Genomic DNA, 57,671 nt, shown 5'->3' with positions numbered 1-57,671 from the left:
GATTCTATGGAAGAAACAACAGTTGAAGAAGATGAAGAAGTAAGTCCAATGCAGAAAGCTTTGGAAGAAATCGTTAAAAAGTATCAAGAAGATTATCCAGAAGTTGGAATTAATCGTATTATCATCCAACCTTTAGAAGAAGATGAAGAAGATGATCTATCTGTCAAAGTCGAGTCAGAAATGGGAATGGCTGATGACGAATCTGAAGAAGAAATGACCCAAGATGAAATGTCAGATGAAGAAATGACTGAAGACGAAATGGATGAGGTAGATCCATTTGAAATTACGATTGAAGGTACAGATGAAGAAGCAATGGAAGATGTAACTGTTTCTTATGATGCTCGTACGAAAGAAGAAATCCCTGAAGACGAAAACGAAGTTGAAGATAGGATGTCTGAAGCTGAAGATACTATGGATGACATGATGTCAGATGCAGAAGATGCAATGGATGATATGATGTCAGATGCAGAAGATGCAATGGATGATATGATGTCAGACAATGAAGAAAGCGAATCTGATACTGAAGAGGAAATGTCTGATGAGCCTTTAGCTACTATTGATTTTGAAGATCTTGCTGGTTTTGACGAAATTAAAGAAGCCGCTGAAGAAGAAGCTGGCATGGGTGAAGCATTAGAATTTGTTTATTCAGTTAATGAAGAAACAGATGTCACTGAAGTGGCCGTATTTGTTTATGAAAACACTGAAGAACCAACCGAAGGAAAAATGATGACCATTACTTTAGATGCTACAACTTTAGAAGTTCTAAAAGTTGAAGGCAGTGAAGTTGAAGAAGCGGTAGATAGTGAAGGGAATGCAGTAACTAGTCCCCAAGAGTCAAACAATGGTGGTCAAGATGCTCCTTCTAACGAAGAAACAACTACAGAGGAATCTGAAGGACATGAAGAAACAACTACAGAGGAATCTGAAGGACATGAAGAAACAACTACAGAAGAATCTGATGAAAATGAAGATTCAGATACAACAGAAGAAAATGAAGAAACAACTTCTGAACAATAATTTTATATGAATAGACGTAAAAAAAGTCCGAGCAATTTGCTCGGATTTTTTTTAAAGATTGGATAGTAAATTACAAAGGTCCTTTTCAAATTGGATTGCTTTAAGATAGGGATGATCATTCCTACCAGGTTTGTTATGGACATTAAAGTAAATAGCTTGCCAACCACTATTTAAAGATCCTTCGATGTCATTGGTCTAATCAACTCTACTATAAATAATTTCATCTTTTGCGCAAGCAAGTGAGTTAGTAATTTTATTGAAAATTTCAACATCAGCTTTCGAATAAGCCAAGTTTTCCGATATGAAATTTTGATCCTCATCAAAGTATTGCCTTAAGCCGAGCACTTCAATTTTACTCCTTTGACCAGCATTGGCTCCTTTAGTCAGTATAAAGAGTTCTACAGAACTTTCTTTAAGGTGGAGCAAGCATTCATGAAAATTTGGACGAAGCGTTAGATATTTTTTGCAATCCTTGTATAGATCAAGAAAACTATGAGCTGGATCTAAGTGAATTTCATGCTCGAAAGTGCTAAAAGCATCAATAGTCCGCTGCAATTGATAATGAAGTTTACTACAGTTATTGGCAATAAAGGATTGGTAAAGATTTTTCGAATAATGCTGGTAGACAGGATTAAAAGAATCAAAGGGGATGTTATAAGGGTTGTCTGATTGAAAGGCTTCATATACCTACTGATAAATGGCACTTCGATCATAGAGTGTATCATCTAAGTCAAAACCTATTGCTTTAATCAATTTTAAACTCCTATATAAACTTATCTATCTCATCACAGCATAGTTATTAGCAAAATTATTCTATAATTTTCAAAAACAAGTATAATATGTAGTAAGAGGAGTGATGGTATGAGTAAATACTATAAAGCAAAGCAAATTATATTAGATAGTTCAGTAGTTGAGGAAGCCTTTCTTGAAGTAACAGATGAGGGTAAGTTTGGCGAAATTGTGAGTGATTTGCCAGCAAATGTTGAGCGAATAAAAGATTATGAGAATCTGATAATTGCTCCTGGTTTAGTGGATACACATATCCACGGCTATCAAGGTTACGATATTATGGATAATGATCCTGAAGGTCTGCGCCATATTTCTGACCAATTATTGACTTGCGGAGTGACCTCCTTTTTGCCAACAACTTTAACCGATTCGATTGAGCGTTTAAATGCAGTATGTTCGATGATCAAAACAAATTATCAAACCTGTCAGGGAGCTAAAGTCCGAGGAATCTTTTTAGAAGGACCTTTCTTTACAGAAAAATATAAAGGGGCACAAAATCCCAAATACATGAGTGATCCCTCGATTGATGCATTAAGTGAATGGATAAAATTGTCAGGGGGTTTAGTCAATAAAATTGCAATTGCACCAGAACGTCAAGGAGTCATTCCATTTATTGAATATGCCAAAGCCCAAGGAGTCCATACTGCACTTGCCCATTCAGATGCTAGTTATGATCAAGCAAAAGCTGCAGTAGAGGCAGGTGCTGGTATATTTATTCATTTATACAATGGTATGTCAGGTTTGCACCATCGCAATCCTGGTATGGTTGGCGCGGCACTTAGCTTGAAAGATGTTTTTGCTGAAATCATAGCCGACGGCCACCATGTTCACCCAGCTGCTATTGAAATTGCACTTAAAGCTAGAGGACTAGAAGAGACAGTTTTAATTACAGATTGTATGCGAGCCGGTGGCATGGGAGAAGGCATCTCCCGTTTAGGTGAGTTTGATGTAATGGTAAGCGAAGGAACAGCGCGATTAGTTGAAGGAGGAAGCCTCGCGGGCTCTATTCTAGAACTGATACAAGGCGTTCAAAACATGGTTAAATGGGAACTAGCAACAGTCGACCAAGCAATTCGGATGGCGAGTCTAAATCCAGCGCGTTCTGTCGGAATTCAAGCTGAATGTGGCTCAATAAGAAAAGATATAGCAGCTGATTTTATTGTTCTTAATCAAAAAGCTGACTTACAAGCAACCTACTTAGATGGCCAATTAAGATATCGAGTATAGAATAATCCCCAAGAAACCCCTCTTGGGGATTTTATTTTACTTTATTTTTTATCATTTTCTGGCATGAAGGTTAATTGATAGCGATCATTGAAAAAAGTACGAATAGCTAAATGAGCGGAAGTTGCTGAGACCAGTGAAGTGGTACCTAATAAAGTAAAGGAGATCATCATTTGATACATAATTGCCTTGGTTGGATCGACACCGGCAAAAATTAAACCCGACATCATACCCGGCAAGGTGACAACTCCTGTAGTTTTCACGCTATCGATGGTTGGCTGAATACCAGATTTAACGGCCAGTTTTTTAATATGCGTGCTAGCTTGCTGTGGACTTGCTCCTAAGGCTAGCATTTCTAGAAATGCCTGTCTATGATCTTCAAAAAGCTGTTTCAAATTTCTATAGGTTAAACCGAGAGCCGTCATGGCCGTCCCAGAAATCATCCCTGTGATTGGAACCACTTGGGAAGGGGTAAATTTTAGAGAACCAGATAAGACTAATATTGCTAAACTAGTGAGTGATCCAATTCCGATTGCTGATAAAGAAATGGCGAAGGCTTTATTTATTCCTTTACCGTGCTTAGAAGCATTCCAAGCGGCATTGAAAATAATAACCGCAACCATGGCTACAGTAAGCAAAGCGTTATCGATAGAGAAGACTTGTTCTAAGACATAGCCTACAATTAATAATTGTAAAATAACTCTTACTATGGCAATCAATAAATCTTTCCAAAGGTCCAGTTGTTCTTTATATGAAATATAAAAGGTTATTAAAACAAGGGAAAAAGAAAGGGCTAAAGTAAGCGGACTAACTTGAAGATTCTGAGTCATTATTCTTCCTCGCTTTCATCGATATTTTTCGATATATAAACTTCGCGATTAGCAAGCTGGTGGTCCTTGTCTAAATGACTAATTAAAAGAGTAGTAATTCCTTCTTTATCAATATAGTTGAGTAGCCAACGCCATAGTATTTCTCTGGTTCTTTGATCAAGAGCAGAGGTAATTTCATCTAATAATAAAATTTCCGGCGGAAAAATTAAATTTCGAATAAGAGCAACCCGTTGTTTTTCTCCTCCAGATAAACTATTAATTTCTTTGCTTAAATAATCGCTTGAAAGTTCTACTTCTTGCAATAATTGAACAATACGATCTTTATCAGCGGGTAAATCGCGAATTTCATAAGGGAAGGACAAATTATCCCATACATCTCGACCAAACAATTGAGCTGTTTGGAAGCAGTAGGAAATTTTTTGTCTCAGTTCAATGGGTGGATACTGGTCAATTTCTTTCTCTTCAAAAAAAATAGACCCTGATCGGCTTAGGTTAGGGGCATTTAAGTAAACAATTTCTTTTAAGAGGGTTGATTTTCCTGATCCAGAAGGGCCATTGATAGAAACAAAATCCCCTTTTTCAATCTTAAAAGACAAGTCAGAAATAATTGTTTTCTTTGAACTTTGAATAGTAAGATCTTTGACTGTAAGAATATTTGACATAATATACTCCTTTTTAGAATCATTATCATTTATTTTAACATGAGGGTGACTTTTATTAAAGCTAACTAGAAAAAAGTTGAAGCCTTTGGCTTTAATTGCCTTAGGCTTCAACTTTAGGAGTCTGTTGATTAGAAAGAGCTAAATCAATTAACTCATCAGTCAACCAATCGTTTTTAACTAATAAGGGGCCGTGAAAATAACTGCCAAAAGTATTGCGGTAATGGGTCCCTTCAGTTTGGTCTTTACCATTATTCCCATATCCTTGAATGACTTTTCCGAAAGCTTTTTGATTTTTTCCTAAATGAGTCACACCATTGTGGTTCTCGAACCCGATGAGTTCGCGCTTAAAATAGTCAGAATAGATTTTGGTATCACCGGTAAAGCGGTGGTTAATTTGTCTTTCAGTAAAATGGTCAAGAATACCAAGTCCCGGTAATTTTTCTCCTTTAGCATTAACATAATAATGACCTAAGAGTTGATAACCACCACAAATTGCTAGAACGACACCATCTTTTTCAATGAATTCTTGCAAACCAGGTCGGATGGATTGGATCTGTTTAGCAATTACCTTTTGCTCGTAATCTTGTCCACCACCAAAAAAGACTAAATCATAGGCAGTAGGATCAAAAGGGTCATCAATTGTTACCACTTCAGTTAATACATCCATCCCTCTTTTTTGGGCATGGTATTGAAGCATCAGTAAATTTCCATTATCACCATATGTATTAAGTAAATTACCATATAAGTGACAAATTCTAAAAGTTTTCATTCACTTCTTCCTCTCAATGATTTAGATAGCCCTGCTTTTTTAGTTCTTCTCTTAATTGAAGCATGGCAGTATAAGTTGCTAAAACATGAATGTTTTCTGTATTAGCTTGCTCAATCAGCTGGAAAATTTCTTCTATTGAGTGAGCTTTTTTAATTTGATTTTCATCAATTCCCGCAACAATAATTCGCTTGGTCAAATCATCTACTTTATCACCAGCGGTGATGACTTCAGCGACTGGCATGGTCTTTAATCGTTCATAATTACCGTCCCAAATCCATGAAACATCTGTCCCATCAGCATATTGATTATTTAGAATATTGACTAAAGTGAAGGGTTGATGATCAAAAGTAATCAGTTCTAGTACTTGATCTAAACCAACCGGATTTTTCACCAAATTAAGTAGAACCTTTTTGTCTTTTATTTGAATACTTTCTTGTCGACCAAATACTTTCTTAGCTTTTTCAAAAGCTTGTCGAATCTCACTATCATCTAACCCTAGCTCTCTAGTCAATGAATAAGCGGCTAAAGCATTATAAATATTATACTTACCAGCAACTGGTAAAGTGAAGGACTGGCCATTAATTGAAAATTGGGAGTGGGTAAGCGCCAGCTCATTAATTTGATCGACGGTATAAGTTAATTTGGGACGTTTAAAACCACAATGTTCGCAATAATATTTACCTAAATTAGCATAAGTAATCATTTTATAGGTTAGGATATGATCGCATATTGGGCAAAGTAAACCATCGGTATTATGATGCGGAACAATCCGTTCATCCTTTTGATGATCAAAACCAAAGAAAATTTTCTCATTTTCTATTTCTAATGAATTAAACATTGGTAGATCGCCGTTGGCAATAATTTTGGCTGTAGGCACACTTTTAGCAGCATTTTTTAATAAATCAAAAATAGTATGAAGCTCACCAAAACGATCCAACTGGTCGCGGAAAATATTTGTAAAAACAAAATACTCCGGTTGGATGGCTTTAACCACATGGCTTAAAGAGCCTTCATCGACTTCTAAAATGGCTATTCCTTTTTGGCCATCTTTTAAGCGAGGGGCTTGTAAAAACGTAGTTACTATTCCTTGATGCATATTTGATCCGGAGGGATTGGTAATGACTAAGGGCTCTACTTCTTTTAAAATTTCAACAATTAAAGAGGTTGTTAGCGTTTTTCCGTTTGTGCCAGTAACAACCACAACTTGATAATTGTTGGCTAATTCTTTTAAGAGATCGGGTTCTATAGTAAGGGCAATTTTTCCAGGTAAGGAGGACCCTCCTTGAGTGAATTTAGTTAATAAATAACGGCTTGTCTTTCCAATAATACGAGCGATTTGGCTACGTAATGGCATGCTACCACCTCAACTTTTCATAATATACAAGTAATATTATTCTATCAGTCCTCAAGTAAATTTGGAAGAAAGAATCTCTTTTGACAAGTGATAGGATGTGATAGAATAGAATAGTGTGTGAAGGATTGACTTTCTAAATAAAAATAACCTATTATGAATAGGTTGAATTAAACTACAGACAAGAGGAGCATGGTAATGGCTAAGTTTTATTTTAAATATGGAGCAATGAATTCAGGTAAATCAATAGAAATTATTAAAGTTGCTCATAACTATGAAGAACAAAACAAAGCTGTGCAAATCTATACTTCAGCAATAGATAACCGTGACGGGGTAGGGATTGTTTCTTCACGAACAGGTTTCAATCGACAAGCTATTCCGATTTCTGATGAGGATAACTTTTATGAAAAGATTAAGGCTTCTCACCAAAAAGACCGCCTTTTTTGTGTCTTGGTTGATGAGGCACAATTCTTAAAGAAACACCATATCATTGAATTAGCTAAGGTTGTCGATGAGTTAAATATTCCGGTCATGGCCTTTGGTTTGAAAAATGATTTTACCAATGAACTATTTGAAGGGTCAAAATATTTGCTCCTTTATGCTGATAAAATCGAAGAAATTAAAACAATTTGTTGGTTCTGTCATAAAAAAGCCACTATGAATTTAAGGTTTCTTGATGGTCAACCAGTTTATGAAGGAGACCAAATTCAAATAGGGGGCAATGAAGCTTATTTACCTGTTTGTCGTAAATGTTATAAAAACCCTGGAAAAATTTAAAAAAAGACTTTAATAAGTAGATTGAGGAGAATGTCATGTTTGAACAATTAGATCAATTAATCTTCCGTTTTGAGGAAGTAATCGAAATGATGAGTGATCCAGAAATTATATCTGATTCAGATAGATTAAGAAAGTTATCGATTGAGGAATCCGATTTAAGACCCAAGGTAGCTAAAATTCGTCGTTATAAACAAGTCAATGAAGAACTATCAGATACAGAAGAAATGTTAGCGGGCGATTTAGACCCTGATATGGCAGAATTAGCCAAGTTAGAACTTTCTGATTTGAAGGAAGAAAAAGATCAATTAGAAGAAGAAATTAAATTGATGATGTTGCCAGAAGATCCTAATGATGGCAAAAACATTATCATGGAAATTCGAGGAGCAGCCGGTGGGGATGAAGCACAACTATTTGCAGGGGATCTTTTAACCATGTACTCAAAGTTTGCTGAAGCCCAGGGCTGGAAAGTCGAACTAATGTCAGCCAATATTACAGGCATTGGAGGATATAAAGAAGTAACCTTAATGATTACAGGCGAAAAAGTCTACTCCAAACTAAAATTCGAAAACGGTGCACATAGAGTGCAACGTGTACCAGAAACCGAATCGCAAGGTCGGGTTCATACATCCACTGCTACAGTAGTGGTAATGCCTGAACAAGAGGAAATCGATTTTGATTTAGATGAAAATGATATCCGTGTGGATATTTATCATGCTTCTGGTGCTGGTGGACAGCACGTTAACAAGACAGCTTCAGCTGTTCGAATGACCCATATTCCAACAGGAGTTGTGGTAGCTATGCAAGATGAGCGATCACAATTAAAAAATAGAGAAAAAGCCATGAAAGTATTAAGAACACGTGTTTACGATATTCTGCAGTCTGAAAAGCAAGAAGCTTTTGATTCTGAAAGAAAGTTGGCAGTAGGTACTGGAGACCGATCTGAACGAATTCGCACATATAATTATCCACAAAACCGTGTGACCGACCATCGGATTGGCTTAACCATTCAGCAACTCGATTCTATTATGCAAGGCAATATCGATGAAATCATTGATGCCCTTGTTGTATATGACCAAACGCAAAAGTTGGAGGAGCTCAATGGTCAAGGAGCATAAAGAACTAACTTTAAATGAAGCCCTCCAAAAGGCTTCATTTTTTTTGAATCAACACGGCCACGATGCAAATTTGGCGCGCTATTATTGGATGCAGTTGTTTGATTGGGATTTAAGTCAGACCGTCAAGTTTTTAAATCAACCGATTTCACAAGGTCTAGCCAGCCAATTTGATTCTGCTCTCCACCGGATAGTAAATGATGAACCGATACAGTATATTAGCGGCTACACTTATTTTATGGACCACAAATATCAGGTAAGTCCGGCTTGCTTGATCCCACGAGAAGAAACGGCTGGTTTAGTTGAAAAAGCGCTGGCTTATATGCGTCAGCTGCCTCCAGGCAAAGTAATCGATTTAGGAACCGGTTCAGGCATAATTGCTATTGAATTAAAGAAAGCTTTACCAACTTGGGAAGTATATGCTAGTGATTTCTCACAAGCAACCCTTCAACTAGCTAAGAAAAATGCTAATGACCATCAAGTGAATATTCAATTTGTCCATTCAGACTTGATGCAAGCCTTTAAGCCAGATTTTCAATTTGATGTATTCGTTTCTAATCCACCATATATTGCTCAAAGTGAGTTGGATTTAATGGATGCTTCTGTAAAAAAATATGAACCACAATCCGCCTTGTTTGCGGAAGATGAAGGTTTAGCCATTTATAAAGCTTTAGCTAAGCAATTACCTTCACACTTAAAACCAAGAGCCGGTGTTTTTTTTGAAATAGGTTTTGCCCAAGGACTGGCTGTTAAGACGATATTGCAAGACGCTTTTCCAGCGGCTTTTATTCAAATTGGACGTGATTTTGCGGGTAAAGATCGATATGTATCTTTGATGCGAGAGGAGGATTTAAATGAAGACTCTAATTTTTGATAAGCAAAGCTTGCCTCAAGCAGCAGAACTACTAAAAAAGGGGGAATTAATCGCTTTTCCAACCGAAACGGTTTATGGATTAGGGGCTATTGCCACAAATCCAGTAGCTGTGGCAAAAGTCTTTAAAGCAAAGGGCCGTCCTAATGACAACCCCTTAATCGTGCATGTTGCCAATCAAGATCAAGTTGAAGAACTAGTGAATGAAATCTCCCCCATCGCTCAATCATTGATGGATAGTTTCTGGCCGGGACCTTTAACGATTATTTTTCCACTTAAAAAAGGGAAAGTAGCTGATAACGTGACTGGCGGTAAGCAAAGCGTAGCTATTCGGATGCCTAATCAGTCTCTCACCTTAGAATTAATTGACTTAGTGGGAACCCCACTAGTAGGTCCGTCAGCAAATCTATCTGGCAAACCAAGTCCGACGAGCTTGGCGCATGTACTACATGATTTTAGAGGTGTAATTGCTGGAATTCTAAATAATGGCCAAGCTTTAACGGAGGTGGGTATTGAGTCGACAGTTGTCTATCCCCATGAGGATAGAGTGGATGTCTTACGACCAGGCCATATCACGCCTAGTCAGATTCAAGCTAAAACAGCCTGTCCTGTTCAGATTGTTTCTGAAAAAATGCAATTGGCTAACTTAAATGTAGCTTCCCCAGGAGTCAAATATCGTCATTATAGTCCCAAACAACCGGTTTACCTGATAGCATTTCCGAGAAAAATAGAAGAATGGGTTGAATTAGTCAATAAAGAATCGATGAAGATAGGCATTTTGGCTGATAATGCTATTATTGATGGTTTGAAAGAACGGCCCCAGGTTGTCGATAGTTATTCATTGGGTCAACCGAATGACTGGCAGAGCGCTTCACAACATTTATTTTCTGGACTTAGGGCTCTAGAAAAAGGTCCGGCAGAGAAAATTTATGTTCAAGGATTAGAAAATGATGAGAAAACACTTGCTTTCATGAATAGGGTTACGAAAGCGTCGTCATTTATGTTATAATTAAACTACAACTAAATGTTGTAACTATTTTTTTGGAGGGTGTATATATGTCAAATATTAATGCAGAAGTTTTTGAGGTAATTGAAAAAGAACGCCAACGTCAAACGCATGGTATCGAATTAATTGCTTCAGAAAACTTTGTATCTGAAGATGTTATGAAGGTTCAAGGGTCAATCCTAACCAATAAATATGCTGAAGGATATCCAGGACGTCGTTATTATGGTGGGTGTGAATACGTAGACATCCTAGAACAATTAGCAATTGATCGTGCCAAAGAATTATTTGGCGCAACTTATGTTAACGTTCAACCTCACTCAGGTTCTTCAGCTAACTTAGCTGTTTACCGTGCCTTCTTAGAACCAGGAGATAAAGTATTAGGTATGGACTTATCTCAAGGTGGGCACTTGACTCACGGTTCACCAGTTAACTTCTCTGGTCAATCATATCATATGTTAGCTTATGGTCTTGATGAAAATGAACAGCTAGACTATGACACTTTAGAAAAAATTGCGCGTGAAGAGAAACCAAAAATGATTATTGCGGGTGCTTCTGCCTACTCACGTACAATCGACTTTGAAAGATTTGCAAAGATTGCTAAAGAAGTTGGCGCTATTTTAATGGTTGATATGGCGCATATCGCTGGTTTAGTAGCGGCTGGTTTACATCCAAATCCACTTCCTTACGCGGATGTAGTTACAACTACTACTCACAAGACTTTAAGAGGTCCTCGTGGTGGCATGATCTTAACTGCTAAAGAAGAATATGGTAAGAAATTAAACTCTGCTATCTTCCCAGGAATCCAAGGAGGACCTTTAGAGCACGTTATTGCAGCTAAAGCAGTTGCTTTTGGTGAAGCTTTACAACCTGAATTTAAAGAGTATGCACAACAAGTTATTAAGAATGCCGCTGCTATGGCAGAAGTATTTAACGAGAGTGGCTTACGCGTTATCTCAGGTGGTACAGATAACCACTTAATGTTATTAGACTTAACAAGCTTTGATGTTTCTGGTAAGTGGGCACAAAACCGCTTAGAAGAAGTTGCAATCACTGTTAATAAGAACTCTATTCCAAATGACCAACGTTCATTTGTTGAAACATCAGGTATCCGTGTGGGAACACCAGCAATTACTTCAAGAGGTATTAAAGAAGATCAAGCACGTGAAATTGCTGAAATTATTGTTAAGGCTCTTAAAGCCGAAGAGTCTGAACTTGCTGAACTACGTAAGCAAGCAGAAGCAATTGTAGCTGACAAGCCTCTTAACGCTTATCACTAAGATACTTTAGATTAGGAGGAAAAAGAATGGCAAAATTTACGGTAGTTGATCATCCCTTAATTCAACATAAACTAACCATTATTCGCGATAAGAATGCTTCAACTAAAGTGTTTCGTGAAGTAACCAATGAGATTGCTATGTTGATGGCTTATGAAATCACACGCGACCTACCGCTTGAAGAAGTTGAAATTGAAACACCACTAGCTGTTACTAAGCAAAAACAAATTGCTGGTAAGAAAATGGCTATTGTTCCAATTCTTCGTGCAGGATTAGGTATGGTAGACGGAATTTTATCTTTGGTCCCCGCTGCTCGTGTGGGTCACATTGGTTTGTATCGTGAGCATGACACATTAGAGATTGTTGAATATTTTGCTAAGCTTCCTCTTGATATTAAAGATCGCCAAGTATTTGTAGTCGATCCAATGTTAGCTACAGGAGGATCTGCCATTTCAGCTCTTAAACAATTAACTGAGAAATATGGCGTTGATAAGCAGCACATTACATTTGTATGTTTAGTGGCTGCTCCTGAAGGAGTGAAGGCTTTGCAAGAAGCTTTTCCAACTGTTGATATCTTTACAGCTGCCTTGGATGAGCGCTTAAATGAGAATTCCTATATTCTACCAGGACTTGGTGATGCTGGTGACCGTATCTTCGGGACTAAATAATTTTTAAATTACTTGCACAGGTAGATTTTTCTACCTGTGTTTTTTTATGAGGAGCATTTAATGACACTTAAGAAATTTTACCGTCAATCATTACAGGAAAGACGTTTAAACATTTCCCCTTATTTAGAAAATAAGAAGGATTTTCCTATATTAGATGAAAAAAGAGCCAATCAGATGATTGAAAACTATCTCTACACTTATGGCCTTCCAATGGGGATATTACCGACTATTCAAGTGAACGAAAAGGACTACATAGTTCCGATGGTAACAGAAGAACCATCGGTAATAGCTGCGGCATCCAATGGCGCCAAACATTTGGGTAATATTAAAGCGCATTTAGACCGTAAAACGATTAAAGGACAAATTGTTTTAACTGATTGGACAGAAGCTGAAGCGAAACAAGCTCTTAACAAGCATAAAGAGGGGTGGTTGAGCTTTGCTAAAAAAGTAGCTTATCGGATGGTAGAAAGAGGAGGGGGACCTTTAGATATTGAGTATTCGGCTTATCGTAGCAATCAGACGCTCTACCATTCCTATTATCTACTATTTGACCCTTGTGAAGCTATGGGAGCCAACTCTTTAAATACCGTTTTGGAAGCATTAGCCTTTGAGATAAAAAAAGATATTGGTGGCAAGGTTTTAATGGCAATTCTTTCAAATTACAATCCACAAAATTTTGTTAAGGTGGAAGCGACTCTTTCTATTGAGCGTATAGATATAAATTTAGATAGAGCCCATCCTATTGCCCAAAAAATTGCTATGGCTAGTGACTATGCCCAATTGGATCCTTACCGTGCCACAACTCATAATAAAGGGATTATGAATGGAGTGGATGCGGTTTTGATTGCTACAGGAAATGATTGGCGTGCGGTAGAAGCGAGTGTTCATGCCTTTGCATGTAAAGAAGGAAAATATCGAGGTTTAAGTCAGTGGTTTTATGATTCTAAGAAGGCTGAATTGAGCGGACATATGGACATTCCTCTTCCAGTCGCTACGGTGGGGGGGACCTTATCCATTCATCCAATGGCAAAGTGGTCTTTAAATTTAATGGGAAATCCTAATGCTTTAGAGTTAGCTCAAGTTGTTGCTTCTGTCGGTTTAGCCCAAAACTTTGCAGCCTTAAAAGCCATCGTATCCGAAGGTATACAAAAGGGTCATATGGGATTGCAGGCTCGTAGCTTAGCGATACAAGTGGGAGCCAAAGCCGATGAAATCGACCTATTAGTTAAATTGTTAAAAGTAAGAGAAAGCTTTAACTCTCAGATTGCAAGGGATTTACTAGACAAAATGAGAAATTCGTAAGATAATGTCTATTATGATTGAAAAAACTGAGGAGGGAATTAATGAAAACAAAAGTTGGAATCGACCGTATTCATTTTTATATACCACCCCAATATGTAGACATGGAGGAATTAGCTCAAGCAAGAGATATTGATCCAGCAAAATTTACAATTGGAATCGGCCAAAGTCAAATGGCTGTCACGGATTACAAACAAGATATTGTTACATTGGCCATTAATGCAGCGTTACCAATTATTTCAAAAGAAGATCGGGACTTAATTGACCAAGTGATTGTAGCTACTGAATCGTCTTTTGATTATTCTAAAGCAGCTTCAATATATTTGCACCAAGCATTAAAGATTAACCGTTTTGCACGCTCCTATGAAATCAAAGAGGCATGTTATGCAGGAACGGCAGCTTTACAAGCGGCTGTTGACTATGTGCGCTTAAGACCCGAAAGAAAGGTGCTAGTCGTTACAACCGATATTGCTCGATATGGTCTAGCGTCTTCTGGAGAAGCGACTCAAGGAGCAGGAGCAGTGGCTATGTTAATAACTGCTGATCCAGCGATTTTAGCTATTGAAGAAGAAAGCATTGCTTATACTGACAATCAATTTGATTTTTGGCGACCACAATACGACGTATATCCACGTGTAGACGGTAAGTTTTCTACCAATCTATATAATCAGACCTTTTTGAATATTATGGAAGAAGTAGGTAAGCGTAAACCGGATTTTTGGGATGCTTATCAAGTACAATTGTTCCATTTACCATTTACCAAAATGGGTCGTAAGGCGATTAAAAACTATCGTCAGTATTTAAATGATTCAACAAATACACTCAAAGATGTAGATCAGAAGTTGAAGGCTTTAGACCGTTTTGATAATCATTACGATCACGCTGTTCAATATTCAAGACATATTGGCAACATTTATACTGGCTCACTTTACCTAGGCTTAATTTCACTTTTAGTTCATGATCAAAGTCTTAAAAAAGGCGATAAGATTTCCCTATTTTCTTATGGTTCAGGTGCGGTTGCTGAATGTTTTTTTGGAGCATTACAGCCAGGTTTTAGAGAGGCTATACTCTTGAATGAAATTGAAGCAATGTTCCAGAAACGTCGAAAGTTAAGCATTGAGGAATATGAAAAGCTATACTTAGAAGCCATTGAGCCTAGTGACGAAATAATTGAATTTGATCCAAGCGTTCATGAAGGAGAGTTTTATTTGGCTAAGATTGATAACCATCGACGTTATTATCTACAAAATGCTAGTCATCAAAATGACTTTAAAAAGTAATAAATAGATTTCATACTGTCAAAGATTAGCAGGATAGCTTTTTTATTGTGAAAAGTTAAGCCCTATTTCTTTTTGATAGTATTTTTGCTTTATAGTCATTTTACTTACTTCTTATTTATGCTATGATGATTACGAACATGAAAGGGTGATTTAAATGTATGCAATTATAAATGGTATGGCAGTACTGTTTTTTCGCATTTTCTTTGTCATCCTAGCCTATATGGCTCTGTCAAAAGTTAATTGGAGGAGTGTTTTACAGCCTCAACACCAAGCAATGGACCGATACCTATGTATTTTATGTAGTATTGGCTTGGGCTATTTGACAAGTTCGTTTTTTATAACAATCATTGAAACCTTACGTCTACTATTGATGTCAGCGTTTCTCTAATCATGTGTATAAGTCTCTCGCCTACTCCAAAGCGATAGTCTTCAAAAGGGGATTCATTTAAAATGGAAGAAATTATTGTACAAGGTGGCAACCGTTTGGAGGGTACAGTCAAGGTTGAAGGTGCTAAGAATGCAGTTTTACCAATTCTGGCAGCTTCTATTTTGGCGTCGAAAGGAATTACACGACTAAGTAATGTGCCTGTTTTATCAGACGTTTTAACAATGAACGAATTGCTAAAGAATATTGACCTAGAGACTAAATTCAATCAAGCGAATAATCAGATGACGCTCGATGCGACAGGTCGGGTTAAAACTATGGCGGACTATGACTTTGTTAGTAAAATGCGCGCTTCGATCGTTGTAATGGGACCAATGTTAGCACGTTTTGGTCATGCGCGTGTGGCCATGCCAGGCGGTTGTGCAATCGGTACACGTCCCATTGATTTGCACCTAAAAGGATTTGAAGCATTAGGAGCTACTATTGAAAATGCAGCAGGATATGTTGAAGCAAAAGCAGACCAGTTAATCGGAGCCAATATTTACCTGGATTTCCCTTCGGTGGGAGCCACTGAAAATATTATGATGGCTGCTGTTTTAGCTAAAGGCGAAACAGTGATTGAAAATGTTGCTAGAGAACCAGAGATTGTTGACTTAGCTAACTTTTTAAATAAAATGGGTGCTAAAGTTTCAGGTGCTGGAACGGAGACAATACGTATCGAAGGTGTTTCAGAACTTTTGGCTACGGACTATGAAGTTATGCCAGATCGTATCGAAGCCGGTACTTTTATGGTAGCGGCTGCTGTGACTAATGGAGATGTCATGATTGAAGGAGCGATTGCTCATCACAACAAACCGCTAATTAGTAAGTTGCAAGAAATGGGCGTTGTTTTTGAAGTGTTTGATTCTTCGCTAAGGGTAATTGGTCCCAAGGTTTTGAAACCCACAGACATTAAAACCATGCCTTATCCAGGCTTTCCAACGGATATGCAGGCACAAATGTCGATTGCTCAATTATTAGCTAAGGGAGACTCAGCACTTTCTGAAACCGTTTTTGAAAATCGATTCATGCACTTTGAAGAATTGCGTCGAATGAGCGCTGATTTCAAAATTGAACGCCAAACAGTTGTAATGTACGGACCTGCAGAATTATCAGGTGCCCAGGTTAAAGCGACAGACCTTCGTGCGGCAGCTGCTCTTATTATTGCAGGACTTACTGCTAAAGGATTGACAAGGGTTTCTGAGTTGAAATATCTTGATCGTGGTTATTACCTCTTCCATGAAAAGCTAGCTCGCTTAGGAGCAAACATCGAACGTGTTAATATCCAGCCAATTCCATCCATTCAAAATAAACCAGCTGTAAAAGCTGTGTTTGCTTAACTATCATCCAGAAAGGATGAGTATAATGGCTAGAGATATAGGTATTGATTTAGGAACAACCAATGTATTAATCCATCTTAAAGGCCGAGGAATCATTTTAAATGAGCCCGCAGTGATTGCTGTAGATCAATCGACTCAAGAAGTAATGGCAGTGGGACGAGAAGCTTATGAAATGCGGGGTAGAGTGCCAAAGTCTCTTGAAGTTATACAACCTTTAAAAGGTGGAGTGGTATCAGACTATGACTTAACCGAAGCCATGCTTCTTCACTTTTTCAAGCGCGCACACATTCGACGTGGCTTGAGAAAGGCAAATGTTTTAATTTCAACGCCAACCAATGTAAGTGAAATAGAACAACTTTCACTATTCGAGGCAGTTCAAAAAGTTACTTCGGGTAGGGTTCGAGTAGAAGTTGAACCGATGGTAGCGGCTATCGGTTCGGGCCTAGATGTTTTATCAGCCAAAGGAAGTATGATTGTAGATATTGGTGGAGGAACGACGGATATAGCAATTATTGCTTCAGGTGAAATTCTTCACGCAGAATCGATTAAGATAGCTGGTGATGACTTTGATGAAGCAATTATCCAGTATTTTAAGGACCATTACCAACTACTCATTGGGATCCAATCAGCTGAGAGGATAAAAATGCAACTTGCCTGTGCTAAAAAGGTGGATGGAAGAGATGTTCATAACCAAGAGTTAAAGGGGCGCGATCTTGTTACAGGATTACCAAAAGCAATTAATGTTGACTCTAACGATTTACATCGGGCATTAAAAGATTTATTAGATCAAATAGTGAGAACAATACGCAGAGTGATTGAACAAGCTTCTCCAGAAATAATCGCAGATATCCATGATCAAGGACTGGTTATTACAGGCGGGGGCGCTATGATCCAAGATCTAGATTTGTTAATCACTGAGCAGATAAAAGTCTCAGCTATTCCTTCTGACCAACCCATGAATGCAGTAGCATTAGGAACTGGTATAATGATGGATTGGGTCGAATCCGGTTTAATTGATCCAAACAAAAATAATAAAAAACCAAGTAAGCCAAATTTCTTTATGAGATTGTGGCAATCCATTTGGAAATAAACTAGGGGTGAATAAATGGCAGAGAAGTTAAAATATTTAGAATATCCACTATTTAAACAAGTTATGAAAGGGATCTTCAAAGTTTTTTTCTTTATCATCCTTTTAATTATTGTCTTTGGAATGGGTTTAGTTATCGGTTACGCTGTTTTAGGAGACGGAAATTATTGGGAAGTATTTAATCAAGATACCTGGTTGCATTTATTGACATTTATTGAATAATATTAAAAGGAAATATTCATTAGAGGAAAGAAGGGATACTTTGCAGACAAGTGATTTTTCTGTATTTGAGTTATTGCTTTATATCATTCCTCTAACTATGATTTTTTTAATTAAAAAATATGGGAGACCTTATTTAACCTATTTTAAAAATTGGCCTATAACATTAGCCATTTGTTTATTACCCACTTTATTGGTTTTAATATACGGTTTTGGCTGGTTAATTTTTGGTTTTAATGTGCTACCATTTATTATTTTATTTTCTTCTTTTGCAATCGGTGTTCAATTACATAAATATATACAAGAAATCGACCATTTCTATTTTAAGCAATTTTATTTGCCTGCAAGTGAATTACTTTTTTATTTCTTGGTTTTTTATTTAGTGGGAATGATTATTTTAAGATGGTGGACGATTTTTTTCTAATTACCCCACCACTTTTTTAATAGCTTTAAATGATCATAATATCAAGCTTTAACAGGTTTTGCTTTCTAGCAAAACCTGTTTTTTTATTCAATTTTGTCTATAAGGTGGTGAAAAGTGGGAGTATGTGGTAAAATTAATCTAACTTAGGAGAGGAGTGTGAACAAGTCGTGTTAATGGGAGAATATCAACATAATATCGATTCCAAAGGCCGCTTGATCATGCCTGCTAAGTTTCGTCCAGAACTAGGTTCGACTTTTATAGTAACTAGAGGTCTGGATGGCTGTTTATTTGGCTACCCCATGAATGCATGGGAAACAATTGAAGAAAAATTAAAACAATTACCTCTAGCTAAAAAAGACGCACGTAAGTTTACTCGTTTTTTCTATTCGGCTGCCACCGAAGTAGAAATCGATAAGCAAGGACGGATAAATTTACCAAAAAATCTTATAGAGTTCGCTAAGATTGATAAGGAATGTCGTGTGATTGGCGTATCAGACCGTATCGAGATTTGGAGCAGTGAGCTTTGGGAAGATTTTGCAGAGGATGCTGAGGAAAATTTTGAAAATATTGCAGAAGAAATGATTGATTTTGGATTTTAAAATAACGAGGTGACAATATGTCCTTTGAGCACGAAACAGTTTTACTAAAGGAAACAATTGATGGTTTAGAAGTGAATCCCAATGGAATTTATGTTGATTGTACATTGGGTGGCGCTGGACATGCTCAATACTTATTAAGCCTTCTTTCAGACCGTGGAAAATTATTGGCATTTGACCAAGATCTTATGGCAATTAATAATGCTAAAGTAACTTTAAAAGAGCAATTATCCCAAGGAAAAATAACTTTTTTTGAAAGAAATTTTCGTGATTTAGAAGTCGCCTTATCGGAGCAATCAATTCACCTAATTGATGGGATTTACTATGATTTGGGAGTATCTTCACCACAATTAGATATTGCGGAAAGAGGGTTCTCCTATCATCAAGAAGCAAGGCTAGATATGCGAATGGACCAAAGGCAAGAGCTCGATGCTTATGAAGTAGTAAATACTTGGGATTATAATGATTTGGTGCGTATTATCTTCCGGTATGGTGAAGAAAAATTTGCTAAAAGAATTGCAAGAAATATTGAACAAAGTCGTAAAAAACAAGCAATTGAAACAACTACTCAATTAGCAGAGATTATTAAAGAAGCGATTCCTGCCGCGACACGTCGGACCGGTGGACATCCAGCTAAGCGAGCTTTTCAAGCCATTCGAATAGCTGTTAACGATGAGCTTGGCGCAGTCGAAAGTTCAATTGAACAGGGGTTAAAACTGTTAAAAGTAGGTGGCAGGATGGCAGTTATTACCTTCCATTCCTTAGAAGATCGATTGGTTAAACAAATGTTTAAGCAAGTATCCACCTTACCAGAAACACCTAGAAATTTACCTGTTTTAAGTAATCAACAAGCAGATTATCGAATAGTTAATCGAAAACCGATACTACCTTCAAAAGAAGAGTTAAAGAATAACAATCGTTCAAGATCAGCAAAATTAAGAATTATTGAAAGAATTAGTATGTAGTATTGAGGAGGATAGCGATTGTGACTGAAAGTTATCAAAGAAGAAATTATTATAATAAAGACCAAGCCCAATCGCTAGTCGGTCAATCTACTAATACGTTTGATGGCTCAGCAGTCCGAAAGATTGAAGAGTGGGAACTTTCCCATCAATCTGATTGGTTTGATAATGAAGATAGGAGATCAAAAAGGCAAACGATTATAACGAATCGAAACTTAGCATTGCTAGGTATTTTTATAATGGTTAGCTGTTGCTTTGCGAGTCTTTATATTCATTGGCAAGTCAACCAGGTTAACCAAAGGATTCAAGAGATCCAGTTGGAAGAGGCTGAGCTTGTCAAAGAAACAGAAATGTTAATGGTCGAAAAGGCTGAAAACTTAAAGTATAAAAATATTGAGCTTGTAGCAGAAGCCAACGGTATGAAGGCAGAAATGGATCGCGTAAAGGATATCAATCAAAATGACTAATAATAATGCGAATAATAATCAAGGGATGAATTTGTTTTTTTTAGCTATCATTGTAATTTTAATCGGTTTAGTAATGATTGGTCGAATGGCACAAATAGCTTTATTCAAACAAGTAAATGGTGTTAATTTAACTAAACTAGAAATGCAAGTAGACAATAGAAGTAGTATTGCTAAAGCAAAAAGAGGCACAATTTATGATCAGTTTGGTCAGCCTATTGCAATGGATACTACTTCTTATTCTATGTACGCTGTTCTAGATGCTGATTGGGCAGAAGGTGAAACGGTTAAAGACATTGATTATACGGCGACCATTCTTGCTAAATATATCGATATGCCGAAAGAAAAAATATGGACGCAATTAAATAGTGATAATGTTAATCAAGTTGAGTTTGGCTCAGCTTCTAAAAACATATCAGCACAGACAAAATTAGCAATTGAAGCTGAAAACTTACCGGGAATCTTTTTCACTAGTCAGGTGAGCCGTTATTATTTCAATGACTACTTTGCCTCTCACTTAATAGGTTATGCAGAAGTTAATGAAAGTAACCAAGAAGGTTCTCAATCAAGTTTAGTTGGAGCCATGGGTATTGAAGCGGCATTTGATGATATATTATCGAGTGGGAAATCAAGCAAAAATTCAACTGACCTTCAATTGGCTAATGATATCTATTTAACTTTAGATAGTCGTATCCAAAATCAGACCGAGACTATTCTAGATAAGATTTTTAAGAAATATCAACCTGAGTCAATGGGGGCTTACTTGGTTGAATTAGAAACTGGTAAATTATTAACCTCAGCTCAAAGACCTTCATTTAATTTAAATACCAGAGAAGGAATCGACTCTCTTTGGCAGAATTTGTTAGTTGAAACAGCTAACGAACCAGGATCAACTGTTAAGATTTTGACCATGGCTAAAGCAAAAGAAATGGGTGTTTATCAACCGGGAGAAACGTTCTTATCGGGTATGGTAAAAGTGTTTGATCGTGAAGTAAGAGACCATAACCAATTCGGTTGGGGACAAATTTCATTTGAAGATGGCTTCATTCGCTCTTCAAATGTGGCAATGGTCGAATTAGTGAATCGTATGGGAGATCAAGTTTGGACTGAAGAATTAAAAAAATTTGGTTTTGGCGTTAGCACAAATAGTAAACTAGCGAATGAAAATCCGGGTTCACTCGATTTCACTAACCCTACATCACGAATAATGTCTGGCTTTGGCCAAGCATTTTCAGCTACACCGATGCAACTTTTACAAGCTTATAGTGCGGTTGCTAACAAAGGGCAAATGATGAAAATTCAATATATTGATCATATTGATAAAAGCGGACAAAGCTATCAAAAACAAAACTTAGGGCAAGTTATTGAACCTGAAGTAACTTTCTATATTATTGACTTGATGACTAAAGCGGTTGAGGATCAAAATGGGACTTCAAGACCTTTTAAATCTGACATAGTCAGAGTGGCGGCAAAAACCGGAACGGCTCAAATTGCTAATGAAGAGGGAACAGGCTATCTAACGGGACAAAACGACTATTTTTATTCAGTCATCAGTTTCTTTCCTGCTGAAGAACCTAAATACATGTTATATTTATTTATTAAAAGGCCACAAAATGACTATGGTATTTATGGAACTCAGATGCTGTCCGAAGTTTTTCATCCAATGTTAGAGTCTATATTAATCAAGCAGTAGAGAGAAGGAAATGAAATGCGATTAAATAAACTAATATCAGTTTTAATTAACTACGAACTTTTAGGTGATTTAGATCTTAATAAAGAAATACACGATCTGACCAATGACAGTCGAAAGCTAACTGAAAATGCTGCCTTTATCGCTATAAAAGGTGAAAGGTTTGATGGCCATTCAGTAATTGATCAGCTGATGAAAGAAAACATTTCACTGATAGTAGCCGAAGAATTCTCTTCTAAACAAATAGAAAAGGCTTTGAATAAAAAAATAACGCTAGTCAAAGTCCCTTCAACTTATCGAGCGCAAGCAATACTATCTCATCAATTTTTCGGTCAACCATCTAGCCAGCTTCCTCTAGTAGCGGTTACTGGGACTAACGGAAAAACGACCACCACACATTTGATTTCTCAATTTTTAGAATTATTGAATCATAAGACAGGTGTGATAGGCACCCTGCATTACAAAATTGGCGAGCGTCTGCTTCCGGCTATTAATACAACGCCAGAAGCAGTTAGTTTACAAAAGTATTATAAGTCGATGGTCGAGGAGGGCTGCAGTGATATCATAATTGAGGCCTCTTCTCACGCTTTGTCCTTAGGCCGTCTTTGGTATACCGATGTGGACTGTGCAATTTTTACTAACCTAACTCGAGAACACTTGGATTTTCATAAAACTATGGACAATTATGCTTATGCTAAGAGTTTGCTCTTTGCACAATTGGGACAGAGTTTTCACCATCAAAAACCAAGACTAGCGATTATTAATCAAGATGATCCTTATGCAGATGTAATGAGTCGAGCTACTGGGGCGGTTGTAATTACTTATAGTATGAAAGATCCTCAGGCCACAGTTTATGTGGATGAGCTGACGACAGAAGCTTCAATACAAAAATTCAAGCTTCACTATCAAGCTAGAACTTATCCAGTTGCTTTATCGATGATTGGTGCTTATAATGTTATGAATTATTTAGCAGCCTTTTTGTGTCTGGTAGTTTATTATGGCTATTCAGCTGAACAAATAGTTGATTTGACACCTAGATTAAAAGGTATCACTGGAAGAATGCAAGTTATTGATAAGGGTCAAGATTATCGAGTGGTGATTGATTTTGCACATACACCAGATGCTTTAGAAAATGTCTTAAGTGAATTAAAAGAAACCTCAAACGGAAAATTAAGAGTAATGTTTGGGCATTCCGGAGGTAATAGAGATTCGGCTGCTCGACCTGATTTGGGCGATATTTTATTTAAGTGGGCGGATCATATTGTATTTACGGCAGATAATCCTCGAAATGAACCCATTAAAAAGATTGTTTCTGAAATGGTGAGAGATCATCAAGAAGTTCCTTATGATTTAATTGAAGATCGAAAAAAAGCCATTCATCATTTAGTAAATCATGCCGAAGCTAATGATACACTTCTTTTTGCTGGTAAGGGAGGAGAGGCTTATCAAGTAATTGGTGATGATTATATACCTTATGATGAGGTTGCGATTGTAGAAGAGGAGTTAGAAAACAAATGGAAAAGATGATGCAGTTATTAATGGCTTTTATTAGTTCAGGCCTCTTAACCCTGGCTTTAGTGCCCCTTTTTATCCGTTTATTCTTAAATAAGAAAATGGGACAAGCTATTCGGCAAGAAGGCCCTTCATGGCACCAAGTAAAAACAGGTACTCCCACTATGGGAGGAACGGTGTTTATTGCAGTATCTATAATGATTACTTTGATGTTTGGCTGGCTATTTAATCTACTAGATGCCAATCTCTTGATGATTGTGCTAACTTGGTTATTTTTTGGTGGCATTGGGTTTGCCGATGATTTTATATCTATTTTTACCGGTAAAAATGAAGGGCTAACTGCTAAACAAAAATTTCTATTACAGCTTTTATTTTCTGGTATCGTCGTTCTAGCGGGTTATGTTTTAGGTAAAAGATTTGTATTGCCTATTTTCTCTTTGGAAATTAACTATTTAATAGTTGTAATAGCTTTTGCCTTCTTTTGGATTACTGGTTTTTCCAATGCTGTTAACTTAACCGATGGATTAGACGGTTTAGCCACAGGGTTAAATATCATTGCCTATGGAGCCTACTTTATGTTGGCTATTCGCCTAGAGCAAGCATCCGTTGCTATGGCTTGCTTAATTGTTACAGCAAGCCTTTTATCTTTTTTAATATTTAATCGCAAACCTGCTCAAATTTTCATGGGGGATGTGGGTTCGCTAGCTTTAGGGGCAGGATTAGCAATTATTTCAATACTTTTAAACAACCCATGGTCCCTATTAATCATCGGCATGGTTTTTGTAATAGAAACTTTATCTGTTATCTTACAAGTTGCTTCTTTCAAGACCAGAGGAAAGCGGATCTTTAAGATGTCACCCATTCACCATCACTTTGAAATGATTGGCTGGTCTGAAGAGCTAGTCGTGCTTGTTTTTTGGACAGTAGGATTACTTGCTAGCTTACTCTATTTCATTTTATAATAGGCATAATAAGCGAGAAAGTGTGAAAACAAATGACAAATAAATACGCTGGCCAACATATTCTAGTTATGGGTTATGCCCTAACTGGCAAGAGTGTTGTGAATTACTTACAAAAAGAAAACGCAAAAATTACGCTCAATGACCGAGGGGACCTTTCTCAGGACCCGTCGGTTAATTTGCTATTAAAGTCAGGAGTTAGAGTAGTGGATAAGGGACACCCGCTCGAAATATTAGAAGGAATTGACTTTATCGTTAAGACACCTGGGATACCTTATTCATTAGAGCTTATTCAAGAAGCTGAGCATCGTGGGATACCTATTTATACGGATGTTGAGCTAGCATATCGTGAAAGTCTAGCACCTATTATTGGCATTACAGGCTCTAATGGAAAAACAACCACGACTTGCTTAGCCCACCATCTTCTAGAAGGTTCATGGAAAGGTAAAGTTGAATTAGCAGGAAACGTGGGCGTACCGTCAATTGAAGTGGCTCAAGAAGTAAATGAAACGGACTTAATCGTAATGGAACTATCTTCTTTCCAATTAATGGGTATCCATTCATTTCATCCACATATTGCGGTTTTTACCAATATTCATTCAGCACATTTAGATTACCACGGAACCAGGCAAGACTATATTGCAGCAAAATTAAAACTGATTCAGCAAATGACCGAGAGAGATTATTTAATTTATAATGCCGATCAAGCTGAACTTGAAGAATGGTTGAAGCATTCTCCAGCGATAAAGGTTCCGTTTTCTCGTCACAAACAAGTAAAAGCGGGTGCCTATATTAAAAATCATTCTTTTTATTTTCGAGGTCAAGAAGTCGCTTTAATCGAGCAGTTTAATCTGCCTGGCCAGCATAATTTAGAAAACGCGCTAGCCGCAATTGCTATTGCAAAAATTCAAGGGGTAGATAATACAGCTATTCAAGAAAAATTAGCAAACTTTACTGGTATTCGTCATCGTATCCAAGCTCTGGGTACAATCAAGGGGATTGAATTTTATAATGACTCCAAAGCAACCAATACGGCTGCAACCATTACAGCCCTTAAAAGTTTTGACCAAGACATCATTTATATTGGTGGGGGTCTAGATCGTGGAAATGATTTTCAGGACTTAATACCTTATTTAAACAAAGTGAAAGCAGCCTTTTTATACGGTGAATCGAGAGAAAAAATGGCAAAAGATTTTAGACAAGCTAAAATCGAAACAATCAATTTATTTGAAAATTTAGACCAAGCGAGTCAAGCAGCGTTTGCTTATGCTAAAGAAGGACAAATTGTTTTGTTTTCACCAGCATGTGCTTCTTGGGATCAATTTAAGAATTATGAAATTAGAGGTGATCGGTTTATCGAGCAGGTCGAGTCTTTTAAAAGTGCATCAAAATAAAGGAGAAAGAAATGAATAAAGTAAAACGAATTGTTCTTTCGGGTGGTGGAACCGGAGGGCACATTTATCCAGCATTAGCTTTGTATCGAGTTTTGAAAGAACGATCCGATGTGGAAGTGCTTTATATTGGAACACAAAGAGGATTGGAGTCGAAAATTGTTCCTCGAGCGGGAATACCTTTTAAAGCAGTCGAAATTACAGGTTTAAAAAGGTCAATTAGTTTAGATAATTTAAAATTAATCTTTAAAATGTTTCATTCTACTCATAAGGCAAAGCAAATGATCCGTGATTTCCAACCGGACATTGTACTTGGAACAGGTGGGTATGTGTGTGGACCTGTTTTATTAGCTGCCAGTATGCTTAAAGTTCCGACTATTATTCATGAGCAAAATTCAGTAGCAGGAATTACGAATAAATTTTTAGCTCGTTTTGTTAATAAAATTGCTGTTTGTTTTGAAGAAGCGAGCCATCAATTTGGCAAAAACCAAAATAAAGTAGTTTTAACAGGAAACCCTAGAGGGCAAGAAGTGATATCGACACCGGCAATGCCTCACTGTTTGTCTGAACAATTTGAGTTAAAAGATAATCAACCGACAGTCTTAATTTTTGGAGGCTCTCGTGGAGCACCAGCTATTAATCAAGCAGGAATTGAGTCGCTGGATAAATGGTTAAGCGCTAATTATCAAGTGATTATTGCAACGGGACAAAATCACTTCCAAGAACTGAATGAAGAGATGGTTGAAGAAATTAATCAGAGTAATAATGTTCGAATCGTTCCATATATCGATAATATGCCAAGTGTTTTTCAAGCTATTAATTTGGTTGTTTGTCGAGCTGGAGCAACAACTTTAACTGAGTTAACAGCTCTTGGCTTGCCAAGTATTTTAATACCTAGTCCCTATGTAACAGATAATCACCAAGAACATAATGCCTTATCTTTAGTAAATAACAAGGCGGCTGTTATGATAAAGGAGTCAAAGCTTAGTGGACAGTCTTTATATCAAGAAGTTAGCCAATTAATGGTGGCCCCTGAAGATTTAAAAGTAATGGGTCAGGCGGCTAAAAGCATGGGAATTACGGATGCAAGTGATCGAATCATTCAAATGATGAACGAGATGGTATAACTATTTTAAAAGAGAGGAGGAATAGGGATGGTTAATTACCGGTTACCAGATAAGAACCAGAATCGGCAGAATAAAAGGACAATTTCAGAAAGAAATAATCAGCCAGTAACAGCCCCTATGGGGAATTATCGTTTGGATTCTCAAGGTAAACCTATTCTTCCGACTTCTTTTGAACATTCGCTTAATCAAGAGCGTTTAAATCGATCCAATATATATTCCTTAAATGATTATCGAGATAGTCAACAGCTTGATTATTACAATAGCTCGATGAATGAGCCTTATTATCGAGTAAGGTCTTCACAAAATTATCGTATAGACGCTAATTCTCAAGAGTCATTTGTTTTTAAAAATAGACAAGATGGTCAAAGAATAACCCCTCATAATCCCACTCCTAGTTATTGGTTAGATAGATTACCAAGTAAAGAAGTATTGTTAAAAGGGTTTCCTAAAGGAAAGAGAAAAATTTTTATTCTCTATTTAATTATTTACAGTTTAATGGTTTGGTCTGGATGGCAAATATTACCTTATGATAATGTTAATACACTAAGTGTTTCGGGCAATCAAATCCTTCAGAGTGAGTCAATTCTCAATGGAGTTAAGATTCATTCGATGGATAAGGCAAAAGATATTTTAAAATGGCGCAAAGAAATTGAAGACCATATACTCACTAACAATCCTTTATTGGAGGATGTTCGTATTCAGCGCGACGATTGGAAGGCAATAAACATTATTGTTAAAGAACAAAAAATTGTTGGTATTTACTCTAGCAATGGTAAAAATTATGCGCTGATGAGTAAAGGTTATACTTCAGATGAAGCTGTTATTCAAAATCAATTAATTGCTGAACAAATGGCTCAACTTCCTCTAATTGAAGGGGAGTTTTCAGAAACAGCACTTAAACAACTTGCTATTGCTTTAGATCAGTTCGACACAAGCATTTTAGAAAGGGTTGAGAAAATAACACCTTCTTCCAAACCAGGTAAAGAGGGATATATCGAAATCAAGATGAAGGATGGTAATCTCATAAAAGCAGTGAGTTCAACAGTAGTGGAAAAAATAAATTATTATCCTAAAATGTTAGAACAACTCAACAATCGTAAAGGAATTATTGATCTTGAAGTGGGAGCTTATTTTACGCCTATGGCAAATGAAACTAATTCAGTCAAGCTTAATAATAATTAAGATAAGTATGATTACGAATTGATAACAAGGACTTCTTTTAATTTCATTGGCTTTATGGGTGTGTTAATATAAAAGTACTATAATGTGATAAAAACTCATGTTTTGTGCAAATGAAGGGGGTTCATCACCTGGATGAGAAATCAAGAGATAATTGTTAGTTTAGATATCGGAACAACATCGATTAAAGTTGTTGTTGCTGAGTATATGAACGGACATGTAAATATAATTGGTGTAGGTAATGAAAAATCACGTGGCTTAAGTCGTGGAGTTATTGTCGATATCGATGAGACAGTTCTTTCGATTCAAAAAGCTATTGAGCAAGCAGAGCGTAAAGCCAATGTTAAAATTAATGAAGTGGTCGTTGGGGTGCCTAGTAACAAGTTAGCTATTGATGACTGTCATGGCATGATAGCTGTAGCAAGTGAAAACCGCGAAATAACCTCGCGCGATGTAGATAATGTTATTTCGGCAGCAAAAGTACGTTCTGTTCCACCTGAGCGAGAAGTAATTGCCATTCTACCAGAAGAGTTCATTGTTGATGGTTTCAATGGTATTCGTGATCCTCGCGGAATGATTGGCGTTCGTTTAGAACTTTATGCCCGGTTAATGACAGGGCCACGTACCATTATTCATAATATTAGACGGTGTGTTGAAAAAGCAGGTCTTTCAATTTCTGAGTTTGTTATTCAGCCGCAAGCAATTGCAACCACCGCTTTAAATCAAGATGAGCGAGAATTTGGTACAGTGATTATTGATATGGGGGGCGGCCAAACTTCAGCTTCGATTATTTACGATAATCAATTGAAATATTCCTTTGTAGATCAAGAAGGCGGAGACTATGTCACTAAGGACATATCGGTTATTTTAAATACTTCACTAGATTCTGCTGAACGCATAAAACGTGAATACGGCTATGCCATTTCTAGTCAAACTTCACCAGAAGAGTATTTCCCGGTTGAAACAGTCGGCCGTAAAGAACCTGTTCGTGTAGACGAGCGCTATTTATCTGAAATTATTGAAGCTCGCTTAGTTCAAATTTTTGAAACTATTCATGAGGATCTTGAAGCTGTTGATGCTTTGGATTTACCGGGAGGCTTTGTCTTAACTGGGGGCGCTTCTTCTTTACCAGGCGTATTAGAATTGGCCAAAAAGTACTTTGGGCCACAAGTTCGTGTATATATCCCAGAACAAATGGGACTGCGCAACCCTGTCTATACGACCAGTATGGGGATGGTTGAATATGTGTCAAAATTAGACGAAGTGCATCAAATCGCTCAGGCAACTTTCCGAGCACAAAGGGTTCAGCACGCTGCAGCTAGGGATGCTGGTCCACTAATTTCCAATCCGTATGACGGGGGCCAAGGTCGTCCTTATGGTGAGTCAGATAACTCATATTATCAAGCTCGTAATGGCGGCGGACAACGAGGAGGGCTTCAAGGAGGATTTAGTAATCAAAGTCAAGCTCGACAAAAACCTAAAAGTCCTTCATTATCGCAACCCCATCCTAATGGTCAAGCTTTTTCAAATAATTCCAGTCACTCAGATTATTATGCCTACAACGATAGCCAAGCGCAATCTTATAATAATTATCCATCAGAAGACCAATATTCTGAAAAAGAATGGATGGATGCTTCGACTAAAAACCCATCAACTAACGAGGGTGGTTTTGTAAATAAATTAAGAGCATATTTTCAAACGTTTTTTGACTAATTAAGACAGCACAAGAGGAGGAATTTATTAATGGAATTATCATTTGATCCAACGGTTAATCCTGAAGGAGCAGTTATCAAAGTTATTGGTGTAGGGGGAGCGGGTGGCAATGCCGTCAACCGAATGATTTCCGAAGATGTTCAAGGAGTTGAATTCATCGTCGCTAACACTGACACACAGGCTTTAAAAAGTTCTCAAGCAGAAACTAAAATTCAATTGGGTCCAAAAGTTACTAAAGGCTTAGGAGCTGGCTCGATTCCTGAAATAGGATTAAGAGCCGCTGAAGAATCAGAAGAGCAATTACGACAAGTCCTTGAAGGGTCAGACCTTGTTTTTGTCACTGCTGGAATGGGTGGAGGAACTGGAACGGGTGCTGCGCCTGTTGTCGCTCGTATTGCAAAAGAATTAGGTGCTTTGACAGTTGGAGTCGTAACCCGTCCTTTCACTTTTGAAGGTCCAAAGCGCGGTCGCTTTGCTGCTGAAGGATTACAAAACCTCAAGGAAGCTGTTGACACTTTAGTAGTCATCTCAAACAATCGATTGCTAGAAGTGGTAGATCGAAAAACACCAATGATGGAAGCTTTCTCTGAAGCAGATAATGTTTTACGCCAAGGTGTTCAGGGGATTTCTGATTTGATTGTCGCTCCTGGTTTTATTAACTTGGACTTTGCAGACGTGAAAACCGTTATGAAGGATCAAGGAACAGCTTTAATGGGAATTGGTACAGCTGCCGGGGAAAACCGCACAGCAGAAGCGACTAAGAAAGCTATTTCTTCTCCATTATTAGAAGTTTCAATTGATGGAGCTCAACAAATTCTACTGAATGTAACAGGTGGACCGGACTTAAGCTTATTTGAAGCACAAGATGCAAGTGATATTATTTCTTCTGCTTCTAGCGAAGATGTCAATATTATCTTTGGTACTTCAATTAATGAGAGCTTAGGTGATGAGGTGGTTGTTACTGTAATTGCTACCGGAATTGATGCTGAAAAGAATACCATCAATAAACAACAAGCAATGCGTCAAAACCGTCCGAATTTCTCTCATAACAACACTTTCCCGACAAACGAAAGTACCCCATCTGCATCAAGTTCCCCATCGATGAATTCATCTGACCGCTCAATCAACTTAAAACAAGCAAATCAAAAAGAGACTGAACGTGATTTATTCAGTGATTGGGATATTAAACGCGAACAAATTACCCGTGATGTGGCAGATATTGAACCTAAGGAAAAAAAGGTTGAAAGAACCTTTGAAAGATCGGAATCAGAAAGTAAGGTACGTCAAGCGGAATCTGACGAGCAAGACGAATTAGAAACACCTCCTTTCTTCCGTAAAAGAAATCGTCATTAATTTTCTTAGAGGAAGCAGCACTGTTTCCTCTTTTCACCAATTTTTAGCAATAAAGTCGGAGGTATTATGAATTTAAATGCAATTATCCAATTTGTGTCTACAATTTTTCGTGTCTATCAATGGGTCTTGATACTCTATGCCTTACTCTCCTGGCTACCCGGAGCAAGAGAAAGTTCGATTGGACGAATGATTGATCGTCTGGCAAGTCCATATCTCGATATTTTTGATCGCTATATTCCACCCATTGGTCCTATTTCAATCAATGTGATCATCGCTCTCTTCACATTGACTTTTATTGAGCAGGGCGTCATTTGGTTGATTATTACCATTTTAGGCTAGTAAATGAAAGAGTCTATTTATCAGCATTATCGTAAGGAAGAAATTCCTTTTGTAGACCAAGTTTATGATTGGATCGATCAAGTTGACCGTCTTTATACTCCCGTCTTAACATCTTTTTTAACGCCGAGAGAAGCAACTATTCTAAAAAACATTGTTAACGGCCGTGATGAGATGAATTATCATTTAGATGGAGGATATGAAGAAAGTGAGCGTAAGAGAGCCTTAATCTATCCTAACTACTATCTATTGGATTTAGCAGATTTAGAATTAGGATTCTTAGAAATTACTTACCCCATTAAATTTGCTGAACTGTCTCATGGTAAAATACTTGGAACCATTCTCTCAACAGGGATTGAGCGGGGAAGGATAGGAGATATTATCACTGATAGTCAGGCATGGCAGCTAGTAGTTGATTTAAAAATGCAAACTTATTTAATGGATGAAGTAAAAAAAATAGCCAATGTAGGAGTCCATTTGAATCCCATAAAACGAGGGAACCTTTTGCAATCGATTGATGAATGGGAAGAAGCAACAGTCATTGTATCTTCTCTGAGATTAGATAGTTTAATATCTAAGGTATATAATATTTCGCGCCAAAGAGCCAAGGATGCAGTTAAAGCAGGACAAGTTAAAATTAATTTTACTGAGATAGATCGAAGTGATACTTTGGTTGGTATTTCTGATATTGTTTCACTCAGGCATTTTGGGCGCTTTCGTATTCAGTCAGTAGATGGTAAAACGAAAAAAGATAATTTTAGACTATCCATTGATTTGTTAAAAGTATCGTAAAATTTATAAAAAAGGAAGGATCTTTATGACAATTACACCAAATGATATTTTAGAAAAAGAATTTAATAATAAGTTCCGTGGCTATGATCCAGAACAAGTAAATGATTTTTTAGATATTGTGCGCGTAGAGTTGGAGAAAAAACTAGAAGAAAATCACAATTTAACGCGTGATTTAGCAGAAGCTAAAGATAAAATTGACTATTTTTCACAATTACAAGAATCCTTAAATTCTTCAATTATTATTGCACAAGAAGCAGCAGAACGTCTAAAACAAAATGCTCGTAAGGAAGCAGAATTAATTCTCTATGAAGCTGAAAGTGAAGCAGGACGAGTAATTGATGAAGCGAATGCGCAATCAAATGAAATTTTTGAAGAGGCAGAGAGGTTGAGAAGTGTAACGAAAAAATATCGTCAAGAATTACGTCGTTTAATTGAAAATCAATTATCCATTGTAAATAACACTTCATTTGAAGATTTGTTTGATGGTACCGCTTTAACACCTGCTCAGACACGTGAACAAAGATCAGTAACGAGTAATCGTCTGGAAGATTTAGAACAAAATGCTAAGCTTGAAGCCATAGATAGTGAAGAAAATGAAGATTTATCTATGACGCAAGTTTTTGATTTGAATGACTTAAGGGAAATTCATGTGGATGAAAAAGATGAAGATTCTTCTGAGTCTATGAAAACTATGCCTTTAAGTCGTGAAGAATTAGAGGCTTTTGAACGAAATCATTCATCAGATAGAGACTCTGATGAAGCAGAAAAATCTGATGAAGCCTTACATGGTGAAACAATTCGTATTGACCTTCCAACAGAAGACTAATATAATTAAGAAAATTATTGGTAAAAGCTGAGATAGAAACAAGAAGATGGATATAATACATTAGCGACTTGAGGATGGTGCAAGCTCAAGAGTCCCTGTATCTTTCTTTATCATTCTATTCAATGACTAGTGAGTCAAAGTTGACTAGCTAGATCCGCTTTAAAAGCGTTATCATGAAGAGTGAATAGTTTAACTATTAAATTGGGTGGTACCGCGTATTTGACGTCCCTTCTTAGGAAGGGGCTTTTTTTATAGAGAGGAGAAAACTAATGAAATTAAAAGATACTTTGCACCTTGGAAAAACATCCTTTGATATGCGAGCGAATCTTCCTGTTAAAGAGGTAAGCTTACAAAAAGAATGGCAAGAAGCTGATGTTTATCACAAAATGTTAGAAAAAAATATGGATTCAGAACCATGGATTCTACACGATGGTCCGCCATATGCCAATGGTCGCGTACATATGGGACATGCTTTCAATAAAGTTTCAAAAGACTTTATTACACGTTTTCGTTCAATGACAGGCCATTATTCTCCATATGTCCCTGGTTGGGATACTCATGGTTTACCAATTGAGTCAGCCTTACAGAAGAATGAAGGTGTGAATCGTAAAGAACACTCAACAGCAGAATTTCGTAAACTTTGCGAAGCCTATGCTTTAAAACAAGTTGAAGGTCAAAAAGAAAGCTTTATGCGCTTGGGAGTTAATGGAGATTGGGAAAACCCATACTTAACTTTGCAACCTAAATATGAAGCACAGCAATTACGTATTTTTGGACAAATGGCTGATAAAGGCTATATCTATAAAGGTGCGAAGCCGGTATACTGGTCCTGGTCGTCAGAATCTTCATTAGCTGAAGCTGAAGTTGAATATCAAGACGTAAGCTCACCTTCAATTTATGTAGCTTTCAAAGTGAAAGACGGTGGTGGCATCCTTCCTCAAGAAGCAGAATTTATTATTTGGACGACTACACCATGGACATTACCTGCTAACCTAGGGATTTCTGTTTTAGGACAGGCTAATTATGTGCAAGTCGCAGTTGGCGACCGTCACTTTATTGTCGCTGAAGATTTATTAGAAGTAGTAGCATCGACGCTTGAATGGGAAAATTATCCAGTCGAAGCACATTATAAGGGGCAAGATTTTGACCGTTTGACTGCTCAACACCCATTCTATGACCGTGAATCCTTACTAATGGTAGGCGATCATGTTACTTTAGAAACAGGTACGGGATTAGTTCATACGGCTCCTGGTCACGGTGAAGATGACTATTGGATTGGTTTAGAGTATGGTTTGGATATTTTGTCGCCAGTAGATGGCAGAGGACATTTTACAAAAGAAGCGCCTGGTTTGGAAGGTGTCTTTTATTTGAAAGGTCAAAAGCAAATTGTTAAGACCTTAAAAGAAAATGGTAGCCTCTTGCATTATTCAGAATTTGTTCACTCTTATCCGCACGATTGGCGAACTAAAAAGCCGGTTATCTACCGTGCAACGCCTCAATGGTTTGCTTCGATTGATAAATTTCGTGAAGAACTGCTTGATAATGTTGAAAATGCAGTCACTTGGCACCATCCATCGGGTAAACGTCGTATTTATAATATGATTCGTGACCGTGGCGACTGGGTAATTTCTCGTCAACGTGTTTGGGGAGTGCCTTTACCAATTTTCTACGCAGAAAACGGAGAAGCTATTTTAGAATTAGATATTGTCAATCATGTAGCCGATTTAGTAGAAGAACATGGAACGAACATTTGGTTTGAGTGGGAGGCAAAAGACCTTTTACCAGAAGGCTTCCAACATCCTGCTTCGCCAAATGGTCAATTTACAAAAGAAATGGATATTATGGATGTATGGTTCGATTCGGGTACATCGTATGCTGGCGTTTTACAAGCGCGAGAAGATTTAAACTTCCCAGCTGATTTATACCTTGAAGGTTCTGACCAATATCGTGGTTGGTTTAACTCATCGTTCACTACCTCTGTGGCTGTCAATGGTTTTCCACCATACAAGGCGGTTCTTTCACAAGGTTTTGTAAATGACGGTAAGGGTCAAAAGATGTCTAAGTCTTTAGGAAATGTTATTGATCCAGTTGAAGTAATGAATGATTTAGGAGCAGATATTATTCGTTTGTGGGTCGCTTCTGTGGACTATGAAGCTGATGTACGTGTCTCTAATGAAATCCTCAAACAAGTCTCTGAATCCTATCGTAAGATTCGTAACACGCTTCGTTTTATGTTAGGTCTTGTGAATGATTATCATCCAGCTGAAAATGCGGTTCCTAAGGAACAACTCACCAATCTCGATCAATATATGAATGCTAACTTTAACTTGTTTAAAGCGGATATCTTAGAAGCTTATGACAAGTATAGGTTCCCAGAACTTTATAAGCGCACTATGAACTTTATTTCTTCTGATCTTTCAGCTTTCTATTTAAATGTGGCTAAAGATATTGTATATATTGAAGCTAAAGATAGCCATGCGCGTCGTTCCATGCAAACAGTGATTTATCAAATAGTTCATGATATGTTAATTTTATTGACACCATTAATTGTACATACAGCTGAAGAAGCATGGAAAGATTTACCAGCGGTAGATGGTTTTATTCAATTAGCTGAAATGCCTAAGGCAGAACAGCTTGAGCAAGCTAGAGAGATTGTTGCTAAATGGGATGTCTTTTTTAAATTACAAACAGGAGTAAACAAGGCTCTCGAAGAAGCTAAGAATCAGCCAGAACAGGCAATTAAGAAATCCTTTGAGGCAGCCGTTTCACTATATATTAATGAAGAAGATCAAAAAGCCTTCGATTTACTAAGTGATCAGCCTGCACAATTATTTACTGTATCACAATTAAACGTTCAATCCATTAATCAAGCACCACAAGATGCACATTCGTTTGAAGATTATGCCGTGAAAGTTGATTTTGCAAAAGGAGATGTTTGTGATCGTTGTCGTGCAGTAAGACCAGAAGTCGGCACAATTGAAGGAGCAGAAGAACTTTGTCATCGCTGCCATGAAATTGTGAAAGCGGACTATCCTGAATATTTTGAGAATAAGGAATAACTTTATTAAAAAAAAAGACAGGGCCAAAGCCCTAAAAAACAGTGGCGAATTGATATGAGATTCGCCACTGTTTTTGTCGTTTAATAAATAAAAATAGTGAATAACAAGCCCAAAAAGCTGGGGAAATTCATAGATAATGGGCTGATTTTTGTCGTATTTAGGACTTTTTACCTAGTTTCTTTTAATACTCCTAAAGAGTGTTTAAAGTAAAAATTAAAAATCATCAAAATAATTATCTTGTGACGTTTTAGGATTCATAGCTTGTTGTTTTTGTTCATTTGAAATAGCTAATAACCGTTCTTGCAGTTGACTTTCCATTGATTCTAATTCTATTTGAGCGGCTTGTCTTTGCTGTCGTCCTTCAGCTTGAATTTGTAATGTTGTTTCAATCGTTTCGATCAAATCAGCCTGCGTTTTTTGTAAGGTTTCGATATCGATAATACCTCTTTCAGTTTCTCTAGCTGTATCAATGGCCGATTGTTTCAGCATAGCGGAATTGCGACGTAACAAATCATTGGTTGTTTCTGAGACCATTCTTTGAGAAGTGGCAGCGTCTTGCTGTCTCAAAAGTGCAAGGGCAATGGTAATTTGATTTTCCCAAAGAGGAATAGAGGTATGAACAGAGGCTTGAATTTTTTCAGCCAAGGCTTGGTTAGTATTTTGAATCATCCGAATTTGTGGAGCTTGCTGGATAGTCATTTGACGGGTAAGTCTTAGATCATGGGTGCGTTTGTCTAAACGATCTAAAAATTGGTTAAGGTCATGGACTTCCTGCACATCCATTTGGCTATTGCTTTCTTGAGCTTTTTTAATAGCTTGAGGAATCGTTTTGGATTGTAATTCTTCAATTTTAACTTCACCCGCTGCAATATAGACATTTAAAGCCTCAAAGTAGTCTTTGTTCTTTTGATAGAGTGTTTCTAACATCATATTGTCATTGAGTAATTCGTTTTTTTCTCTTTCTAAACGAATAACGACTTTGTCTAATTGATTACCGATTTTTTGATATTTCATTTGGGTATCAGAGATGGAAGTACGGACTTGGCCAAAAACTTTTTGAAAAAGATTAGGTCGACTGGTTAACTCCTTAGGATTCGACTGTTGTAAGGTAGTCATTAAATCCGTTAAAACATCACCGACTTCACCCGTATCTTTAAGTTGGACATTATGTAGCATTGAATGGGAGAATTCTGACAAACGCTTTTGTGCTTTAGCCCCATAGGTGATAACAGCAGAAAGGTTTTTCTCGTCAATCTGCTGGGCGAGTTTACGTGCTTGAGCTTGACGATTTTTACTCAAGCGGTCAATTGTTTTCTCATTGGTAACTTTTTTCTGTGAAAGAATTGAAGCTTTTGATAATTCGCTTTGCAAAGATTGAATGGGTTCAATCTGATCTTCTTCTTGGTCAAAGGGGTCCGTCAGAAGATCATCAATTTCATCAAAAGAAGTGGTTTGAGTTAAATCCTGATTATTTGAGTTTAGTTCATTCATCGCTTTATTCTCCTTCATTATCTAGTTCTTTAAGCTCTTCAAAAGGGTCATCCATATCAAAATTATCCATTTTAGATTTTTTTGAATTTTGGCTGAATCGATTTGTTTGATTATTAGATTCATTATGTAACATTCGGTCGGCTAGTTTCAAGCCATCTTCCAATTCTTGATAGGTTTCGGAGTGAAATTTCAAATAATCCTCAACAATTTCTTGACTCAACTGATCGATTGTTTGGGCACTTTTTTCTAAAATTAAATAGCTTTGCTTATTTTTTGCCACATGTGAATTAATTTCATTATATTTTTCTAATAGATCGTCTAACTGTGGAAGATAATTGATGAGGAAATCAGAAGCATCCAGTCGACGATTGGGCTCTTCAACGATATCTTTAAAGTAATTCTTTGAAACTTTGACGATATTGTGTCGGATTTCAATGGCGCGCATTTTAGCCGTTTTTTGAAAGTTGGCTTCAATATTAATAATCTGTTTACGCGAATCAGCCATTTGACTTCTGAAAGCTTCAATTTCTTGTTTACTTAAGCCTGCTGCTTGATAATGCTCTAGCATGTTGCGACTAGGCTTTTTGTGAGTAGGATGGAAAAATGACTTCCTGTGGGTTTTAAATGTATTCGGTTTTGTTATAAGCGCTAAAAAAGCAACCCCAGCTGAACAAAATAGAATAGCAATGCTTAGATAATATAAGCTAATGGCAGAAGCAGTAAAATAACTCTCTAAACCAATATAGCCATAAGATTGGGATTGACTACTAGCAATAGCCAGACCCACTAATAAGGTGAGGACTTGACCAACATAATAGAAAAACCAAATCCATGCCGCAGAATTTATTTTACGAATAAAGTAAAAGAGAAAGGCTAAGAGAAGCCATCCGGCAACAATAGCTAAAGTGGAATAGACGAGGGCCATTATATAGTAGCTATTATAAAAAATGAATGTTAAAACATGCTCCATCACAATTAAAGTAAGTAAGGCAAGGATATTTTTCTTCAAAGTAACCGTCCAAATATCAGATAAATGATTTCCTTTTTTAACAAAAAGATTGAATTTGCGAACAATATTTAGCAGAGGGCCTGCTAATAAGAATATAAAAATTATATTGATTAAAGCTAACATGATTGCAACCTCCCTTTTCTTAATTTTAGAATACCATAACTAGAAAAAAGTCTTATCGGACTTGAGGCCTATTCTTAAACTTAACCATTGAAAAGACTTGAAAGAAAGAATAGTAGTCGCTAAACTGAGTAGGAATTAATAGCTAAGGAAATAGTTTTAAGAGGTGAAAATTATGAAAGATAAGGCAGAGACAATTTCATTTATCAAAAATAATGAAACACTATCTGTTAACCAAATCTACGATGGGGCCATTTTACAACTCTATCAAAATGAAGTACGTCTACCCAACGGTCAAACGGCAAAACGTGAGTTGATTCATCACCTGCCAGCAGTGGGTATATTAGCTGAAACAAAAAATAATGAAGTTGTCCTGGTTAAACAGTATCGTCCGGCTATTGCTGATGAAATTTACGAAATCCCAGCTGGAATTATCGATCAAGTAGAAGGTCAACTCGAAGAGCCTCTTATAGCCGCCAAACGTGAGTTAAATGAAGAAACTGGTTACGCTTCAGCAGAGTGGATATTTAATTCTAAATTTTATATTTCACCGGGTTATATTGATGAGGCCATATACCTTTTCTTTGCTAAATCCATTGAAGAGGCAAAAGAAAAGCTAGATCAAGATGAAAATGAAGAAGTTTCGCATTACTTATTTACGGCCCAACAAGTGAGGGAAATGATTAATAATGGTGAAATCATTGATTTAAAAACTTTATATGCTTTAAGCATTTGGTTAAATAGTTTGGAGGTTTAGTTATGGGACTATTTTCAAGCAAAAAGAAAAAACACGACGATTATCAAGCTTATTTAAATTATGAGCAAGAAAGAAATGATCGTTTAAATCATCAGCCTTCTTCAAACAACCAAGTGGATTGCTTTGATCGGTCGATCTATTCAGAAGATAGTGAGCTCTACCATGAATTTATTAATCGGGCAGAAGCGATGGATGATTCACAACCTTATCCAAATTATTATGAGGAAGTGACTTCACAATTTGATAGTCAGAATGACTTTGACATGACTAATGAGATGGATGCAGAAGGAGATGGAGTATACAAAGCTTTTAATGAGCAATCAGTTGATAAAGACCAAGCAAGTTCACTCGAGGATTATCACCATCAATCAATGGGGGAAGATATTAGTTCTATTAGAAAAAGAGCTAAATATTCAGCTAAAATTGACCGTTTTTTAAATAATGGCATTATCATAGTAGGTGTTCTATTAGTCTTAGTTTTGTTAATCGCTTTTTTGGCATAGGAGGGGTGGTTAGATGAAAAAAATTGGAATTATTGGTGCAATGGAAGAAGAAATTCGTCTCTTAAAAAATGAACTATCAAATTTAGAAGTTCATAATTACTATGGCTTTGAGTTTTATCAAGGAAGATTGAGTGGTAAAGAAGTTGTCCTAGTTCAATCAGGAATTGGAAAAGTTAATGCTAGCCTTTCAACTGTTTTAATGGTTGATCATTTTGAGGTGGATTTAATTATAAACACTGGAAGTGCCGGAGGTCTGTCACCAGACTTATCAGTGGGTGACTTGGTGATTGCTGATGGTTTAATCCACCACGATGTAAACCTTTTAGTCTTTGGATACGACCAAGGTCAAATGGCTGGCATGCCGACAATATATCAACCAGATGAAGATATCAGTCAATTGGCCTATCGATTGGCTAAAGAGAAAGGACAAACCGCAATTAGAGGACTGATTGCTTCAGGAGATCAATTCATTAGTGACAGTCAACAAGTAAACAATATTCGTCAAGTTTTTCCTAACGTAAAAGCAGTTGAGATGGAATCAGCGGCTATCGCACAAGCTGCCTATATTCTAAAAACACCATTTATTATCATTCGTTCAATCTCCGATAAAGCAGATGAAGAAGCTGGAATAAGTTTTGATGAATTTATTTTATTGGCCGGACGCAAATCAGCTGAGATGGTAATCGATTTACTGAGTAAAATTGATTAAAAAAACTTGCTAATCTTTTATTAATCGGTATAATAAAAAGAGTGTAAAATAATGCAGCATAGAAAAAGAAAGCGCGTCAACAGTTAGTAACGTCAACGTTAATGAGTAACCACGGCTGCACAAGGTGAAAAACTAACTGCACGCATTCGATTTTCTAACCACTTATTTTACTCCAATACATATTTTATGGAGGAATTTTAATGTCACGTTATACAGGACCCTCATGGAAACAATCTCGTCGTTTAGGAATTTCATTAACTGAAACTGGTAAGGAGTTATCAAAACGTCCGTTCCCACCAGGACAACACGGTAATCAACGTAAAAAATTATCAGAATATGCTTTACAAAAAAATGAAAAGCAAAAATTACGCTTTATGTATGGATTAAATGAACGCCAATTCCGCACTTTATTTAATCGCGCTGGCAAAATCTCCGAAGGTAAACATGGTGAAAACTTCATGGTTATGTTAGAGCGTCGTTTAGATAACTTAGTTTATCGATTAGGTTTAGCTACTACTCGTCGTCAAGCACGTCAACTAGTAAACCACGGCCATATTACTGTTGATGGCAAGCGTGTAGATATCCCGTCATATATTGTTGAACCAGGACAAGTAATTAGTGTTCGTGAACGCTCACGTAATTTAGCTATCATCAAGGAAGCATTAGAAACAACAGTTACTCGTTTAGAGTTTGTGAACTTTGATGCTGATAAATTAGAAGGTAGCTTAGTTCGTTTACCATTACGTAGCGAATTAAATGCTGAAATTGATGAAGCCCTAGTCGTAGAATACTACAATAAATTAGGCTAAATCTTAAAGAGATTGTTACATAAGATTGGGAGCTTTCCCAATCTTATTTTTTTCCATTAGAGCCTAAGGAAGTTTTTTATTGAACAATGCCTTTAAAAGAAAGCCTTCAAATGTTATAATGTATGGTGATTATTTATGCAAAAGGCCAATAGGCAGGGGATTAGAAATAAGTAGAGGAGCGAAAAGGAATGAGTATTAAATTCACGGACATCCTGTTCTTGATCATTGTAGCAATACTCTTAATCTATGGATTAATTTATTATTTCCGTACACAGAGAAAGAAAGAAATTAAAGATTTGGAACAACGTAAAGATGAAATGATGTCTATTTCTGTTGCTGACCAGCTCTTTACTTTGAAGAATATGAATCTATCTGGTCAAACAAAAAGAAAATATGAAAGTTTAGTGGCTACTTGGCAAACCATTACCAACTTTCAATTTACTGAAATAGAAGCCGCTTTGGTAGGTTCTGAACAATTTGTAGAACAAATGAATCTAGTGAGAGCAAAAAACGCACTAAATCAAGCACGTGAAATTCTTGATGAAACAGAAATTCAAGTTCATCAATTGCATCAGGAATTAACAGAATTATTGGCAACAGAGGATGAAAATCAAGAACGTTATGAAGCCTTACTTGAACGTTATCAAACTGCTCGCAAAAGTGTCATGAATCATTCTTTTGATTATGGGCCAGCGATTGAAACGCTTGAAAAAAACCTTCAATATTTAGAGTTGAACTTCACTAAATATAATGAACTAACTGCTAACGGTGATCATCTAGATGCTCAAGATATGCTAGATAACTTAGAGGCTGACTTATCGTCATTTGAAGAAATCTTACAAAAAATTCCAAGTATGTACGATAAGATTCAAAGTGAATATGAAGATTCACTTGAAGATATTAGAGATGGCTACGAAAAAATGGTGGCTAGTCGCTTTAACTTTGATAATATTAATGTTTTAGAAGAAATTGATAAAATTCAAGAGCAGTTAAACCAAGCCAAAAACGAGATTAAAAATGCTGATTTAGCTGACGCTAAAACCTTAATGGACAAAGCAGAGCGTGAAATTAATTCCTTATACGATCAGTTAGAATCAGAAATTATGGCTAAAGAATATGTGAATAGTCACCTTCATCAATTGAAGGGACGAATTGAAGCAGTAACTGAAAACAATCGTTATGCAGGAATAGAAGTCGATCGGATCTCTCAATCTTACATCTTACATAATAATGAATTAGACCAAGTCAATGACTTAACCGAAAGAATTCGCTTAGAGTATCAAAAATTCAAAGATATGGAAGTTGATATTGAACAAAATCATGCCGTATTTACTCAAATAGAAAGCAAAATGCGTAAAATCGAGCGTTCTATTGAAGAAATAGCAGATGAACAAAATCAGTTAGTAAAATCGATAGCTGGCTTAACCAGTCGAGAGAAAGAAGCTAAATCAAATCTTGATTTATATGAATTAGACCTTAGAAATATGAAGCGTAAGTTAGAAAAAAACCATTTGCCTGGCTTACATGATAGCTATTATGAATTGTTTTATAAGGTAACTGATCATATTGAGAACCTCTCTCAACAACTCAATCGTGTCCGAGTGGATATGAATCAAATTGATGAGATGGAAGGTAATTTAGAACAAGGTTTAGATGAATTGGAGGCAATGACTGAAGAAACCATCGATTCAGCCATGCTCACCGAATATATGATTCAACATTCCAATCGTTTTCGCTACGATTACCCAGAGGTAGACCAAGCAATTAAAGAAGCGCAATACTACTTCCACCAAGAATTCCGTTACCGTGAAGCTTTGGCAACCATTGAAAAAGTCCTTCGTCAAGTCGATCCAGATGCACCGACGCAAGTTCGAAGGATGTATCATCAAGAAAAACAAATCCGATTTTATTAAAAGTAAAGTCCGAATAGATTCCTTGGTTTTGGGATCTGTTCGGTTTTTTCTTGAGTCAATTGTCGTTACTAAATAGAAGTAAGAAAGGATTACAGATGTTATATTTTGATCATGCCGCAACCACTCCAGCTCGTGCTACTGTTTTAGACACCTACAATCAAGTAGCTCAAAAATATTTTGCTAACCCTTCAAGTGCCCACAAATTAGGTCAAGAGGCCAATAGTCTGTTGAATAATGCTCGGCAACAAATTGCAGACTTATTACTTTTTAAAAGCAATGAAATCTTTTGTACCTCATCAGGGACTGAATCTAACAATTGGACACTTCAAAGTCTATTATCAGCTCACGCTAAGCTTCATCCTAATAGGCGACAAATTATCCTATCAGCTATTGAGCACCCTTCTATTCGCTCGCAAATTGACCACTTAAAAACAAGAGGCTTTGAAGTAATCCTAGCACCGGTGGATCATAATGGTCAATTGGATTTAAACAGCTTTGAAAATCTACTGAGTGATCAAGTATTACTTGTTTCTACTATGTTAGTCAATAATGAGGTTGGATCTTTTTTACCAGTTGAACCATTGGCACAAAAATTAGAAAACTATCCACAAATCCTTTGGCATGTTGACGCTGTTCAAGCCATAACTTGTAGGATGAAAGCTATGCATCATAGTAGAATTGATTTATTAACTCTTTCTAGCCATAAATTTCACTCGGTAAGAGGGGTGGGTCTCTTAGCCATTCGCCAACGTGTTACGAAAGCACCTTTATTATTTGGAGGCGGTCAAGAGTTTGGTATGCGCTCTTCTACTGAAAACCTACCAGCGATTGTAGCAACGGCCAAAGCTTTAAGATTAGCTTGGGAAAACCAAGCAGAAAGTATCAAACACATAAATCATTATCGCACTCAAATAACTCAAACACTTAAAAAAATGAATTGGCAAGTCTTTGGTGGTAGCCAGGAGCAAGTGAGTCCACATATTATCTGTGCGGCCTTTCCAGGTGTGCCAGGCGAGGTATTACTTCAAGCTTTTTCCAATGCTGATATCATGATTTCGACAACTTCTGCTTGCTCAAGTCGTAAGAAAAATGACCATCATACCCTTAAAGCGATGGGCATTGATAACAATTTAGCTAATTCTTCAATAAGAATTTCTTTATCGCAGACAACCAGCCAAGCAGAAGTAGATCAATTAATTAAACCAATCCATGAGATTTCAACAAAGTTTAAGCAAGATTTGAAAGGAGCCTAAAAGATTGAAAGAGATGTTAATTCACTATGGGGAGCTCTCAACAAAAGGGCGTAACCGTAAAATGTTTCAAAATAAAATTGCTGAGCATATACGCTATAAAACCAAACATTTAGAGAAAATTAAAATTCATGCACATCATGATTTCATGCATCTTTATTGGCACGAAACAGCTTACGATGAACTGATTGAAATCATTAAAACAATTCCAGGAATTCAAAGGTTTGAACCTGTTTTTCCTGTTGAAAAGGATCTTCAAGAAATTGGAAAAAAAGCCCTTGAACTTTTTGCTGAGTTAAATGCTCAACCGGGAGATAGCTTTAAAGTAATTGCTAAGCGATCGGATAAGAACTTTGAGCATGATAGTATTGCCATTCAAAGAGAAATAGGGAGCATCATTTTGCAAGCCCATCCGGAATTAACGGTTGATCTGAGAAAAGCTAAACACAAAGTGGTCATATCCATCCATCAAGATATAGCCTATCTTAGTTTAAAAAACTATCCAGGTATGGGTGGCTTACCTTATGGTTCAAGTGGGAAAGGCTTATTAATGCTTTCGGGTGGTTTTGATTCACCGATTGCTGGTTATCAAATGATAAAAAGGGGAATGAAGTTGGAAATGGTTCATTTTGCCAGTCCACCTTATACTTCTTTACAAGCGCTTGAAAAAGCTAAACGATTAACAGCAGTTCTCGCTCAGTACGCCACTGCGATTACTTTTCACGAGGTTCCTTTTGCTCATATTCAGTTGGCGATTCGAGAACATGTTCCCGACAATTTATCCATGACTATTATGCGTCGGATCATGTTACGCCTAATGGATGCTTTGTTAAAAGAGCATAAAGCCCGAGCAATTGTTAATGGGGAGTCGCTAGGTCAAGTTGCCTCACAAACTTTACAATCGATGCAAGTGATTAATGAAGTGACCCATTCTTTAATATTAAGACCTTTAATTGCAGTTGATAAAAATGATATAATAGCAATGGCTGAAACCATTGGAACTTACGATATTTCTAATGAGCCCTATGAAGATTGCTGTACGGTCTTTGCACCAAAGTCACCTTGGACTAAGCCTAGACTTCATACTGTTAAAGAGTATGAGGCGCTCTTACCAATTGACCAACTAGTGAAAGAAGCCTTGGAAAATATCAAGACAAGTGAAATCACTGCTAGTTATCAAAGCGAAGCGGCTACAGCCTTCAATGATTTATTATAAGTTGTTGTCGCAAGAATTCATTAAGAAAGAGGAGTAATTATGACAGAAATTAAAACAATCAATACAAAAAAAGCCCCAGCAGCAATTGGACCATACTCTCAAGCAAAACAAGTAGGAGAGCTACTTTTCTGTTCAGGTCAAATCCCAATCAATCCAGCCTCAGGTGAAATAGAAGCAAAAGAAATAACAAATCAAACAAAGCAAGTAATTGCTAATATCGATGCTCTACTAAATGCAGCAGGATACTCTGCAGAAAATGTTGTAAAAACCACATGTTTCTTGGCAGATATGGGTGATTTCGCCGTTTTTAATGAAATTTATGCTGAATATTTCACATCCAAACCAGCTCGTTCAGCAGTGGCTGTTAAGACCTTACCTAAGAATGTTTTAGTAGAAATTGAAGTAATCGCTAGTTTATAATTTATAAGATATTAAAAAGAGCTGTCTAACGACTGATGTAAGTGGTTGTTGACGGTTCTTTTTTAAAATTTAAAGGAGATTGAAAATAATGATCGAAAATCAGATCAAAGAATTTGCTCAAATCATTCAGAAAAGTCGCAAGATTGTCTTTTTTGGTGGAGCCGGTGTTTCAACCGCATCTGGTATTCCAGATTTTCGTTCTGCAGATGGTTTGTTTATGCAAGAAACCAATTACCAATACTCAGCGGAAGAAATAATCTCGCATTCCTTCTATAAACAACATCCTCAAATCTTTTTTGAATACTACTTTGAGCATTTAGTCTATCCAGAAATACAACCCAATTTGGCTCATTTTTTTCTAAAAGAATTAGAAAACAAAGGAAAAGAAGTGACAGTTGTCACCCAAAATATCGATGGCCTCCATCAAAAGGCTGGTTCAAGTCGAGTCTTAGAACTTCATGGGTCTGTTTTAAATAATTATTGTACGCAATGTGGTAGCTACTATGCTCTGGATCAATTAGAAAAAGATGCTCAGGGCATTCCACGCTGTCCTAAAGATCAAGCGATTATTAAGCCAGACGTGGTGTTATATGAAGAAAGCTTGAATGAAGAGACCATTAATCAATCAATCCAAGCCATTAGTCAAGCAGACCTCATGATTATCGCAGGAACTTCCTTAAATGTTTATCCGGCCGCTTCATTTATTCATTATTTTAGAGGAAATTCTCAAGTAATCATTAATCAGACACCAATTCTAATTAGCAAGCCCAATGCTTTGATTTTTGAAGATAAAATTGAGGCAGTTTTTCAGTTAGTGAAAGATTATTTAGCAAATAATGATTAAATGGCGAAGGCCTTGTTCAAAGCTGTAAAGAATGATAAAATAAGTCCAACTTAAATTTTAATTTGACTAAGAAGAGAAGAGTAATTCATCACCATCCAGAGAGGAAACCTTGCGCTGAAAGTTTCTCGATGAATGAAGGTAGCTTGGAGTCATAAGACATGAGAAATCAACAATAGTGTCTTACGGAGTCTGCTCCGTTAACAAGAAAGAGTGATTAAGCAACTTTTTTACTTGATTAAATTTAGGTGGTACCACGTAATTGACGTCCTATGCAAAGCATAGGATTTTTTTTATGAAAATGAATTAAGGAAGGTGTAACGATGGTAGAAAATACGAAGCAAATGCCAAGTAAGTACCAACCTCAGACGGTTGAAGCAGGTAAATATCAAAAATGGATAGAACAAGGTGTATTTAAGCCTTCAGGAGATTCTAAAGCAGAGCCATATTCAATTGTAATTCCACCCCCTAACGTAACGGGTAAATTACATTTAGGTCACGCTTGGGATGTGACTTTGCAGGATATGATTATCCGTTCTAAAAGAATGCAAGGCTATGATACTTTATGGTTACCTGGTATGGACCATGCTGGAATTGCGACTCAAGCTAAAGTGGAAGAGCGTTTAGCAGAAGATGAAAACTTAAGTCGTCATAATTTAGGGCGGGAGAAATTCCTAGAAAAAACTTGGTCTTGGAAGGAAGAATATGCAACCATTATCCGCCAGCAATGGGGGAAAATGGGTATTTCAGTCGATTATGCGCGTGAACGTTTTACGCTGGATGACGGTTTAAACAAAGCAGTTAATAAAGTCTTTGTTAAACTTTATGAAAAAGGACTTATCTATCGGGGAGAATATATTATTAACTGGGATCCAAAAGCCCAAACGGCTCTATCCGATATTGAAGTGATCCATAAAGATGTACCAGGTGCTTTTTATCATGTTAATTATCCAATGGTTGGTAGTGATGAAGTGGTTCAAATTGCCACCACCCGTCCTGAAACACTTTTAGGTGATACAGCGATTGCTGTACACCCTGCTGATGAGCGTTATCAACATTTGATCGGTAAAAAAGTACTCTTACCATTAATGAATCGTGAAATTCCTGTCGTAGCAGATGAGTATGTGGATCGAGAATTTGGTACAGGTGTAGTGAAGATTACCCCAGCTCATGACCCGAATGACTTTGAAGTCGGTAACCGTCATCATCTACCACGAATGAATGTGATGAAAAAAGATGGCACTATTAACGAATTAGGTGGAAAATATGCAGGCATGGATCGCTTCGATGCACGCAAGCAAATTGTAAAAGATTTAAAAGAGCAAGGCTACTTAGTTAAGATTGAAGAACATACGCATTCAGTGGGCCATTCTGAGCGTTCTGGGGCGGTCGTAGAGCCTTATCTATCTACTCAGTGGTTTGTCAAGATGAAACCTTTAGCCCAGCAAGCTTTGGCTAATCAAGCAACCGATCAAGCAGTTGAATTTTACCCACCACGCTTTAATCAAACTTTCCAAACTTGGATGGAAAATGTTCATGATTGGGTGATCTCACGTCAACTTTGGTGGGGACATCAAATTCCAGCCTGGTACCATAAAGAAACAGGTGAAGTTTATGTTGGCGAACAAGCCCCCAGTGATGAAGAAAATTGGTTAAGAGATCCGGATGTTTTAGATACATGGTTCTCATCTGCCTTGTGGCCATTTTCAACCATGGGTTGGCCAGAAGAAGGTCACGATTATCGTCGCTACTTCCCAACCAGTACCTTAGTGACCGGTTATGATATTATTTTCTTCTGGGTGTCGCGTATGATTTTCCAATCTTTAGAGTTTACGGGTAAACGACCTTTCCAAAATGTTTTAATTCATGGATTAATCCGTGATAGCCAGGGGCGTAAGATGTCAAAATCGCTAGGCAATGGAATTGATCCAATGGACGTTATTGATGAATATGGGGTGGATTCCCTTCGCTGGTTCTTAGCCACAGGGTCGACTCCCGGACAAGATATTCGTTACTCCACTGAAAAGATGGGAGCAGCTTGGAACTTTATTAATAAAATCTGGAATGCTTCACGTTATGTATTAATGAATGTGGGTGATTTAACCATTGAAAATTTAGAAATCAAGCAAGATTTGACACTTGCCGATCAGTGGATTCTTTCCCGTTTACAAACAACAATTGAAGAAGTAAGCCGTTTATTTGAACGCTTTGAATTTGGAGAAGCAGGTAGGGTCTTATATCATTTCATTTGGGATGATTACTGTGACTGGTATATCGAAATGACTAAAGAACAGTTGCAAGATCAAGAACATGATCATTTTGCCACTAAATCAGTTCTTGTTTATGTCTTGGACCAATTCTTACGTCTATTACATCCGATTATGCCCTTTGTAACTGAAGAAATTTGGCAGCAAATTGCTCCACAAGCTGCATCAATCGTTACAGCAGCTTATCCAACCGTTAAAGAAGAATACAAAAACGATATTGCTGAAAAACAAATGCAGGAATTGATTGAAGTCATTACAGCGGTGCGTCAAATCAGAAATGAAATGAACACACCATTATCTAAAGCTTTAAAAATGATTATTAAAGTTCAAGATAAGGGTATTGAAGAAAGTTTAGAAAGTAACCGGGCATACATTAATCGTTTCTGTCACACAGACCACTTAGAAATTGCCGCTAATCCTGAAATAGAAGGAGAAATGGTTACACAGACACTTTCATTTGCACAAATTTTCATCCCATTAGCTGGATTAGTCAAAATAGAGGATGAGATTAAGCGCTTGGAGCAAGAAGTCACTAAGTTAGAAAAAGAAGTCGAACGTCTAGTGAAGAAACTTTCGAATGAAGGATTTGTTGCTAAAGCACCTGCTCAAGTAGTTGAAGGTGAACGCACTAAATTAGCTGAATATGAACAAAGGTTAAAAGCAGTGCAAGAAAGAATTGAAGAATTAAAACCATTAATCTAAATAGTTAGAAAAAGAGGAATCAAAATGACGTTTACAAATGTTGATGAGGCGACTCATTGGTTGTTAAACCAAATCAATCCTATCCCAAGACCTGATATGACTAAAATGTATCAAGCTTTGGAATATGTGGGAAATCCTCACAAAGGTTTACCAATTATCCATATCACCGGGACTAATGGTAAAGGATCAACGGTAGCTTATTTAAGAGATTTACTGTCGAGCCAGGGCTATAAAGTAGGATCTTTCACCTCGCCACATATTGAGCGGTTTAATGAGAGAATTACTTTTGATGGTCAACAAATTAGTGACGAAGCGCTCATTCGTTTAACCAATCAATTGGTTGAATTAAATGATTACATGGAAGCCTACTCTCCTTATGGTCGTTTAATATATTTTGAACTATTTACTATTATGATGTGCTTATATTTTCAAGAAAAAAAACCGGATGTTTGCTTGATTGAAGCAGGAATCGGAGGCATGTCGGATTGTACTAATGTTTTAGACGGAGAGATTGCCGTTGTTACTTCTATTGGTATGGATCACGCGGATATGTTAGGAGACACCTTAGAGTCCGTTGCTCTTGAAAAAGCGGGCATCATCAAGCCGCAAAAAGAGGTTGTCACAGGACTTATTCAAAAAAGTCCTCTAAGCATTATTGATAAATGGGCAAATGCTCGCACAGCTGTCCACCACTCTTATGACCAAACTTTCGGTGTCAAAAATATTAACAAGTTAAGCCCTTTTAAGACTCAATTCCAATTTTGGACTGACAGTCAAGCAATTCCACAAGAAGCTTTTGAAATAAATATGGTGGGAGATCATCAGGTGAGAAATGCGGCCGTTTCTTTGCAAGTATTTATTTCATGGATGGCTCACCAAAAGCAAACGATTGATTGGCCCAAAGCGAGAGAGGCTTTGCAAAAGACAAAATGGATTGGTCGATTAGAAAAGATTTTTGAAAATCCATACATCTTTTTAGATGGGGCGCATAATATGGAAGGGCTGACCGCACTGAAAAGTGTGGTAGATGAGAACTTTTCTGCTTTCGAGATCACCATTATTTATGGAGGTTTAAAGAAGAAAAATCAAGCAGAACAAGTTCCTTTATTGTTGAATTTTCATGCCGAAAAAGTTTATTTGACTTCCTTCCACCATTTCGAAGCTATGAAAGAAAAAGATTTTGCAGAAGTTTTACAAGCCGAATCAATTGTCAATCGTCATAAAGCCCATTACGTTGATGATTGGAAAAGTTGGATGAATGATTATCAATTAAATAATCAAAATAATAAGCAGGCCCTCTTATTAATAACGGGCTCTCTATACTTTGTCTCAGAAGCTAGAGCCTATCTCTTAGCTCACCAAATGATTTAACTTATTGAATAATAGCGAGCACTTTTCCTCCTTACTTCTTGTATTTATTGATACTAGCAGTAAGGGGGAATTCTTTTGTCATCGAATAACTCTTGTATCCGTCAAATGACCCAGCAAGACCAGCCGCGCGAACGTCTCAGACAATACGGTGCTAAAAATTTATCCAATCATGAATTGTTGGCTATTCTCCTTAGAACAGGAAGCAAAAAAGAAAATGTCTTAAACTTAGCCATTCGTTTGCTTAGTCATTTTGAACCACTCAACACTTTAAAAATTGCCTCACTTAGTGAACTCCAATCGATTAAAGGAATTGGTCCTGCTAAAGCAGTTGAGATAAAAGCAGCGATTGAGTTTGGGAGTAGAGTGCAAGATGCCCAATTTAAAAAACAGGGCGTTCTAACTTCAACTTCTCAAGCAGGGCAATGGTTGATTAAAGAGATGGGAGACCTTCATCAAGAACATTTAGTCGCTCTTTTTCTAAATAGTAAGAATGAAATTATCAAAAAACAAACCATCTTTATCGGTTCGGTCAATAGTTCGGTAGCTTGCCCAAGAGAAATTTTTAAAGAAGCGGTAAAATATCCAACTGCAAGGCTAATTATTGCTCACAACCATCCTTCTGGTAATCCAGATCCTTCACAGGCAGATTTGCTATTTACCAAGCGAATGATAGCGTGTGGGGAGATGATGGGGATTGAACTTTTGGATCATTTGATTATTGGAAACGATTGCTATTTGAGTTTGCGTGAAGCGAGTGATTGTTTTATTTAGTTATCTTTAAATGCTAAATGATAAAATACTTGAAAACTATTGAAATAGAATAACAAGCTATGTTAGAATTTAGATATGTTTTTGTAAGGGGTATCATAGTTTGGGAATTCCACTTCGTACCAAGAGCAAGAATATAATTAATACAGGTGCTTAGGCACGAGGAGGATATTTGTAAATGGAACAAGGTACAGTAAAATGGTTTAACGAATCTAAAGGTTTTGGCTTTATCGAACGTGAGGGTGACTCAGACGTATTTGTACACTTCTCAGCCATCCAAGGTGAAGGCTTCAAAACTTTAGCAGAAGGACAAGCAGTTCAATTCGAAGTTGAGGAAGGCGCTCGTGGACCTCAAGCAGTTAATGTTGAAAAATTAGCCTAGACTTTCGACCAATCTAATCTATCGAATCAAAAAATACCGTAAGGGAACTAAATAACCTTGCGGTATTTTTTGATAGCTATAATCGTGCTCAAGCAGTTGTTTAAAAACCAAATGAAATTTCCAAAATTTAAAATTCAGTTGAGCAAAGAAAGGGTTCGCTAGTTTTTAAACTTTTTTTTTGCTATAATTTACAAAGCTATTGCTATTATTTGAAAGGCGGATGAATGCATGGGGATTTTTGGCAAACAGCAAATTGGAATTGACTTAGGCACTTCAACAACCATCATTTACATTGCACGAAAGGGTATTGCATTGCGCCAACCCTCTATAGTAGCAATTGACAAAGAATCAGGAGAAGTTGTTGCCTATGGAAAAGAAGCATCGAAACTAGTTGGAAGAACGTCAAACCGTTATGAAATGATTTACCCCATTCGTAAGGGCGTTATCGCTAACTTCTCAATGACCAAAATGATGTTGGGCCATTTTATTACTCAAGCCTTACGTCATTCCTTCTCAAAACCAGAAGTTGTCATTAGTTCGCCAAGCCAAATTTCTAAAGTAGAAAGAAAGGCACTAATTGATGCAATCAAATCATTAGGAATCAACCGAGCAATGATTGTTGAGGAGGCTTTTGTAGCAGCTCTAGGAGCGAATTTAGCACTTGAAGAAGCAAGAGGAAAAATGATTGTGGATATCGGTGGAGGTACTACCGACATCGCCACTTTATCATATGGCGAGATTGTTGATTCCTTAACGCTTAGTGCAGCCAGTAATAATATGAATGAAGAAATTCAATCTCAAGTTCGCCAAGAACACAATTTAATTATAGGAAATTATACGGCAGAGACTTTAAAAATAGTGATAGGGGAAGCCTTGTATGATCCTAAAGAAGAAAATGATCATTTAATTGTAAAAGGTAGAGATGTTATAACCGGCGTGCCCAATGAAGCCAAAGTATCCACTCAGACAGTTGCAAAAGCAATTGATGTAGTAATTCATCAAATTATTTTAGGAATAAAACAGGTGTTAGAATTAACCCCCCCTGAATTATCTGCAGACATCATGGAAACAGGTATTATTTTGACTGGTGGCGGGTCTTTACTTAAACATCTACCAGAACGAATTGAAAAAGAATTAGGTCTTTCTGTACGAAGAGCCGATTTACCCATCGACTGTGTCGCTATGGGTGCAGGACGTATGTTTAATGAGTTGGATCGTCAATCATCAGCGATTGAGCGGAGTTTAAGATAATTGTTTACTAGTAGAAAGAAGGCAAAATATGCTTAATAATAAGAAGTTAATTGGAATTCTTCTGGGTGGGATTGTCATTAGCAGTTTAATCGCTTATTCTCTTTTCAATGGAACGAATAATGTGGTCAAAACAGCTGTTAATGAAACAATCTCCTGGACCGGCAGAGTATTTTCTGAACCAGTAAGCATGGTGGTTCAGTTTGTGAATTCTGTGGACGATTTAGTCAATACTTTTGAAGAAAATGAAGCACTCAAATCAAAAATTGATAAATCTTATGAAATGCAAGTGCGTATTGCCGATTTGGAGACTGAAAATGAAAAATTACGACAAGAACTTGACTTGTCAGAAACTCTTTCTAAATTCACCAGTATTCATGGTACTGTTATTTCAAGAAATCCTGATCAATGGACAGAAACCCTTATTATCAATTTAGGCTCCAAACAGGGTATGGAAGAAAATATGGCTGTTATGGCTGGAAACGGTCTGATTGGACGTATTATAGAGGTATATCCTTCATCTTCTAAGGTTCTTTTATTAACTAGCAACCAATCAAAAGACGGTATGGTATCGGCTCGTGTTCAAACGGATAAAGATGGATCTTCTGCAATTGGTGTGATCAGTGACTATGACCCGAAGGATAAAGAATTCATCATGACTCAAGTTTTGCCAGATGCTAAAGTAAAAGCGGGAGATATGGTCATTACTTCTGGTTTAGGGGGGGTAATACCAGCCTCGCTCTTTGTTGGAGAAGTTACCCAAACAGAAATGGATGCCCAAGGATTATTCCAAACGGTAAGAGTAAAACCGGCTGGAGAGATGACTGATATTCGATTTGTAACAGTGATCTTACGTGAAGGAGCTCAGCAAGATGAATAATTTTTCGACTAAATTTGGCTATCAAAGAGAAAGAAACATTGTGGGTATTGTTCCACTTGTCTTACTCTTTGCCTTAGTAATCGATTCAGCCCTGCCCTCTATCTTTCCCACAGCCTTTTTAGGAAATGAACAAATCATTGTTTCACATCTACTGCTCTATTTTATTGTAACCTTTTCCTTTTATTTACGTAATACTTCAATTATGATCTATGCTTTCTTTATAGGGTTAATAGCAGATGCTTATAATTCAACCATTTTAGGCCTATACGCCATTCTTTATTTTCTCAGCGCATATTTTATTCTTTCAATCAGGCGTCACTTTCCACGCAACGCTATTATCCATATGATGTTATTTATCGTTTCAATAACTATTATTGATTTCGTTGTTTATCTTTTCTATCAACAAGTAGGACTAAGTAGGCTTCTTTTTGAAGACTATGTTGTGATGCGTTTAGGACCAACTCTAATCTTTAATATGGCCTTAACCTTTTTCATGTATCTTCCTAATCGGTTGCTTGTGCGTTGGTTAGGTTATGATGATCATATTATCTTTTAAAAGAAGATCGGGAACTATTTCCCGGTTTTTTTATGCATTTGAAATAAAATGTTATAATTAAGAGAATAAAACAACAAAAGAGGAGGAATTATTATGGCGATCAATCACTCTTTATTAAAAGATGATTTATATCAAGCGGTAAATGGGGAATGGCTAGAAGAAGCGGTGATTCCTTCAGACAAACCAGCTACAGGTGGATTTATGTCATTAGCCGAGAAAGTTGAAGAAGTTTGTTTGAAGGATATCAACGCGTTAGTTGAAGGCAAACTAACTACTACGGATCCTTTAATGTTAGAGTTTATCAAGCTTTATAAAAAAGCACTTGATTTTGAACATCAAGAGAAAGACAATTTGGCAGAAGCTAAAGACTTTTTAAATAGTATCCTTTCACAAGCAGATTATCAAGCTATTACAGCTAAAATGGTGGAACTATTAAACTATAAATTACCTTCGTTAATTAACTTATCCGTTGAACCAGACATGAAAAATGCGGAACAAAATTGCCTTTATATGGATGTCCCAAGGTTAATTTTGCCAGATACTCCATATTACGATGAAGAAAATGAAAAAGGACAATTTCTTTTGAACATATACCAAAAACAAAGCGAAAAATTATTAATAAGTCTTGGTTATAATAAGGACCAAAGTCAACAATGGGTAAAAAACTGTATAGAATTTGATCGTAAATTAGCTAGCTATCAGAAAACGCAAGAAGAATTAGCGGACTATACCCAAAATTATAATGTACGATCCATTGCTGAAGTGAAAGATTATTGTCAAGAAATTGCAATTGATTCTTTTATTAAGCAGATTATCAAAGAAGTGCCAGAAAAAATTATTGTTACTCAACCTTCTTTTTTTGAACATCTAGATGAAATTGTTCAGTCGGATAATATTGAACTTCTTAAATCTTGGATAATAGTAAGCACAATTAATGACCTATCCGGAGTGTTAGGTGAAGATTTTCGTTTAAAAGGCAGTGAGTTTTCATTGGCTCTATCGGGAACGCCTGAACCGATGAAAGCGAAAAAATTTTATTTTTACCTAGTAAGGGATCTGTTTGATCAAGTGATAGGCACCTATTATGGCAAAAAATATCTAGGATTCGAAGCTCGTAGGGATATAGAGAGCATGGTCAAAGCGATGATTGAAGTTTACAAAAAAAGATTGGAAAAGAACCAATGGTTAAGTGATGAAACCATTCAATTAGCAATTAGAAAGTTAGAAAAATTTAACTATCTAATTGGCTTTCCAAACGACTATCCAGAATATTATAAAGACTTAAAAGTGAATGCAGAGAGCTCTCTTTTTAAAAATTGTTTATCGTTAAAGAGGATTCATCAAAAGGACCATTTTTCACAATACAAGCAAGCGGTGGACCGAGATAAATGGTTGATGCCAGCAGATAGAGTGAACGCCTATTACAATCCCACTTTAAACAATATTTGTTTCCCAGCCGCTATTTTACAAGCTCCTTTCTATAGTCTGGATCAATCAAGAGCGGCGAATTATGGAGGAATTGGAGCTGTCATAGCTCATGAGATTTCGCATGCTTTCGATAATAATGGCGCTAAAATTGATGAAAATGGTAACTTGAATAACTGGTGGGCTGAGCAAGACTTTGAAGCTTTTAACCAAAAAGCTCAAGCGGTGGTTGATCAATGGGATGGTATACCGTTTGGCCAAGGGAAAGTAAATGGCAAGTTAACCGTTTCTGAAAACATTGCAGATGGAGGTGGTTTGACAGCTGCATTAAATGCCTTAAAAAATGAAGGAGAAACAGATTATAAGGAGTTCTTTATCAATTGGGCCCGTATTTGGTGTCAAAAAGCGCGTCCAGAGTATGAATTAATGTTGCTTCAAGTAGATGTTCATGCACCGGCAGAATTACGCGCCAATGTCCAAGTGAAGAATCTTGATGAATTTCATGAAACATTTGAAACGTCAGAAGGGGACGGCATGTGGCTAGCTCCAGAGGAGCGCGTTCGCATTTGGTAATTTACCAAAGATATCTTTCCTTAGATGTTAGACGATAATACATATGTGACATAAAACAAATAAAAATAGGGAGCTTCTG

The 57,671-nt window shown here is 36.9% G+C and carries 54 protein-coding genes and 1 other annotated feature (1 of these 55 running past the window's edge); of the genes, 47 read left to right on the top strand and 7 right to left on the bottom strand.

The annotated features are described in order from the left end of the window. Window positions 1–1,017, top strand: partial view of a hypothetical protein gene (locus tag ACQV2P_RS05400; protein ID WP_428894273.1) — the 3' portion only. The gene continues 126 nt to the left of window position 1, outside the view; only the last 1,017 of its 1,143 coding nucleotides appear in the window; its start codon lies beyond the left edge, outside the window; it ends in the stop codon at window positions 1,015–1,017. 195 nt (window positions 1,018–1,212) lie between these two features. Here ACQV2P_RS05400 and ACQV2P_RS05395 read toward each other — a convergent pair whose 3' ends face one another. Beyond that, entirely contained in the window at window positions 1,213–1,572 is a 360-nt protein-coding gene (locus ACQV2P_RS05395; RefSeq protein WP_428894721.1) for an HAD hydrolase-like protein, read from the bottom strand. 306 nt (window positions 1,573–1,878) lie between these two features. Between ACQV2P_RS05395 and nagA the strand changes: the two genes are divergently transcribed. Further along, on the top strand, window positions 1,879–3,033 hold the full coding sequence (nagA, locus tag ACQV2P_RS05390) for an N-acetylglucosamine-6-phosphate deacetylase (protein ID WP_428894720.1): 1,155 nt from the start codon (window positions 1,879–1,881) through the stop codon (window positions 3,031–3,033). 41 nt (window positions 3,034–3,074) lie between these two features. On the opposite strand, the gene ACQV2P_RS05385 is transcribed toward nagA, so the two are convergent. The 4 genes from ACQV2P_RS05385 to ACQV2P_RS05370 form a co-directional block, all read right to left on the bottom strand. Then, entirely contained in the window at window positions 3,075–3,860 is a 786-nt protein-coding gene (locus ACQV2P_RS05385) for an ABC transporter permease (RefSeq protein ID WP_428873848.1), read from the bottom strand. After that, complete coding sequence (locus ACQV2P_RS05380) at window positions 3,860–4,522, bottom strand: ABC transporter ATP-binding protein (RefSeq protein WP_428873849.1); 663 nt, start codon at window positions 4,520–4,522, stop codon at window positions 3,860–3,862. Before ACQV2P_RS05380 ends, ACQV2P_RS05385 begins: the two co-directional genes overlap by 1 nt. Window positions 4,523–4,622: 100 nt before the next feature. Beyond that, entirely contained in the window at window positions 4,623–5,291 is a 669-nt protein-coding gene (locus ACQV2P_RS05375) for a type 1 glutamine amidotransferase (protein ID WP_428875999.1), read from the bottom strand. A 13-nt stretch (window positions 5,292–5,304) separates the two neighbouring features. After that, window positions 5,305–6,645 (bottom strand): MurT ligase domain-containing protein, encoded by a 1,341-nt coding sequence (locus ACQV2P_RS05370; protein ID WP_428876000.1) that lies wholly within the window; start codon window positions 6,643–6,645, stop codon window positions 5,305–5,307. 195 nt (window positions 6,646–6,840) lie between these two features. Between ACQV2P_RS05370 and ACQV2P_RS05365 the strand changes: the two genes are divergently transcribed. The 28 genes from ACQV2P_RS05365 to ileS all read left to right on the top strand — a co-directional run bounded on the left by ACQV2P_RS05365 (window position 6,841) and on the right by ileS (window position 36,382). After that, a complete protein-coding gene (locus ACQV2P_RS05365; RefSeq protein WP_428873852.1) occupies window positions 6,841–7,419 on the top strand; it encodes a thymidine kinase in 579 nt (192 codons plus the stop codon). Window positions 7,420–7,454: 35 nt separating this feature from the next. Continuing rightward, window positions 7,455–8,534, top strand: a complete 1,080-nt coding sequence (prfA, locus tag ACQV2P_RS05360) for a peptide chain release factor 1 (protein ID WP_428882093.1) — start codon at window positions 7,455–7,457, stop codon at window positions 8,532–8,534. Continuing rightward, window positions 8,518–9,405, top strand: a complete 888-nt coding sequence (gene prmC, locus ACQV2P_RS05355) for a peptide chain release factor N(5)-glutamine methyltransferase (RefSeq protein WP_428876002.1) — start codon at window positions 8,518–8,520, stop codon at window positions 9,403–9,405. Before prfA ends, prmC begins: the two co-directional genes overlap by 17 nt. Next, window positions 9,386–10,411: an L-threonylcarbamoyladenylate synthase gene (locus ACQV2P_RS05350; RefSeq protein ID WP_428876003.1), complete on the top strand. Its 1,026-nt coding sequence runs from the start codon at window positions 9,386–9,388 to the stop codon at window positions 10,409–10,411. Before prmC ends, ACQV2P_RS05350 begins: the two co-directional genes overlap by 20 nt. Before the next feature lie 47 nt (window positions 10,412–10,458). Further along, on the top strand, window positions 10,459–11,685 hold the full coding sequence (gene glyA / locus ACQV2P_RS05345; RefSeq protein WP_428873856.1) for a serine hydroxymethyltransferase: 1,227 nt from the start codon (window positions 10,459–10,461) through the stop codon (window positions 11,683–11,685). 26 nt (window positions 11,686–11,711) lie between these two features. Then, the gene (upp, locus tag ACQV2P_RS05340; RefSeq protein ID WP_428873857.1) at window positions 11,712–12,350 is read left to right on the top strand and encodes a uracil phosphoribosyltransferase; all 639 of its coding nucleotides are present in this window, start codon (window positions 11,712–11,714) and stop codon (window positions 12,348–12,350) included. Between the two features lie 60 nt (window positions 12,351–12,410). Then, window positions 12,411–13,652 (top strand): hydroxymethylglutaryl-CoA reductase, degradative, encoded by a 1,242-nt coding sequence (locus tag ACQV2P_RS05335; protein ID WP_428894719.1) that lies wholly within the window; start codon window positions 12,411–12,413, stop codon window positions 13,650–13,652. 41 nt (window positions 13,653–13,693) lie between these two features. Then, window positions 13,694–14,929 (top strand): hydroxymethylglutaryl-CoA synthase, encoded by a 1,236-nt coding sequence (locus tag ACQV2P_RS05330; RefSeq protein WP_428894718.1) that lies wholly within the window; start codon window positions 13,694–13,696, stop codon window positions 14,927–14,929. Between the two features lie 154 nt (window positions 14,930–15,083). Continuing rightward, the gene (locus tag ACQV2P_RS05325; RefSeq protein WP_428892780.1) at window positions 15,084–15,317 is read left to right on the top strand and encodes a DUF1146 family protein; all 234 of its coding nucleotides are present in this window, start codon (window positions 15,084–15,086) and stop codon (window positions 15,315–15,317) included. A gap of 62 nt (window positions 15,318–15,379) precedes the next feature. After that, the gene (gene murA, locus ACQV2P_RS05320; RefSeq protein WP_428873860.1) at window positions 15,380–16,693 is read left to right on the top strand and encodes a UDP-N-acetylglucosamine 1-carboxyvinyltransferase; all 1,314 of its coding nucleotides are present in this window, start codon (window positions 15,380–15,382) and stop codon (window positions 16,691–16,693) included. A gap of 25 nt (window positions 16,694–16,718) precedes the next feature. Then, window positions 16,719–17,783, top strand: coding sequence for a rod shape-determining protein (locus tag ACQV2P_RS05315; protein ID WP_428873861.1), 1,065 nt, complete (start codon window positions 16,719–16,721; stop codon window positions 17,781–17,783). A gap of 15 nt (window positions 17,784–17,798) precedes the next feature. Further along, entirely contained in the window at window positions 17,799–18,002 is a 204-nt protein-coding gene (locus ACQV2P_RS05310) for a DNA-directed RNA polymerase subunit beta (RefSeq protein WP_428874971.1), read from the top strand. Between the two features lie 40 nt (window positions 18,003–18,042). Continuing rightward, entirely contained in the window at window positions 18,043–18,423 is a 381-nt protein-coding gene (locus tag ACQV2P_RS05305) for a hypothetical protein (protein WP_428874972.1), read from the top strand. Between the two features lie 173 nt (window positions 18,424–18,596). Then, window positions 18,597–19,022 (top strand): division/cell wall cluster transcriptional repressor MraZ, encoded by a 426-nt coding sequence (gene mraZ, locus ACQV2P_RS05300; RefSeq protein ID WP_428873897.1) that lies wholly within the window; start codon window positions 18,597–18,599, stop codon window positions 19,020–19,022. Between the two features lie 17 nt (window positions 19,023–19,039). Next, entirely contained in the window at window positions 19,040–19,984 is a 945-nt protein-coding gene (gene rsmH, locus ACQV2P_RS05295; protein WP_428873864.1) for a 16S rRNA (cytosine(1402)-N(4))-methyltransferase RsmH, read from the top strand. Between the two features lie 20 nt (window positions 19,985–20,004). Next, window positions 20,005–20,448 (top strand): hypothetical protein, encoded by a 444-nt coding sequence (locus ACQV2P_RS05290; protein WP_428894717.1) that lies wholly within the window; start codon window positions 20,005–20,007, stop codon window positions 20,446–20,448. Further along, a complete protein-coding gene (locus ACQV2P_RS05285; RefSeq protein ID WP_428873866.1) occupies window positions 20,441–22,138 on the top strand; it encodes a peptidoglycan D,D-transpeptidase FtsI family protein in 1,698 nt (565 codons plus the stop codon). Before ACQV2P_RS05290 ends, ACQV2P_RS05285 begins: the two co-directional genes overlap by 8 nt. A 15-nt stretch (window positions 22,139–22,153) precedes the next feature. Continuing rightward, the gene (locus ACQV2P_RS05280; RefSeq protein WP_428894716.1) at window positions 22,154–23,662 is read left to right on the top strand and encodes a UDP-N-acetylmuramoyl-L-alanyl-D-glutamate--2,6-diaminopimelate ligase; all 1,509 of its coding nucleotides are present in this window, start codon (window positions 22,154–22,156) and stop codon (window positions 23,660–23,662) included. Then, window positions 23,650–24,609: a phospho-N-acetylmuramoyl-pentapeptide-transferase gene (gene mraY, locus ACQV2P_RS05275; protein ID WP_428873868.1), complete on the top strand. Its 960-nt coding sequence runs from the start codon at window positions 23,650–23,652 to the stop codon at window positions 24,607–24,609. The genes ACQV2P_RS05280 and mraY overlap by 13 nt, the downstream gene beginning before the upstream one ends. Window positions 24,610–24,641: 32 nt before the next feature. Continuing rightward, window positions 24,642–26,000, top strand: coding sequence for a UDP-N-acetylmuramoyl-L-alanine--D-glutamate ligase (murD, locus tag ACQV2P_RS05270; RefSeq protein ID WP_428882102.1), 1,359 nt, complete (start codon window positions 24,642–24,644; stop codon window positions 25,998–26,000). 11 nt (window positions 26,001–26,011) lie between these two features. Then, window positions 26,012–27,124: an undecaprenyldiphospho-muramoylpentapeptide beta-N-acetylglucosaminyltransferase gene (gene murG, locus ACQV2P_RS05265; RefSeq protein ID WP_428894715.1), complete on the top strand. Its 1,113-nt coding sequence runs from the start codon at window positions 26,012–26,014 to the stop codon at window positions 27,122–27,124. A 27-nt stretch (window positions 27,125–27,151) separates the two neighbouring features. Further along, complete coding sequence (locus ACQV2P_RS05260; RefSeq protein WP_428894714.1) at window positions 27,152–28,306, top strand: cell division protein FtsQ/DivIB; 1,155 nt, start codon at window positions 27,152–27,154, stop codon at window positions 28,304–28,306. A 132-nt stretch (window positions 28,307–28,438) separates the two neighbouring features. Beyond that, on the top strand, window positions 28,439–30,016 hold the full coding sequence (gene ftsA, locus ACQV2P_RS05255) for a cell division protein FtsA (RefSeq protein WP_428894713.1): 1,578 nt from the start codon (window positions 28,439–28,441) through the stop codon (window positions 30,014–30,016). 30 nt (window positions 30,017–30,046) lie between these two features. Further along, window positions 30,047–31,369, top strand: a complete 1,323-nt coding sequence (ftsZ, locus tag ACQV2P_RS05250) for a cell division protein FtsZ (RefSeq protein ID WP_428882104.1) — start codon at window positions 30,047–30,049, stop codon at window positions 31,367–31,369. Between the two features lie 66 nt (window positions 31,370–31,435). After that, window positions 31,436–31,708, top strand: coding sequence for a YggT family protein (locus ACQV2P_RS05245; RefSeq protein WP_428873874.1), 273 nt, complete (start codon window positions 31,436–31,438; stop codon window positions 31,706–31,708). Window positions 31,709–31,711: 3 nt separating this feature from the next. Next, window positions 31,712–32,497: an RNA-binding protein gene (locus tag ACQV2P_RS05240; RefSeq protein WP_428873875.1), complete on the top strand. Its 786-nt coding sequence runs from the start codon at window positions 31,712–31,714 to the stop codon at window positions 32,495–32,497. Between the two features lie 25 nt (window positions 32,498–32,522). Then, the gene (locus tag ACQV2P_RS05235; protein WP_428885108.1) at window positions 32,523–33,323 is read left to right on the top strand and encodes a DivIVA domain-containing protein; all 801 of its coding nucleotides are present in this window, start codon (window positions 32,523–32,525) and stop codon (window positions 33,321–33,323) included. Window positions 33,324–33,592: 269 nt separating this feature from the next. Next, a complete protein-coding gene (gene ileS, locus ACQV2P_RS05230; protein ID WP_428894712.1) occupies window positions 33,593–36,382 on the top strand; it encodes an isoleucine--tRNA ligase in 2,790 nt (929 codons plus the stop codon). Window positions 36,383–36,595: 213 nt separating this feature from the next. Here the strand turns inward: ileS and ACQV2P_RS05225 are convergent, their stop codons facing one another. Together ACQV2P_RS05225 and ACQV2P_RS05220 are read right to left on the bottom strand one after the other, a co-directional pair. After that, window positions 36,596–37,873: a toxic anion resistance protein gene (locus ACQV2P_RS05225; RefSeq protein WP_428876021.1), complete on the bottom strand. Its 1,278-nt coding sequence runs from the start codon at window positions 37,871–37,873 to the stop codon at window positions 36,596–36,598. A 4-nt stretch (window positions 37,874–37,877) separates the two neighbouring features. Beyond that, window positions 37,878–39,005 (bottom strand): 5-bromo-4-chloroindolyl phosphate hydrolysis family protein, encoded by a 1,128-nt coding sequence (locus ACQV2P_RS05220; protein WP_428885110.1) that lies wholly within the window; start codon window positions 39,003–39,005, stop codon window positions 37,878–37,880. Between the two features lie 172 nt (window positions 39,006–39,177). On the opposite strand from ACQV2P_RS05220, the gene ACQV2P_RS05215 reads away from it, so the two are divergent. From ACQV2P_RS05215 to ACQV2P_RS05135, 17 genes are all read left to right on the top strand, one after another. After that, on the top strand, window positions 39,178–39,759 hold the full coding sequence (locus tag ACQV2P_RS05215; protein ID WP_428876025.1) for an NUDIX hydrolase: 582 nt from the start codon (window positions 39,178–39,180) through the stop codon (window positions 39,757–39,759). A gap of 2 nt (window positions 39,760–39,761) precedes the next feature. Continuing rightward, window positions 39,762–40,262, top strand: a complete 501-nt coding sequence (locus ACQV2P_RS05210) for a hypothetical protein (protein WP_428894711.1) — start codon at window positions 39,762–39,764, stop codon at window positions 40,260–40,262. 13 nt (window positions 40,263–40,275) lie between these two features. After that, window positions 40,276–40,971, top strand: a complete 696-nt coding sequence (locus ACQV2P_RS05205; RefSeq protein WP_428891850.1) for a 5'-methylthioadenosine/adenosylhomocysteine nucleosidase — start codon at window positions 40,276–40,278, stop codon at window positions 40,969–40,971. 200 nt (window positions 40,972–41,171) lie between these two features. After that, the gene (rpsD, locus tag ACQV2P_RS05200; RefSeq protein ID WP_428873883.1) at window positions 41,172–41,780 is read left to right on the top strand and encodes a 30S ribosomal protein S4; all 609 of its coding nucleotides are present in this window, start codon (window positions 41,172–41,174) and stop codon (window positions 41,778–41,780) included. 188 nt (window positions 41,781–41,968) lie between these two features. Then, window positions 41,969–43,693: a septation ring formation regulator EzrA gene (locus tag ACQV2P_RS05195; protein ID WP_428873884.1), complete on the top strand. Its 1,725-nt coding sequence runs from the start codon at window positions 41,969–41,971 to the stop codon at window positions 43,691–43,693. A 95-nt stretch (window positions 43,694–43,788) separates the two neighbouring features. Beyond that, window positions 43,789–44,946, top strand: a complete 1,158-nt coding sequence (locus ACQV2P_RS05190; RefSeq protein ID WP_428894710.1) for a cysteine desulfurase family protein — start codon at window positions 43,789–43,791, stop codon at window positions 44,944–44,946. Window positions 44,947–44,959: 13 nt separating this feature from the next. Next, window positions 44,960–46,159 (top strand): tRNA uracil 4-sulfurtransferase ThiI, encoded by a 1,200-nt coding sequence (thiI, locus tag ACQV2P_RS05185; RefSeq protein WP_428875004.1) that lies wholly within the window; start codon window positions 44,960–44,962, stop codon window positions 46,157–46,159. Between the two features lie 39 nt (window positions 46,160–46,198). Next, window positions 46,199–46,579 carry a RidA family protein gene (locus ACQV2P_RS05180; protein WP_428873886.1) on the top strand — a complete coding sequence of 127 codons (381 nt, stop codon included), beginning with the start codon at window positions 46,199–46,201 and terminating at the stop codon, window positions 46,577–46,579. 88 nt (window positions 46,580–46,667) lie between these two features. Continuing rightward, window positions 46,668–47,423, top strand: coding sequence for an NAD-dependent protein deacylase (locus ACQV2P_RS05175; RefSeq protein WP_428892774.1), 756 nt, complete (start codon window positions 46,668–46,670; stop codon window positions 47,421–47,423). A gap of 59 nt (window positions 47,424–47,482) precedes the next feature. Continuing rightward, window positions 47,483–47,696: a binding site (T-box leader), on the top strand. Between the two features lie 47 nt (window positions 47,697–47,743). Further along, window positions 47,744–50,389, top strand: a complete 2,646-nt coding sequence (locus ACQV2P_RS05170; RefSeq protein ID WP_428894709.1) for a valine--tRNA ligase — start codon at window positions 47,744–47,746, stop codon at window positions 50,387–50,389. A 24-nt stretch (window positions 50,390–50,413) separates the two neighbouring features. Continuing rightward, window positions 50,414–51,760 carry a bifunctional folylpolyglutamate synthase/dihydrofolate synthase gene (locus ACQV2P_RS05165; RefSeq protein ID WP_428874988.1) on the top strand — a complete coding sequence of 449 codons (1,347 nt, stop codon included), beginning with the start codon at window positions 50,414–50,416 and terminating at the stop codon, window positions 51,758–51,760. 105 nt (window positions 51,761–51,865) lie between these two features. Further along, the gene (radC, locus tag ACQV2P_RS05160) at window positions 51,866–52,531 is read left to right on the top strand and encodes a RadC family protein (RefSeq protein WP_428893424.1); all 666 of its coding nucleotides are present in this window, start codon (window positions 51,866–51,868) and stop codon (window positions 52,529–52,531) included. Between the two features lie 175 nt (window positions 52,532–52,706). Further along, on the top strand, window positions 52,707–52,910 hold the full coding sequence (locus ACQV2P_RS05155) for a cold-shock protein (protein WP_428873890.1): 204 nt from the start codon (window positions 52,707–52,709) through the stop codon (window positions 52,908–52,910). A gap of 228 nt (window positions 52,911–53,138) precedes the next feature. Next, window positions 53,139–54,161 (top strand): rod shape-determining protein, encoded by a 1,023-nt coding sequence (locus ACQV2P_RS05150; protein WP_428894708.1) that lies wholly within the window; start codon window positions 53,139–53,141, stop codon window positions 54,159–54,161. 28 nt (window positions 54,162–54,189) lie between these two features. Further along, entirely contained in the window at window positions 54,190–55,038 is an 849-nt protein-coding gene (mreC, locus tag ACQV2P_RS05145) for a rod shape-determining protein MreC (RefSeq protein ID WP_428873892.1), read from the top strand. Then, on the top strand, window positions 55,031–55,594 hold the full coding sequence (mreD, locus tag ACQV2P_RS05140; RefSeq protein ID WP_428894707.1) for a rod shape-determining protein MreD: 564 nt from the start codon (window positions 55,031–55,033) through the stop codon (window positions 55,592–55,594). The genes mreC and mreD overlap by 8 nt, the downstream gene beginning before the upstream one ends. Window positions 55,595–55,687: 93 nt before the next feature. Further along, window positions 55,688–57,592 carry a M13 family metallopeptidase gene (locus tag ACQV2P_RS05135; protein WP_428882124.1) on the top strand — a complete coding sequence of 635 codons (1,905 nt, stop codon included), beginning with the start codon at window positions 55,688–55,690 and terminating at the stop codon, window positions 57,590–57,592. Window positions 57,593–57,671: the final 79 nt, after the last annotated feature.

Source organism: Facklamia sp. P12932 (assembly GCF_050409545.1).
Classification (GTDB): Bacteria; Bacillota; Bacilli; order Lactobacillales; family Aerococcaceae; genus Facklamia.
Note: the sequence above shows the minus strand (reverse complement) of the source record. Positions and strands in the feature narration are given on the sequence as shown.

Bases quoted from the DNA above. Each gene is read 5' to 3' on its own strand.
- nagA (WP_428894720.1), top strand. From the start codon at position 1,879: ATGAGTAAATACTATAAAGCAAAGCAAATTATATTAGATAGTTCAGTA.
- ACQV2P_RS05385 (WP_428873848.1), bottom strand. From the start codon at position 3,860: ATGACTCAGAATCTTCAAGTTAGTCCGCTTACTTTAGCCCTTTCTTTT.
- ACQV2P_RS05380 (WP_428873849.1), bottom strand. From the start codon at position 4,522: ATGTCAAATATTCTTACAGTCAAAGATCTTACTATTCAAAGTTCAAAG.
- ACQV2P_RS05375 (WP_428875999.1), bottom strand. From the start codon at position 5,291: ATGAAAACTTTTAGAATTTGTCACTTATATGGTAATTTACTTAATACA.
- ACQV2P_RS05370 (WP_428876000.1), bottom strand. From the start codon at position 6,645: ATGCCATTACGTAGCCAAATCGCTCGTATTATTGGAAAGACAAGCCGT.
- ACQV2P_RS05365 (WP_428873852.1), top strand. From the start codon at position 6,841: ATGGCTAAGTTTTATTTTAAATATGGAGCAATGAATTCAGGTAAATCA.
- prfA (WP_428882093.1), top strand. From the start codon at position 7,455: ATGTTTGAACAATTAGATCAATTAATCTTCCGTTTTGAGGAAGTAATC.
- prmC (WP_428876002.1), top strand. From the start codon at position 8,518: ATGGTCAAGGAGCATAAAGAACTAACTTTAAATGAAGCCCTCCAAAAG.
- ACQV2P_RS05350 (WP_428876003.1), top strand. From the start codon at position 9,386: ATGAAGACTCTAATTTTTGATAAGCAAAGCTTGCCTCAAGCAGCAGAA.
- glyA (WP_428873856.1), top strand. From the start codon at position 10,459: ATGTCAAATATTAATGCAGAAGTTTTTGAGGTAATTGAAAAAGAACGC.
- upp (WP_428873857.1), top strand. From the start codon at position 11,712: ATGGCAAAATTTACGGTAGTTGATCATCCCTTAATTCAACATAAACTA.
- ACQV2P_RS05335 (WP_428894719.1), top strand. From the start codon at position 12,411: ATGACACTTAAGAAATTTTACCGTCAATCATTACAGGAAAGACGTTTA.
- ACQV2P_RS05330 (WP_428894718.1), top strand. From the start codon at position 13,694: ATGAAAACAAAAGTTGGAATCGACCGTATTCATTTTTATATACCACCC.
- ACQV2P_RS05325 (WP_428892780.1), top strand. From the start codon at position 15,084: ATGTATGCAATTATAAATGGTATGGCAGTACTGTTTTTTCGCATTTTC.
- murA (WP_428873860.1), top strand. From the start codon at position 15,380: ATGGAAGAAATTATTGTACAAGGTGGCAACCGTTTGGAGGGTACAGTC.
- ACQV2P_RS05315 (WP_428873861.1), top strand. From the start codon at position 16,719: ATGGCTAGAGATATAGGTATTGATTTAGGAACAACCAATGTATTAATC.
- ACQV2P_RS05310 (WP_428874971.1), top strand. From the start codon at position 17,799: ATGGCAGAGAAGTTAAAATATTTAGAATATCCACTATTTAAACAAGTT.
- mraZ (WP_428873897.1), top strand. From the start codon at position 18,597: ATGGGAGAATATCAACATAATATCGATTCCAAAGGCCGCTTGATCATG.
- rsmH (WP_428873864.1), top strand. From the start codon at position 19,040: ATGTCCTTTGAGCACGAAACAGTTTTACTAAAGGAAACAATTGATGGT.
- ACQV2P_RS05285 (WP_428873866.1), top strand. From the start codon at position 20,441: ATGACTAATAATAATGCGAATAATAATCAAGGGATGAATTTGTTTTTT.
- ACQV2P_RS05280 (WP_428894716.1), top strand. From the start codon at position 22,154: ATGCGATTAAATAAACTAATATCAGTTTTAATTAACTACGAACTTTTA.
- mraY (WP_428873868.1), top strand. From the start codon at position 23,650: ATGGAAAAGATGATGCAGTTATTAATGGCTTTTATTAGTTCAGGCCTC.
- murD (WP_428882102.1), top strand. From the start codon at position 24,642: ATGACAAATAAATACGCTGGCCAACATATTCTAGTTATGGGTTATGCC.
- murG (WP_428894715.1), top strand. From the start codon at position 26,012: ATGAATAAAGTAAAACGAATTGTTCTTTCGGGTGGTGGAACCGGAGGG.
- ACQV2P_RS05260 (WP_428894714.1), top strand. From the start codon at position 27,152: ATGGTTAATTACCGGTTACCAGATAAGAACCAGAATCGGCAGAATAAA.
- ftsA (WP_428894713.1), top strand. From the start codon at position 28,439: ATGAGAAATCAAGAGATAATTGTTAGTTTAGATATCGGAACAACATCG.
- ftsZ (WP_428882104.1), top strand. From the start codon at position 30,047: ATGGAATTATCATTTGATCCAACGGTTAATCCTGAAGGAGCAGTTATC.
- ACQV2P_RS05245 (WP_428873874.1), top strand. From the start codon at position 31,436: ATGAATTTAAATGCAATTATCCAATTTGTGTCTACAATTTTTCGTGTC.
- ACQV2P_RS05240 (WP_428873875.1), top strand. From the start codon at position 31,712: ATGAAAGAGTCTATTTATCAGCATTATCGTAAGGAAGAAATTCCTTTT.
- ACQV2P_RS05235 (WP_428885108.1), top strand. From the start codon at position 32,523: ATGACAATTACACCAAATGATATTTTAGAAAAAGAATTTAATAATAAG.
- ileS (WP_428894712.1), top strand. From the start codon at position 33,593: ATGAAATTAAAAGATACTTTGCACCTTGGAAAAACATCCTTTGATATG.
- ACQV2P_RS05225 (WP_428876021.1), bottom strand. From the start codon at position 37,873: ATGAATGAACTAAACTCAAATAATCAGGATTTAACTCAAACCACTTCT.
- ACQV2P_RS05220 (WP_428885110.1), bottom strand. From the start codon at position 39,005: ATGTTAGCTTTAATCAATATAATTTTTATATTCTTATTAGCAGGCCCT.
- ACQV2P_RS05215 (WP_428876025.1), top strand. From the start codon at position 39,178: ATGAAAGATAAGGCAGAGACAATTTCATTTATCAAAAATAATGAAACA.
- ACQV2P_RS05210 (WP_428894711.1), top strand. From the start codon at position 39,762: ATGGGACTATTTTCAAGCAAAAAGAAAAAACACGACGATTATCAAGCT.
- ACQV2P_RS05205 (WP_428891850.1), top strand. From the start codon at position 40,276: ATGAAAAAAATTGGAATTATTGGTGCAATGGAAGAAGAAATTCGTCTC.
- rpsD (WP_428873883.1), top strand. From the start codon at position 41,172: ATGTCACGTTATACAGGACCCTCATGGAAACAATCTCGTCGTTTAGGA.
- ACQV2P_RS05195 (WP_428873884.1), top strand. From the start codon at position 41,969: ATGAGTATTAAATTCACGGACATCCTGTTCTTGATCATTGTAGCAATA.
- ACQV2P_RS05190 (WP_428894710.1), top strand. From the start codon at position 43,789: ATGTTATATTTTGATCATGCCGCAACCACTCCAGCTCGTGCTACTGTT.
- thiI (WP_428875004.1), top strand. From the start codon at position 44,960: ATGTTAATTCACTATGGGGAGCTCTCAACAAAAGGGCGTAACCGTAAA.
- ACQV2P_RS05180 (WP_428873886.1), top strand. From the start codon at position 46,199: ATGACAGAAATTAAAACAATCAATACAAAAAAAGCCCCAGCAGCAATT.
- ACQV2P_RS05175 (WP_428892774.1), top strand. From the start codon at position 46,668: ATGATCGAAAATCAGATCAAAGAATTTGCTCAAATCATTCAGAAAAGT.
- ACQV2P_RS05170 (WP_428894709.1), top strand. From the start codon at position 47,744: ATGGTAGAAAATACGAAGCAAATGCCAAGTAAGTACCAACCTCAGACG.
- ACQV2P_RS05165 (WP_428874988.1), top strand. From the start codon at position 50,414: ATGACGTTTACAAATGTTGATGAGGCGACTCATTGGTTGTTAAACCAA.
- radC (WP_428893424.1), top strand. From the start codon at position 51,866: ATGACCCAGCAAGACCAGCCGCGCGAACGTCTCAGACAATACGGTGCT.
- ACQV2P_RS05155 (WP_428873890.1), top strand. From the start codon at position 52,707: ATGGAACAAGGTACAGTAAAATGGTTTAACGAATCTAAAGGTTTTGGC.
- ACQV2P_RS05150 (WP_428894708.1), top strand. From the start codon at position 53,139: ATGGGGATTTTTGGCAAACAGCAAATTGGAATTGACTTAGGCACTTCA.
- mreC (WP_428873892.1), top strand. From the start codon at position 54,190: ATGCTTAATAATAAGAAGTTAATTGGAATTCTTCTGGGTGGGATTGTC.
- mreD (WP_428894707.1), top strand. From the start codon at position 55,031: ATGAATAATTTTTCGACTAAATTTGGCTATCAAAGAGAAAGAAACATT.
- ACQV2P_RS05135 (WP_428882124.1), top strand. From the start codon at position 55,688: ATGGCGATCAATCACTCTTTATTAAAAGATGATTTATATCAAGCGGTA.